We start from the raw sequence: 57671 nt of genomic DNA, 5'->3' as shown, positions 1-57671 counted from the left end.
ACATCCACCAGGAAGTGCAATACGAGCACGACCATTACGTGCTAATAATGGTCCCATTACTTGCACAGATGCACGCATTTTACGTACATATTCAAATGGTGCTTCGATGTTTAGTTCTTTAGAAGCATCGATTGTTACTTGGTTATTTTCAAATACGACTTCAGCATTTAAATGACGTAATACCTCATTAATTGTGTATACATCAGACAAAACTGGTACTTCAGATAGTACATTCTTTCCATCACTCGCTAATAGGGCTGCAGCGATTATAGGTAATACAGCATTTTTTGCGCCCTCAACACGCACTGTGCCGTTTAACCGCTTTCCGCCACGGACGATGATCTTTTCCAAATTATTCCCCTCCGTGTCCTTTTTTCAGTATCTATTCACTCAATACTCAGAAGTTATGATCGGTGTGCCAACCACAATTGTATCTTTGTTGTCTGTAGAACGTATTGCTATTTGCACATTTATTTTCTCTCTATTTGTTGAAAGAGCGTCATCCCACTTTTTATTGTATGCGGAGACTGACACAAATGCTCTTTCTTCTATCTGTTCGATCGCTCTTGCTGAAAGATCTTTCAAAACCTGATTGGTTTTATTTTGCAAAACACCTTCAATCTTATCATTCAGTACACCTTGAACACAAGTGTAAATTATAGGTTTTTCACTAAAAATTTTATTTGTTTTCCGAATGTACTTCGGGTCCCATTTCGCCCCGCTCACTTCAAAAATAATGAAAGTGTTTTCTTTAGTATTTTCCTTACTCCAAGTTACTACTACTCGTTCTTCATAAGAAGAAAACTTTTTATAGGATGTAGCTTTATATCCATCTGGAGATTGCTCTAATTCCCATTTTTGAATATTCGCCTTGTCCTTCACATCGTTTAACAATTTTTGAAACGTATGTATATTAGAAATTGTTTTTGTTTCTCTAGCTAACCATGACCACTTCTCTACTTTAGCATCATTTTTCTCTAAGGATGCGATCATGCTCTCCATTTTCTGTTCATCACTTGTCGGTTTCATCTCTCTATATCCAACCAAAAATAAAACAACACTCAAGGCAACAATAAGAATGGCTTTAAGCTTCAATTTCATCCCCTCCTATCCCCATTGTTAACGGAGATATGAGGTTCTATACACTTACTTTACTAAATACGTTAAACTCTTTGAATAGCCTAAATAATCAAGGAAAAAGTTACTTACAGATGTCCCAAGTGCAATTGTAATTAGGACGAGTAATACTCGCGTCTGCATTACCTTTCCAGGCTTCATTAAACGCTCAATATGAATGCCTTGTAAGGCCCACCATGTAATGGTAATAAACAATAAATGCGAAACAATGGCAATCAGTGCTTGTTGCCCTAAAAGATGTGCCAAAAAATCGACCCCTTTTTTACCTAGCTACTACTTATGAAATACTATAAAAACGATACCATAATAAGTAGGAGCCACACTTTTTCAAATACAAATAAGCATCTTACATTTCACATCGTAATTTTCTCTTAAAAAACGTATACTTATATGCATTTTCAATTGTAATTCACACAAAATAAAAAGCGCAGAGTAACGACTCCACACCTTTTATTTTCACTATTGTACCACGTTCCCTAGGAAGAAGAAATCTTTCATTAATGGAAAATATTCATAAAAGAAATTGTATCCAATCATCGGTATAATCCCTAGTATTACAATCGAAATTGCGCAAAGGCTCATCACAACCTTTATATTGAGTGGCAAATGAACTTTCTCTTCTGCTTCTCCCGTTCGGAAAAACATTTGCTGTAAAATACGGAAATAATATACGAATGAAATGACTGTCGTCCCCATCATAATCGAGGCTAGTACGTAATGAGCTGGCTCTACATGAAGGGCACCTAAGAAGATGTTAATTTTCCCGATGAAACCAGCCGTTCCTGGTATCCCGGCCAGCGATAAAATAAAAATGGTCATCACGATGGCTGTAAATGGCGACCTTTTATATAATCCGGTGAAAATGGTAATGTTTTCTTTGTCGCTTTGTAAGATTAAGCCGTGGATAATTGCAAATGCTCCTATATTCATCAGCATATACGCAAGCATGTAAAACCACATGCTATCCATCGTAAATGGTGATAATGCTACAAGCGGAACGAGTAAATACCCCGCATGCGCAATTCCCGAATAGGCAAATAGGCGTTTTACGTTATATTGCTTTAATGCGACTACGTTTCCGATAATCATCGTAATACTCGCTAGCACGGCAATGTATACGCTCATACGTCCGTATAAAGATTGCATGTCTCCTTGCACCGATACAGTTGCAAAAACCATGAGGAACAGGCGAGTAATGAGTAGGAACCCTGCAATTTTAGAAATCGTTCCAAGAAAAGCAGTTACAGGTGTAGCCGCCCCTTCATACACATCTGGTGCCCACATATGAAACGGCACTGTCGCAATTTTAAACGAAAGCCCAACAAGCAGTAGTAGAAATGCGAGAGCTAGCAATAACTGAATACCACCAGCAAGTTCCCCTGCGAATACTTTTTGCATATCCACGATATTAGTTGATCCTGTAATACCGTACAAATAACTCATTCCAAAGAGGGTAATTGCCGTTCCAATTCCTCCATTAATGACATATTTCATTGCCGCCTCATTTGATGCACGGTTCTTTTTTCGTATTCCTACTAAAATGTAGGAAGAAAGTGAAAGCAATTCTAAGCCGATGAAAAGTGTAATGAACTCAACGCTAGAAGCCATAAACATAGCCCCAAGAAGTGCCATTAAAAATAAGTAATAATATTCTCCCTTATCTTCAATTGGATTCTTCTTATCATCACTCATTGCGGTGCATAAGATGAGAGCAGCTCCGCCTAATAACAACGTTTTAAACCCTTTTGAAAACCCATCTAACACAAACGATCCGTTTAAAATATCTCCCGCTGGTTCACCGTATAGCGTAATTAATGAGACGATTGCTAATACGATGGCTGCGATTGCGCTAAGCGCTACGTATCTATGGTTCAGCTTAAAAAACAAATCACATATGGAAAGAAGGATGGCAACCCCGAGAATAATGAATTCTGGCACCATGAGATGCCATGATAGGCTAAGTAACGTATTCATATCCATCCTACTTCACCCCCAATGTTTTCAATGTATTTTGAAGCGGATCCCCTAGTATTTCTGGCATGACTCCAATTGCAATAATGCAGAAGATAAGCAGCAATATAGGGACATACTCCCATCCGTGTATATCAGCTTTCGCTTCCCACTCTTTCTTACCAAATGTTACTTGCAGTGTTGCTCTTAATACGTATACAGCGGTTAAAATGATGCCAAGTGCTCCGGCCGCAGCAATGACTGGCTCTCTTTGGAATAAACCGAGAAAGGCAAGAAACTCGCTAACAAATCCAGACATGCCCGGCAATCCAAGCGATGCCATTCCTCCCGCTAAGAAAAATCCGCTAAGTACTGGTACACTTTTTGCGAGTCCGCCAAGCGCTGTAATATCCGACGTTCCAAATCGCTGTTCTATAACCCCAAGTAAGAAGAAAAGTAAGGCTGCAATTAAGCCGTGCGACACAACTTGGAATAGTGCCCCCTGTATACCTGGTGCATTTAACGCCGCAAGGCCCATTAATACAATGCCCATATGCGAAATACTAGAGTAAGCGAGCACCTTCCGAAAGTCCGTTTGGATGAGTGCTAAAAAGGCTCCGTACAATAAATTAATAACTCCTAAAATCGCAATTAGCGTTGCAAAATCCTGAAAGTATTCTGGGAATAAACCTTTTCCGAAGCGAATCATACCGTATGCCCCAATCTTCAGTAAAACGCCCGCATGAAGCATAACTACAGCAGGATGTGCTTCAATATGCACATTCACCATCCAGCGATGCAGCGGGAAGACGGGTAGTTTAATCGCAAAAGCAATCATTATGGCAAGAAACAAACCGAACTGTAAGCTACTTGAGACAGCCATTCCTCCCTCAGCACCTACACTCGTTAATATTTCTTTAAGCTCTGTAATATTTGTCGTGCCTGTTTTTGCGAATAAAACCGAGAAAGCGATGAGCAAAATAGCGGAGCCAATACCGTTATATATTAAATAACTATAAGCAGCCTTTTCACTCGACAATTTCCCCCACTTTCCAATTAATAAAAACATTGGCGGCAACGTAATTTCAAAGAAGATAAAGAACAACATTAAATTTTGAGCAGCAAAGACGCCGAGCATCCCTATTTCTAACATGAGTAACAGCATATACAATGCTTTCAAATTTCTTTTAATAGTAAATGCTGCAATTGCTGCAAGCATCGCTAGAAGGGCCGTCAACACCATCATAACGAGCGATAAACCATCAATACCAAGCTCATAATAAATTGAGAACCATCTTTTATCCACCGCTGCAAAATCCCCAAATTTAATCCATTTCACTTTTTCATCAAATAGCGACAAACTCTTTCCAGAAGCATATGTACATGCGAGGACGATAGCGATTCCAAATGGAAGCGCCGTTCCAAATAAACCGAGCGCTCGCACTGTACGCGATTCTTTTTTCGGTGTTAATGCAAGTAAGAGAATTCCTAAAAGCGGGGAAAAAATGAAGAACGTTAATAACAAATCATTCATCGTAAATCCCCTCCCGTATAGAGCAAAATAATGACAAGTATCGCAAGTGAAACAGCTGTTACAGTCCCGTACACTTGTACATTTCCGTTTTGAAGTCTAGACCCAAGTACGCTTATCCCTTTAACTAGACTCCCTATTAAAACGGCAATTCCTTCAACTACATACACCTCAAACAAGCGAAGCACATGAGCGATTCCTTTCGTAATAGGAAGCACCGTCATATTGTATAGTTCATCCACATAATATTTTTCTTTCAAAAGGTTATAGTGAGGTGCTTCCTCACCCCCAGCCCAATCTCTAGAAATAGATTTCTTGCCATATATGAAGTATGCGAGAGCAATCCCTGCAAATGAAACGAGCGTCGCAACAATCATAATCCAAACCGGTCCATGTACCTCTCTCGCTTTAAATGCCACATCTTTCGTAAGCCAATCCCCGAGAAATGTCCCAAACCATGGTGTATTTATATAACCAGCCACTACTGCAAGAACGCCAAGGACAATCATCGGATACGTCATAATGCGGGGCGATTCATGCACACCTTCCTTCGTCTTCGCTTCCCCAGTGAAGACAAGGAAGTATAACCGGAACATGTAGAATGCTGTTAGGAATGCTGCAGTTACTGCTAATATGAATAAAACGTAATTGCCGTTCATCCAAGTCGCCGCTAGAATTTCATCTTTACTAAAGAAACCCGAAAGGAGTGGCACACCACTAATTGCAAGCGTACCGATTAAAAATAGTGCACCCGTTACTTTCATCTTCTTCTGTAAGCCGCCCATTTTATTAATGTTTTGCGTATGCACTGCATGAATGACACTTCCTGCCGCCAAAAATAGTAGCGCTTTAAAAAAGGCATGTGTCGTTAAATGGAAAACACCAGCTACATAACCAGCAGATCCTAGCGCGAGCATCATATACCCGAGCTGGCTAACTGTAGAATAAGCGAGCACTCTCTTTATATCCGTTTGTACAAGACCGATGGAAGCCGCAAATATTGCAGTGAAGGCTCCAACGATTGCCACCGTCTGCATCGCCACCGCACTTGCTGAAAATAGAGGAAACATCGTCGCCACTAAATATACGCCAGCTGCGACCATTGTCGCTGCATGAATAAGTGCCGAAACAGGCGTCGGCCCTTCCATTGCATCTGGTAACCACGTATGAAGCGGGAACTGACCTGATTTCCCCATTGCACCGATAAAAATTAATATCGCTGTTACTGTAATCATCGTAGGCGTCAGATCCCCAGTATGAATCGCTCTAAAAATTGCATCATATTCAAAACTACCTGCATGCCAGAAAATTAAGATCATCCCAATAAATAAACCGACATCTCCAATACGAGTCATAATAAAAGCCTTCTTCGCAGCAGCTTTCGCTTCTTCTTTAAAGAAATAAAAACCGATGAGTAAAAATGAACCAAGGCCTACTAACTCCCAAAATATATAAAGCTGTAATAAATTCGGTGATATAACGAGCCCGAGCATCGCAAATGTAAAGAACCCTAAATAAGCATAAAAGGTTGGTAATCTTTCCTCACCTTTCATATAACCTTTCGAATACACATGTACAAGTAAACTCACAAGTGTAACGATAAACAACATTAAAGCCCCTAATGCTGTCACTTCAAAGCCAAACGATATATCAATATCTCCAATTCTAAGCCATACCCACCTATGCTTCACTGGTACTGTCGAAAATCTTTCTATTAATACAAGTACCGCACATATAAAGGAGAGAAAGATGAAGAAAATACTAAGTACACTGCTTCCTTCTCTAATTTTCTTCCCGAATATAAGTAATAACAAAAACGAAACAAGCGGGAAAAGCGGTATGAGCCATACATAATCGATCATTGTTTCCTTCCCCCTTTTCGGTCACAATGCTATCCTTTGAGCGTATCCATTTCATCTACATGAACTGTCGTACGATTACGATACAAAGCAATTAAAATAGCGAGTCCTACCGCCGCCTCCGCTGCCGCTACAGCCATCGTAAACAGAGAGAAAATTTGCCCTGTTAAATTTGGAAACAAACCTAATTTACTAAACGCTACTAAATTTAAATTAGCTGCGTTCAGCATTAATTCAATACAAACTAATACAATCACTGTATTTCGCTTCGTTAAAGCTCCAAACAAACCGATGCAAAACAAAATAATCGCAAGTGTTAAATATGCAGAAGCAGGAACGCTACTCATTGGAATCCTCCTCTTTCTCATCCTTCTTCGCAAGAATAATCGCGCCAACAAGTGCTACAAGTAAAATAACTGATGTTAACTCAAACGGAATAATATATTCTGAATAGAGAAGTGTACCGATTTGAAGTGTGTTTTTTTCATGGAGAGGTAAACTTCCTTGTGTGCTTTCATTTGCAAAATCAATATTGTTAACAGCGAAATACATAACTGCCCCAAATGCTACAACCGCAAAGAAGATAATCCATTTTCGAAGAGTAAGACGCGATTCATTTTCTGCGTTATGTTGCGTTAACATAATGCCAAAAATCATAATAATTGTGATCGCACCAGAGTAAAGTAAAATTTGTGCAACTCCGATAAATTCGGCCGATAAAAGAAAGTACAAACCTGCAATGCTGAGGAATGTCAGAACGAGAGCTAGCATCATATGCATGACTTTCGTTAAGTTCAACATAAGAATACCGCCGATAATTGCAGACAAGGATAGGATAAAGAATGCTACAAACTCGCCATTCATGCTTTATTCTCCTTCCTGACGTTTTCGTCGTTTTCGTCAAGCCACTGCAAATTTTTAAATAAATCATCACGTGAATATTCCGCGAGCTCAAAGTTATTTGTCATAACAATCGCCTCTGTCGGACAAACTTCTGTACATAAATCACAAAGAATACAAATTTCAAAATTAATATCATACGTGTCGATAATTTTCCCTTTTTTCGTAGGATCCGGATGTTTTTTCCCCGTTAACTGAATACAGTCTGTCGGACAAATGTTGGAGCACTGGTTACAAACAATACACTTTTCCGGATAAAATTTTTGAATACCTCGAAAGCGGTCTGGCAACGGCAACGGTTGATTCGGATAATCATAAGTCACCTTCTTCTTACTCAAATTGCTTAATGTATATTTTAATCCTTTAAATAGTCCTTTCATCTCTTACTGGCACCCCCCTCATAGATTAGAAGAATAACTCCTTAATCAATGCCGTTAAGAAAATATTTGCAAGTGCAATTGGCAATAATACTTTCCAGCCAAACTCCATTAACTGGTCCCCTCTTATACGCGGAAACGTAACGCGGAACCAGATTAATAGAAAGACTACACTGCTAAATTTCAAAGCAAACCATACAGCTCCTGGAATAAATCCAAGGAACATAACTGGATTCCATCCACCTAAAAAGAGCACTGTAATTAAAGATGCCATTCCGAAGAAATATACGTACTCTGAAAGCATGAAAAACGCCCAGCGAAATCCTGAGTATTCCGTATGATATCCAGAAACAAGTTCCGACTCTGCTTCTGGTAAATCGAACGGTGTCCTATTTAACTCCGCTACCGCTGCGATTAAGAAAACGACAAAACCGATTGGCTGCACGAAAATGTACCAAACATTCTCCTGCCCCGCTACAATTTCATTTAAATTCAGGCTACCAGCTAACAAAACGACGCCAATTACACTCATTACGAGCGGAATTTCATAAGAAATCATTTGCGCCGCCGCACGCATCCCTCCTAAAAGGGAATATTTATTATTTGATGCCCATCCTCCGGTTACGACACCAATCGTCGTAATACCAGAAACAGCAATGTAATACAGTAAGCCTACGCCAATATCCGCGAACTGAAATTTATCAGTAAACGGGATAACTGCAAGCACCATAAATGCCGGTGCGAATGCAATGACAGGCGCTAATATAAACAACGGTTTATCTGCCGCTTTCGGAATACTATCTTCTTTCAGCAATAGTTTTAAAACATCAGCTACCGTTTGCAGTAAACCGAACCGGCCCCCAACTTGGTTTGGGCCAATCCGCCCTTGCATAAAACCCATCACTTTCCGTTCTGCCAAAATACCATATGTAACGAAGCCTAGGACTGCAAATAATAGAAGCACCGCTAACCCGAAAAAAATGAAGAAATTCGTCCAGCTTGAAGGTGATTGTAAGAGCGTTTCAATCATTAGCCATCAACCTCCCCAAGTACAATATCAACTCCACCTAAAATCGTAATTAAATTGGCGATGTTTTCACCTTTCAATAACTTCGGTAAAATTTGCAAATTGTAAAAAGACGGCCTGCGAAACTTCAAGCGGTACGGCTCTTTCTTTCCATCACTAGCAATATAGCAACCAATCTCTCCTCGCGGCGATTCTATACGGACGAACGCTTCCCCTTTAGGCGCCTTAATGATTTTCGGCACTTTCGCTAGCACAGCTCCGTCTTTCGGGAACTGCTGGACAGCTTGCTCAACAATTTTTAATGACTCCTCAATCTCTTGCATGCGGCAAACATAACGATCCCAAGCATCTCCCACACCCCCAACAGGAATATCGAAATCAAAACGATCATAAATGGAGTACGGTTCATCCTTGCGAAGATCCCAGTTTACGCCGGTACACCGCAAATTCGCTCCGCTTAAAGAATACGAAATCGCTTCTTCCGCGCTATATATACCAACGCCTTTTACACGATTTAAGAAAATCTCATTGCCACTAACGAGATCATGATAACCTGCCAATTGTTCTCTCATATACGGAACAAATTCTTCCACTTTTTCAATCCAACCATCCGGTGCATCCCATTTCACACCGCCGACTCTCATATAGTTAAAAGTAAGCCGCGCACCGCATAATTCGTTTAATAAATTTATAATCATCTCGCGCTCACGAAACGCGTACAAAAACGGGCTAACTGCTCCTATATCAAGAAGATTCGTCCCCCACCAAACGAGGTGGCTCGCAATCCTTCCAAGCTCCATTGCAAGAACTCGCAAGTATTCGGCCCGCTCCGGGATTTCAAGCCCCATCATCGTCTCTACAGCATGGCAAATGACGTAATTATTCGTCATGGCCGATAAATAGTCCATCCGATCTGTATAAGGAATAATTTGCGTATACTGTAAGCTCTCTGCAATCTTTTCGGTTCCGCGATGCAAATATCCAATAACCGGTGTAGCTTCTTTAATAATTTCCCCGTCAATTTTAATAACAAGCCTGAACACACCATGCGTACTCGGATGCTGAGGCCCTACATTCAAAAGCATTTCTTCCGTACGTATCATTAGCTACACCTCCACATCATACGGTTCATAATCTTTTCTAAGCGGGTGACCTATCCAATCATCTGGCATTAAAATGCGTGATAAATTCGGATGCCCCTTAAATACAATGCCGAGCAAATCATATGCTTCCCGCTCTGGCCAGTCCGCTCCTTTCCAAAGCGCTGTCACCGATTCTACTTGAGGCGCTTCCCTATCCAGCTTCACCTTTACCGCTACTGACTGTTTCTTTCCATATGAAAATAAATGAACATACACTTCCATATGTGTCACAAAATCCGTCGCATGTAGCTCTGACATATAATCAAATGCAAGTCCCTCATGGAATCTCAGTAACTCCATTACTTCATAATATTTGGAAGTCTCTACCACAAGAGTTGGCACATCTTTTGAAAGTTTATTAATGTAGGAATCTACTAATGTATCCTCTCCTACTTTTCCCTTAATAACTTCAACATACTGATTTAAATAAGATTGATTCACAGATGGCTCTTCCGGCTTCGGCTCCTCTTCCTTCTTACCTTCAACGTCCTTTTTCTTCGCTCTTGCAGCTGCAGCCGCTTTTGCCTTCGCCGCTGCAATTGCCTTCACCTTTTCATCGCCTAAATCCCCATCACCTTGCGAGACCTTCTGCTTCGCTAACGCCGCTGCCTTTGCTGCCGCCACGGCCTTCGCCTTCGCTTTGGCCTTTTCTTCTTCCGTTATCTTCTCTGTTCCTTCTCTTTTTTGCCTCGCTAATGCCGCTGCTTTTGCTTTCGCCGCTGCGGCTGCCTTCGCTTTCGCTTTGGCCTTTTCTTCTTCCGTTATCTCTTCTGTTCCTTCTCTTTTTTGCTTCGCTAACGCTGCCGCTTTTGCTTTCGCCGCTGCGGCTGCCTTCGCCTTCGCTTTCGCCTTTTCTTCTTCCGTTACCCCTTCTGCTCCCTCTCTTTTTTGCTTCGCTAACGCTGCCGCTTTTGCTTTCGCCGCTGCGGCTGCCTTCGCTTTCGCTTTGGCCTTTCCTTCTTCCGTTATCTCTTCTGTTCCTTCTCTTTTTTGCCTCGCTAATGCCGCTGCTTTCTCTTTTGCGGCCGCAGCTGCGCGTCGTTTTGCTTCTTCCACAGTCATTTCATTATTTTTTGGTAGCGCTTTCTCTTTTTCCTGATCTTCTTCCTCAAGTTCACTTATTTCTGCATCATGTTTCGCAACGAGACGCTTTCTCGCCTCTTCTTTCGCACGCTTAGCTGCTTCTCTTTTCAAATCCTCTAATTCTTTGCTTGGATCACTCATTTATTCGTCACCTGCTTTCCTGTCTTTGCCTCGTAACGAATTTTTTCTTTCAATTTATTAATTCCATAAATTAAAGCGGCAGGATTTGGTGGGCAGCCAGGAATATACACATCAACTGGCACAATTTGATCTACACCTTTCACAACAGCGTATGAATTTACATATGGACCACCTGCTGTCGCACAAGATCCCATTGCAATAACCCATTTTGGCTCAGGCATTTGATCGTATAAACGCCGAACAATAGGAGCCATCTTCTTCGTTACCGTTCCCGACACAATCATAACGTCCGATTGCCTTGGTGAAGTCCGAAAAAATGACCCAAATCGATCTAAATCGTAATGTGATGAACCTACTCCCATCATTTCAATTGCACAGCATGCCAGTCCGAATGTCATCGGCCATAAAGAATTGCTCCGTGCCCATCCTTTCAATTGCTCCAATGTAGAAAAAAAGATATTTCGTTCTAATTCCGCTCGTTCATTTGGATGTAATTCCTCAAAATTTATAACCATTGTAACACCTTCTTTTTCCAAGCATACGCTAATCCAACTAGCAACATTACAACAAAGATGAGCATTTCAATCAGTGCAAATAAACCGAGCTTGTCATATGCAACAGCCCATGGATATAAAAATAAAGTTTCTACATCAAAGATGACAAACAATAAAGCAAAAATATAATAACGAGCATGAAACCGAATATTTGCATCATGAAAAGGCTCAATCCCACTCTCATACGTCGTCGCTTTCGCTGCACTTGGTTTGTTTGGACGCAGCATCCTTCCTAATGTAAGAGCCACTACCGGCAGCAATATGCCTAATAGCAAGAAAATCAAAACGATCATATAACTATTTTCATATACACTTGCCATTGTGAAACCCTCCCCCCTGAATTAAGAACAAGTTCACTTAGTAAACAATATGTCCTAGTTGCAGTAATTATTATTTTTAAATTTTTCTAAATAATGCAACTATTTTAATCATTATAGCAAACTTCAAATTCCTATGTCGATATGTTGGAGGAAGAAACGAGAATTATTAAAATCTATTTTTATAACTCGCTATACCTGTGCAAAATAAGTATAGAAATTATATATATTTTTTAAGAAGCAATAAAAAAATAAAAAGAGGACGAGGAATTCATATGTATATATCGTGGGTGAGATAAATGAAAAAACAAACACATGTAAGTATTCTTATAAGCATTATATTGTTGTCTGTAGCAATTCATTACGTGGCAATGCCTTTTCTATATGAATACTCATTTCCTTTTCAAATTTTAATTGGAATGAGTACCTTATTCATTGATATTATCGCTTGTAGTTATATACTTTATTTTTCAAATAGGAAGGAAGGGTTACCTCGTTTATTTTGGACCATTTTATCTTTTGGAACCCTCTCTTATTTCATTGGTGATATTGTCGTTGCCTATCAACGTTTAATTTTAAAGGACTACTATACGTTCGTTGATCCGTCCGATTTTTTTTACCTACTTTTTTTAATTAACTTTGCAGTCGCCTTTCTATATGAAATCATTTATAACCGTGATTTATTAGAAAAGCTCTTTATGATATGTGATATTTGTATCATCGTTACAGCCCAATTTACTTTAAGTTACTACTTACTTATTGAACGAACCATTTACGTTTCTTCAACATCCTATGTCGACATATTTGTTCAACTTGCCTATCCAATGGCTGATTTACTTTTTCTTTTAATAGGAATCAATTTGTTATTCAAGCCATTATCGTTATTATCAAAAAAAGTCGGCGCAATTCTTGGCGGTGCCTTACTTTTATATGCTACTACAGATGCAATTTATGCTTATATCAAATACTTCACACCCGAGTATTCTATGTTTACAATTACTCCTCTCTATCAAGCAACTTTAGTACTAGTAGCAATCGCCTGTATTCTGCATACAAAAGAACCTGAAAGACAAGAGCAAGTACTATTAACACCTAAACTTGGGGAATCGATCAGATTGTCATTACCTTATATTTCTGTAGTCATGCTTATTGTTTTTATATTAGTTGAATACGTTTTTGCACCTATTGTAGTAATAGGGCTTATGATAACTTTCTCCTTCGTTCTCATACGCCATAGTTTAGTTCGAAAACAAAATAAAATATTATTACTAGCTCAAATGCAATTCAACTTAGAACTCGAAAAACAAATTGAACTACGTACAGAAGATTTAGTAGAACAAAAAAATGAACTTTACCATAACCAACAAATGTTTAAATCTTTATACGAGCACCATCCAGATCCAATCTTCACTTTAGATTTGTACGGTAATTTCCTCAATGTGAACAACGCCGGTACTACCTTACTCGGTTATCAAACGAATGAATTGTTAAAACAACCATACTATTCACTTACGTATGAAGAAGATTTGGAAGAAATCATTAATGCCTTTCATCGGGTAAAAAAGGGGAAATCTATTTCTTTAGAAATACGGGCATATCATAAAAATAGAGATATTTACTACTTGCATGTTACAGCTGTTCCTATCTTTTTAAAGGATCATATTTCTGGGGTTTATTTAATGATTAAAGATATTACAGAAAGCAAACAACAACAAGAACAAATTAATTTTCTAGCCTATCATGATACGTTAACAGAGCTTGCAAATCGCCGTGCATTTCATCAATATGTAGAACAAGCGATTGCTCGATCCGAAATATCAAAAAAGCCTTTCGCTGTTATGTTTCTCGATTTAGACCGCTTTAAAGTTATTAATGATACCCTCGGTCATAGGGTAGGAGACCTTCTATTAATTGCAGTAGCAAAAAGACTCGAAAGACTATCGACACCAAATATGAAGCTGGCCCGGCTAGCCGGTGATGAGTTCACAATCCTTATCGAAAATTATAAAAAGAGGCCAGATGTAAAAAAAATAGCTGATACAATTGTAGCAGCTATGAACGAACCATTCGAAATCGAAAATCAACATTTACAAATCTCACCGAGCATCGGGATTGCGATATATCCTGAAGCAGGTGCAGATCCATTGTCCATTTTACAGCATGCTGATATGGCTATGTACGAAGCAAAAAATCAAGGGAAAAACGGTAGCTCTCTGTACACGAAAGAATTGTATAAAAAAATGGAACGAAAAGCTCGAATTGAAAAAGATTTACCACTCGCTTTAGTAAACGAAGAGTTTTATCTCGTCTATCAACCACAAATTGATATTACGACGAAAAAGATTATTGGGGCTGAAGCATTAATACGCTGGAAACACCCCCTCCTTGGTGACATTCCGCCATGTGAATTCATTCCAATTGTAGAAGAGACACCACAAGTCGTTCCACTCGGTCATTGGGTATTAAAAGAATCTTGTCGCCAGTTAACAATATGGCATACTTTCGGCTACACAGATTTAAAAATAAGTGTGAACTTATCCGCAAAAGAGTTCCAGCAAGAAAATTTAATCAAGAACATTTCACAAATAATAACAGACATTAAAGTCAATCCAAAGCATGTAATACTTGAGTTAACAGAACGAATTGCAATGATTGATGAAAAAGAAACATTATCAAGACTAAAACAATTAAAGGAATATGGTATTCAAACGTCCATTGATGACTTCGGTACCGGCTATTCTTCTCTCGCTTATTTATCCATTTTCCCTATCGATACATTAAAAGTACCGAGGGAATTTACACAACTAGCCGATCATCGACCTGAGGAAAGAGCCATCGTTTCCACTATCCTTTCCCTTGCAAATACGTTAAATCTCTCTGTCATTGCTGAAGGAATTGAAACAGAAAAACAACTTAAATTTCTTCAAAAAAACAACTGCAAATATATGCAAGGCTACTATTTCAGTAAACCACTTACGAGTCATCAATTTATAAAATTTCTACAAAAAACACCCAGTATGAACCAATAGCTCATACTGGGTGTTTTTATCATGCTATTTGCGAATAGTAAAACTAGTCATCAACGTGAGATGCCCCACTTTATAGTGTCGGAATTGTTTTCTCATAATATTCCTCTGCAATTTCTTCATAAAAAGCTGCTGACGTCGTATAAAAATATGGAATTAACCATAGGAATCCAATCCCGAGTGTAATACAACTTAATATAAACCAACCAATAAAGCTTAAACATAAAATGAAATACTCCATCTTATGTCCATCCATCATACGACGGCTTTCTGTAATAGCTTGATTTATGGAATACTCAGGATGATCATTTATTATAAAGTACGTCATCGCATAAGAAAATGATTTAATAATGCCTGGAATAATAAATAGTAAAAACCATAAGAAAATATAAATATTCACTACGATATATAATAAAAATGACTTTATAAACTTACTTCCTTCTGTAAACCATCTGAATATATGCCCGATACTTGCTTCTTTTTCACGGATGAAATGCAGTGCTAAATAATAGCCACCTAACGTCAATGGACCTACCATCAATATTGAAATAACATCTACTGACAGTGAGCTATTTACTTCTTTCCAATCCCAAACCTGAGAGAAAATGAAATCAATACTAAAACTAAAAGCTGAAATAAGAATCGAAATCAGTAATGTTGTCCCGACAGCTAATCCCCATTTCCCTTCTAATGAATCTAGCGCTTCTCCTTTTAAATCACTAATCATATTTTTCCTCCTATACATAATAACTCTATTAGTATAGCATGTTCCTACTACAATTCATCTTTTGAAAGATAGCGATAAAAATGCGCTGTCGTTGTACTCATATACGGACTAAGCCAAAGAAAACCTATTCCGAGTGTAAGAATCGCTAAAATTGCCCAACCTATAAAACTCAGCCACAACAGAAATAAATCTAATTTGTGCCCCTTCATAAGACGCTTACTTTCTTTCATTGCCTTTGACACACTATATTCTGGATTTTCAATCATAACGTAGTACGTCATCGCATAAGAAAAGTACATCACAATCATACCAACAATTGAAATAGCTAATAGTACAAAGAAAGCGATAGCAAACGACGTATTTCCTTCTTCACCAAAAAATGCAAACAAGGCTACTAGCAGCATTGGAATCCATGTACCTGTATATAACAAAATCGCAAGCATTGCCCACATCGTTTTCATCATTCTTTTAAAGCCACGAAATCCTTCGAATAAGTGATCTACTTTGGCACCTTCTCGTTTACTAATCTGTAAAAATACATTTGTATAACCGTATGATGTAATTCCATACGATGCATTACTCAAAATTATTATGATACAATAAAAAATACCAAATGTAATACCTGCTCCGATTGACATTGTTTCCTCTTCAATTGACCCAGTTAAGCTAACAACTAAGAAAAATATAATAATTCCTGGAATTAACATTATAAGCATTGCAGCCATTGAAACAACATAACTTAAAATAAAATATAAAATCGTTGATCCAACACCTAGTCCCCAATTTCCTTTTAAAGAGTGCAGCGCTTCTCGTTTCATTTCACCGATCATTTATTCATCCCCTTTATAAATTGTTGTACATTCTCTACTTATACAAGCATCAATATAATTATACCATTTTTGTAAAATTATCCATGAACTACACAAAAAAATCCGTAAAGGCAAAGCCTTTACGGATTTTTTATTTCATATCGGAAACGTTTAAACGGTTCACAGCACGTTGTAATGCCATTTCTGCACGTTTAAAGTCAACATGTGCTTGTTTATCTTGCATACGTTGCTCAGCGCGACGCTTCGATTCATTTGCACGATGGATATCGATATGGTTTGCTTCTTCAGCAGATGATGATAATACAGTTACTTTATCTGGACGAACTTCGATAAAGCCACCGCTTACTGCTACATAATCAGTGTGTCCACCATGTTTCAGACGAACTGCACTAATTTTTAATGGTGCAACAGTTGGAATGTGACCTGGTAAGATCCCCATTTCTCCACTCTCTGCTTTTACGCTTACCATTTCTACTTCTTTTTCGTAAACCGGTCCATCAGGAGTTACAATACTGACTGGAAATGTCTTCATAATTCGTCCCTCCTAAGGCCTTACGCCATCATTTTCTTCGCGTTTTCAATAACTTCTTCAATGCCACCTACAAGACGGAATGCATCTTCTGGAAGGTCATCATATTTTCCTTCTAGAATTTCTTTAAATCCGCTAACTGTATTTTTTACAGGTACGTAAGAACCTTTTTGACCTGTAAACTGCTCAGCTACGTGGAAGTTTTGAGATAAGAAGAATTGAATACGACGAGCACGATGTACAACTAACTTATCTTCTTCAGATAACTCATCCATACCTAAGATAGCGATGATATCTTGAAGCTCTTTATAACGCTGTAAAGTTTGCTGTACTTGACGAGCTACTTCATAATGCTCTTCTCCTACGATTTCTGGAGAAAGTGCACGAGATGTAGATGCTAATGGATCTACGGCTGGGTAAATACCCATTTGTGTTAAACGACGCTCTAAGTTTGTTGTTGCATCTAAGTGAGCGAACGTTGTAGCTGGTGCTGGATCCGTATAGTCATCGGCTGGTACATATACCGCTTGGATAGACGTGATAGATCCTTTATTTGTAGATGTAATACGCTCTTGTAATTGACCCATTTCTGTTGCAAGTGTTGGTTGGTAACCTACCGCAGATGGCATACGACCAAGAAGGGCAGATACTTCAGAACCTGCTTGCGTGAAACGGAAGATATTATCGATGAACAGAAGTACGTCTTGTCCTTGCTCATCACGGAAATGTTCAGCCATTGTTAAACCTGTTAATGCAACACGTTGACGTGCTCCAGGTGGCTCGTTCATTTGTCCGAATACCATCGCAGTTTTCTTAATTACGCCAGAATCGCTCATTTCGTGGTATAAATCGTTACCCTCACGAGTACGCTCACCTACACCAGCGAATACAGAGATACCACCGTGTTCTTGTGCGATGTTATTAATTAATTCCTGAATTAATACAGTTTTACCTACACCGGCACCACCGAATAGACCGATCTTACCACCCTTAATGTAAGGAGCAAGTAAGTCTACTACTTTAATACCAGTTTCAAGAATTTCTACTTTAGTAGATAATTCTTCGAATGCAGGTGCTTGACGGTGAATTGGATCACGACGTACGTCGGCAGGAACCTCACCATCTAAGTCAATTGCATCACCTAATACGTTAAATACGCGACCAAGTGTTGCATCACCAACTGGTACAGAGATTGCTTTACCAGTATCTTCTACTTCTGTACCACGAACAAGTCCGTCTGTGGAAGACATTGCAACTGTACGAACTGTATCATCACCTAAATGAAGTGCAACTTCAAATGTTAAGTTAATGCTTGTTCCGTTTTCGTTGCTTTGTTTTACCGTAAGGGCGTTGTAGATTTCTGGTAGCTTTCCGCCATCAAACTTAACGTCTACAACCGGACCCATGATTTGCGTAACGCGCCCTTTATTCATCGGGTTCCCTCCTAGCTTTCTTTTAATTAGCTAACTTGCTACGAGCAGTTAGCTTTTAATTTTTTATTGGTTGATAGCTTACGCGACTCTTTTGAAAGAGTCGCGTAAGCTTTTTATTACTACTCTAACGCTGCTGCTCCACCAACGATTTCCGTAATTTCTTGCGTAATCGCTGCCTGACGCGCACGGTTGAATGAAAGTGTAAGTGAATCGATAACTTCCATTGCGTTGTCTGTAGCACTCTTCATTGCTGTCATACGCGCTGCGTGTTCACTTGCTTTACCGTCTAGTAATGCACCGTACACTAAGCTTTCTGCGTATTGTGGCAATAGTACTTTTAAAATTTCTTCTTCAGAAGGTTCGAATTCATAAGCTGTCGTCGGTTTATTAGACGCCACATCAGTAAGCGGTAAAATTTTATTTTCCGTTACTTCTTGTGAAATTTTACTTACGTAATGGTTGTAGTAAATATACAGCTCATCATAAGCACCATCTGCGAACATCGCAATTGCTCGAGAAGCAAGGTCTTTAATATCAGTAAATGATGGGTGGTCAGATAATCCAACTACTTCATCAATGATGTTAAAGCCGCGACGTTTTAAATAATCACGTCCTAGTCGGCCAAGCACAATAATTGAATATTGGTTTGAGTCCATATTATGACGTTCACGAATTACGTTACTCACTGTACGTAATACGTTACTGTTATAACCACCTGCTAGTCCGCGATCAGATGTAATAACGATGTATCCTGTACGCTTTACAGGACGCGCATTTAGCATCGGATGATTAATTCCTTTACTTCCTTGCGCAATGCTCGCTACTACTTCTTGAATCTTTTCCATATACGGAACGAAAGATTTAGCATTTTGCTCTGCACGGTTTAACTTAGATGCAGATACCATCTCCATCGCTTTCGTAATTTGACTCGTTTTCTTTGTCGAGTTAATCTTCGCTTTTATATCGCGTAAAGATGCCACAGGTTTTCACCACCTTTTTTCCGGAAGTTGGCACGATTAGTAAGAATTCTCTTCCTAATCTACGTTGCAAGATATTCTTGCTCATGATTGAAGGAAAAGAATAGGTGCACCTACTCTTTTCCTTTACATAACCGTCAGCAATCTCAAAGCCTGAGATGCCTTATATATTATCTAGCTCCGGCGGCTTGTACGAGCCGCTGGAGCTTTTATTTATTACTCAGAAGCTACGAATACTTTTTTAAATCCATTAATAGCTGCTGCAAATTTGTCGTCATCCGCAAGTTTCTTAGTTGTGCGGATTTCTTCTAATAAGTCAGTCGCATTAGAATCTAACCAAGCATGTAATTCTTCTTCGAAACGAGTGATATCTACTACTGGGATATCATCTAGGAATCCACGTGTTAAAGCATAAAGAATGATAACTTGTTTCTCTACACGTAACGGTTTGTGTAATCCTTGTTTTAATACCTCAACAGTACGAGCACCACGGTTTAGTTTCGCTTGAGTTGCTTTATCAAGGTCAGAACCGAACTGAGCGAACGCTTCTAACTCACGGTAAGATGCAAGGTCAAGACGAAGTGTACCTGATACTTTACTCATTGCTTTAATCTGAGCAGATCCACCTACACGAGATACAGAAGTACCCGCATCGATTGCTGGACGTACGCCAGAGAAGAATAGGTCAGATTGTAAGAAGATTTGTCCATCCGTAATAGAAATTACGTTTGTTGGGATGTAAGCTGATACGTCCCCTGCTTGTGTTTCGATGAAAGGTAGTGCAGTTAAAGAACCGCCGCCTCTTGCATCACTTAATTTTGCTGCACGCTCTAATAGGCGAGAATGTAAGTAGAATACATCCCCTGGATATGCTTCACGACCTGGAGGACGACGTAATAGTAATGACAGCTCACGGTAAGCCGCTGCTTGTTTTGATAAGTCATCATATACTACTAATACGTGTTTACCATTGTACATGAACTCTTCACCCATTGTTACACCAGCGTAAGGAGCTAAGTATAATAATGGAGCTGGTTGAGAAGCTGATGCAGTTACAACGATTGTGTACTCTAATGCACCGTGCTTACGTAGTGTTTCTACTACGTTACGTACAGTTGATTCTTTTTGTCCGATCGCTACGTAGATACAAATCATATCTTCATCTTTTTGGTTAATGATTGTATCAAGTGCAACTGCTGTTTTACCTGTTTGACGGTCACCGATGATTAACTCACGTTGACCACGGCCAATTGGTACAAGAGCATCGATCGCTTTAATACCTGTTTGAAGTGGCTCATGAACAGATTTACGATCCATTACACCTGGTGCTGGACTTTCGATTGGACGAGTGTTTGTTGTATTGATTGGGCCTAAACCATCAACTGGTTGACCTAATGGGTTTACAACACGACCGATTAGTTCTTTTCCTACTGGTACTTGCATGATGCGACCAGTACGACGAACTTCGTCACCTTCACGGATTTCTGTGTAAGGTCCTAAAATAATGATACCTACGTTGTTTTCCTCTAAGTTTTGTGCTAGTCCCATAACGCCGTTAGAGAACTCTACAAGTTCACCAGCCATAACGTTATCAAGACCATGAGCACGCGCAATACCGTCACCAACTTGGATAACTGTACCAACATCACTAACTTCGATTTCAGACTGATAGTTCTCGATTTGTTGCTTTATCAGTGCGCTAATTTCTTCAGCTCTGATGCTCATGTGCTTCACCCCTATCTATTCTTCATTAATTCACGCTGAATACGTGCTAATTTTCCTTGTAAACTTCCATCATAAATGCGATTTCCAATACGTACTTTAATGCCGCCTAGTAAATCTTCATCTACAACATTTTTTACGCGAATTGCATCTTTTCCTGTTCTCTTTGCAAATGCTTCTGCAATGTTAAGCTTCTCTTCTTCTGATAGAAGACGAGTAGAATATACAGTTGCATCCGCTACGTTACGTTCTTCATTAGCAAGAACAACGTATTCATCTGCAATTTCAGGTAAGATATCAATGCGTTTGTTATCAATTAAAATATATAACGTATTTAAAATAGATTCAGAAACAGACCCGAATACGTTTGCAAGAAACGTTTTCTTTTGTTCCTTTGAAATGTTCGGTTGCGTTAAAAAGCTATGTAGTTCTCCGTTCTTTACATAAACGTTTTGTACAAGGCGTAATTCCTCTTCAAACATTTCTAATACGTGTTTTTCTTTAGCAATTTTAAAAAGAGCGACAGCATAACGTTTTGCTACAATCCCATTGCTCATCGCGCTTCTCCTACTTCTTTAATATAATCGCGAATTAACTTAACTTGATCTTCTTCTTTTAACTCTTTTTCAATTACTTTAGAAGCAATTTGAACAGATAAAGAAGCGACTTGTTCTTGTAAAGCAGCAATCGCTTGCTCTTTTTCGCGTTGAATTTCTTGTACAGCAGATGCTTTAATTGATTCTGCTTCTTCTTTCGCAGCAGCAACAATAACATCTTTTTGATCTACAGCTTGTTTTTTCGCTCTTTCGATTAACTCTTGTGCTTCAACACGCGATTGTTTTAACATTTCACGTTGTTCTTCTACTAATTTCTTCGCTTCAGCGTTACTTCTTTCTGCAGCGTCGATTTCATTAGTAACATGCTCTTCACGTTCTTTCATAATTCCCATTAAAGGACCCCACGCAAATTTGCGTAGCATTACTAATAGAAGTAAGAAAATGAACAATGTATAAGCAATCGTTCCAAATGGAATGGCAGCCCCTAATAATAAAGTTGGCACAAGGATTCACTCCCTTCAAAATATCTAAATTGATCATATGAAAAAAAAAGACATACGTTTCATCCATAAAGCAATGGCGAAGAAAGTTCGGAAAAACACTCTTCGCCATCTATGTAAGGGGAGTCTCCCTTATTTGTTCATTACGATGAATGCAATAACTACACCGATGATTGGAAGTGCCTCAACTAAAGCAACCCCGATGAACATAATTGTTTGAAGTGCGCCTTTTAATTCTGGTTGACGAGCAACACCTTCGATTGTACGTGATACGATAAGACCGTTACCAATACCTGCACCTAATGCTGATAAACCAATTGCAATTGCAGCTGCGATTACACCTAAACTCATTTAATTTGTCCTCCTTTGTATTATAAAAAAATAAATTTTTTCTTACTTAAATTATATTAATGGTCATGGCTTACTTTATGAGCCATATAAACCATCGTTAACATAACGAAAATAAATGACTGGATTGATCCAACAAATACGCTGAATCCCATCCATGCTAACATTGGTACAAGCGCACCTAATGCTCCAAGGAATGATGCCCCGCCTAACTTAGCAAGTAATCCTAATAAGATCTCACCTGCATAAATGTTACCGAATAAACGAAGACCTAACGTTAATGTGTTAGCAAACTCCTCAATAACCTTTAATGGGAATAAGAATTTCATCGGTTGGAAATAACCTTTAACGTATTCTTTCGTACCCTTCATCTTAATTCCATAATAATGGGTGAGGGTAACTACCATCACGGCTAATGTTAATGTAACTGCTGGATCAGACGTTGGTGATCTCCACCATGCAATATGTTCGCCAGCCTCAACTGTTGAATACATGAATGGTAAACCAAGGAAGTTCGATACGATGATAAACATGATAAGCGTAACGCCAAGCGTTAAGAAACGTCCACCTGTTTTCCAGTCCATCGTACTATTGATAATCCCTTTCACGAAGTCAAACACCCATTCCATGAAATTTTGCATTCCTGTTGGGCGAAGAGCTAAGCTGCGAGTTCCGATAACAGCGATTAAGAAAACAATAACTGCTGCTACAGTAACCATCATAACTGATGACAAATCGAACGTTAAACCTAGAAATTCAACTAATCTACCGTGTTCCACTAGTAATTCACCTCTCTTCCCTGCTCTTATACTCTAAATAAAGAAAATCTATGATCATGACAAGGTATCCTGTCAGCAATCCTACACCTAGGCCCCACATCGCAATTAACTCTTGATATTTGGCTGCAAATAAAATTAATAACCCAATCGTGGCGAATCTTGAATATGTACTTACCGCCGTCGCCTTAAACTTTACGTTTTCTCCATTTGTTACGCGATCCAACAGCTTGTCTGTTCTACGTGCAATGATGCGCAAACTAAGAAAACTGAAAATCGTTCCGATAATCAGTCCAAGAAATACATCCTTGTAAGAGGTGAATCCCCATCCTAGCACTAGAAGCGCAAGCAAGTAGTACATATATTTCTTTTGTCTTTGGACAAGTCCATGTACGTCTATCATCATTGCTCTCCCGAATAGTAATGTCGAATGAGTCGAATCATTGCGTATATCCCAGTTCCTAATCCGAGTAATAACCCTATAATAAGAAACAACGGAAACGTTCCAACCTTATTATCAATCCACTGCCCACCAAAGATTCCAATAAGAATAGAACCGACTAACTGAGCAAGAATACCTGACATTAAAGCATAAGCTTTTATATGGCTGCGATCGTTTTTTTGCAAGGATTCATCCCTCCAATATGTAGCCCTCATTCACGATGTGTTAATAATAACTCATTTTTTTGCATAAATCCTATACAAAATAAAAAGTTTACATTTTCGTCACTGAATAGATGTATTTTTGTCACTGAAAGCCCTACCATCTATCCCCGTTGTTAGCATACAATAGGGTATTAACAGTGTCAACGAGAAATCGTAAAAAATCAAAAAATTTGAGTATTAGTCATTTCCTCCCAAAAATGAAAACGTTCCCCTTCTAAATACTGGTTAGAGATATGCAATTTCTAACAGTTTTCTCTTTATAATAGAAGGAAATGTTCACAAGTTTGTCACTATTATATTTTTAAGATATAACGCTTTCCTTCCATAATATAGTGCTCTTTAGACGTAAGACTTCTATATTATATGTGATGTGTATGCAACTTATGTTGTATATACTATGTATATTTATCCCCCCTCCCCTACCTCATCAAGGTACAAAAAAAACGAGAGGGGAACCCCCTCTCGTCAGTTGTCTTACTTCGTTCCGAATAAACGGTCACCAGCGTCACCAAGACCTGGTACTACATATCCGTGGTCATTTAATTTCTCATCTAATGCTGCTACATAAATATCAACATCAGGATGTTCTTCTTGTACTACTTTTACTCCTTCTGGAGCTGCAACGATACACATTAATTTAATTTGTTTTGCACCGCGCTTTTTCAGAGAGTTAATTGCTTCAGCTGCAGAACCACCTGTTGCTAGCATCGGATCTAGCACGATAAAGTCACGCTCTTCTACATCCGTTGGAAGTTTCACATAGTATTCTACCGGTTGCAATGTTTTAGGATCGCGGTATAAACCAACGTGTCCTACTTTTGCTGCTGGAATTAATTTCAGAATTCCATCAACCATTCCTAAACCTGCACGTAAAATCGGAATTAAACCAAGTTTTTTACCAGCGATCACTTTTGTTGTCGCTTTGCTTACAGGCGTTTCAATTTCAATATCTTTAAGTGGAAGATCGCGAGTAATTTCAAAAGCCATTAAGCTTGCTACTTCGTCCACTAATTCACGAAAATCTTTCGTACCTGTATTCTTATCGCGAATATATGTAATCTTATGTTGAATTAACGGGTGATCAAATACATACAGTTTTCCCATGTGAATCTCTCCTTTAGATGATATTCATGCGTTTGCACGCTTTTTTACACTATTTACGATTGTAAAGAAAACGCTACTAATATTCAAGGGCAAATTTGGCAAAATCATGATTTTACGATGAATCTATCTAGTATCTTTACCAATTATGGGAGCTGTATCCTTCATTATATCGCCAAAATTTATTCATCATTTGTATACATACTTAAAGAACAATTTATGTCCAAAAAAAAACTGCCAAAACAATTACGTCTCAGCAGTCTTCTTTCATCTATTATAGATCTGTGTACATTGGGAATTTGCTCGTTAACGCTTCTACACGCTTACGTGCTTCTTCTAATGCAGCTTCATTTTCATGATTTTTTAATGTGTAAGCAATAAGTGACGCAATTTCATCCATTTCTTCTAAACCGAAACCACGAGATGTTACAGCTGCCGTACCGATACGTACACCGCTTGTTACAAATGGGCTTGCCGTTTCAAATGGAATTGTATTTTTGTTCACTGTAATACCAACTTCATCTAATACGTGCTCCGCTACTTTACCTGTGATTTCTAAGTTACGAACATCAATCAGGATTAAGTGATTGTCTGTTCCGCCAGAAACAAGTGTAAGTCCTTCTTTTTGAAGACCTTCAGCTAGGCGGCTCGCATTATTAATGATATTTTGTGCATATGTTTTAAACTCATCTTGTAGTGTCTCTCCAAATGCAACAGCTTTTGCAGCGATTACGTGCATAAGTGGGCCACCTTGAATACCAGGGAAGATTGATTTATCAATTTGTTTTGCAAATTGCTCTTCACATAAAATCATACCACCACGTGGACCACGTAATGTTTTATGTGTTGTCGTTGTAACGAAATGTGCATGTGGTACTGGGTTTGGATGTAAACCAGCAGCTACTAAACCAGCGATATGTGCCATATCAACCATAAAGTATGCACCCACTTCATCTGCAATCTCACGGAATCGTTTGAAATCGATAACACGAGGGTATGCACTTGCACCTGCAACGATTAATTTTGGTTTATGTTCTTTCGCTTTTGCTAATACATCATCGTAATTAATACGGTGAGATTCAGCATCCACGCCATATTCTACGAAATTATATTGTACTCCACTGAAGTTAACAGGGCTTCCGTGTGTTAAGTGACCACCATGAGATAAATTCATACCAAGTACTGTATCGCCTTGCTCTAAAATCGTGAAGTATACTGCCATGTTCGCTTGTGCACCAGAATGCGGTTGAACATTTACATGCTCTGCACCAAAAATTTCTTTCGCGCGATCACGTGCGATATCTTCTACTACGTCTACGTGCTCACAGCCACCATAGTAACGTTTTCCAGGATATCCTTCAGCATACTTATTCGTTAAAACAGAACCTTGTGCCTCCATTACTGCTTCACTTACGAAGTTTTCCGAAGCAATTAACTCAATCTTTGAACGCTGTCTTCCTAGTTCTGCCTCAATCGCAGCAAATACCTTTTCATCTTGACGTTTTAAATGATCCACCAAAATCCCCCTTTTCTGAACGAATTACATCGATTCCCAATAGTTTTTTCTCATTTATTCAGAAAAAACGAAAATTCAGGTTGTAATTCTTTCGAACCTTCATGTTTTCAACTACATTCTAACATGACTTTCTATATCATAAAAGAAAAAAAAGACCGAAAATCGGTCTTTTCTTTCTTTTATGATAAAGTCAGACAACATACCTTATTCGTTGGATACAATGAAACTTTAACGACAAGAGATAGTCTCTTCCTTCGCCGCATAAACAGCACGTGCTCCACCAATTAGTTTTCCACGTGTTGTTGCCATCGTTACATGCGCACTTCCAATTTCCTTCACACCTGTACGAACCGGAACAGCTACATGTTTTAAATGCATACCGATAAATGTATCACCAATATCCATTCCTGCATCTGCTTTAATAAACTCAATTACTACCGGATCTTTCAAATTGTGATAAGCATATGTTGCTAATGCACCACCTGCTGATCTAACAGGCGTAACTGTTACAATTTCAAATTGATATTTCATCGCCAACTCTCTCTCAACTACTAAAGCACGGTTTAAATGCTCACAACATTGAAACGCCAACTCAATACCTGTTTGCTCTTGAAATTGTTTTAACTCAGAAAAAATCGCCTCTGCTACTTCCATCGTTCCTGATGTTCCAATTCTTTCTCCTAGCACTTCGCTCGTGCTACACCCCACTACAAAAATTTGACCATTTTGTAATAAAGCTTGTTCTTGGAAATCCGAAAGCGACATTTGTAACTGCTCTCTTACCTTTACGATTTCTGTCATTACGCCTCTTCCTTTCACAGGTTGGTTCACCAAATTATATTTCATACTACTTCTAGTTAGAATCTATTACTTTGTTTCGTATGTTTTAATTTTTCCTACGCGGTTTTCGTGACGACCACCTTCATAGTCGGTTGTTAACCAAATTTTTGCGATGTCACGTGCTAGACCCGCACCAATTACACGCTCGCCCATTGCTAACATATTCGTATCATTATGCTCTCTCGTTGCTTTCGCACTGAAAGTATCATGAACTAAAGCACAACGAATACCATTTACTTTGTTTGCAGCAATTGACATACCGATACCTGTCCCACAAACTAAAATACCACGATCTACTTCGCCATTCGCTACCATTTCCGCTGCTGGAAACGCAAAATCAGGGTAATCAACAGAACCAGCTTCACATTCACAACCTAAATCAATATATTCAATATTTAACTCTTCTAATAAACTTACAAGTTCTTTACGGATATTCATACCGCCGTGATCAGATGCTACTACTACTTTCATTTTTACCCCTCCAAAATTTCAATCAATTATCTTCATTTCTCACTCGCCACCACAATGGAACGAAGTGATCTCCAATATCGTATTATACACGAAACATCAACCTTCTGAATGTTTTTTCAGTAAAGTTTGTACAAGTTTTTCCATCTCTTCTAACGTTTCTTTATAAATAGAAAGTGATCCGCCAAATGGATCTGAAATATCCTTACTTCTCCCCTCGGTTACTCCATATAATGTATCTACTTTCTCTTCAACACTCGGATAATGCCCAAGGACAATTTGTTTATGATTTTCCGTCATCGTTACTACAATATCTGCCCAATCAATCAAGGTTTCGTTTACCTGCTGCGAAGCATGATCGATTGCAATTCCCTTTTCAGCTAAAGCTTCCTTTGCATAAATCGACGCATCACTTCCAGGATAGGCGAAAACACCAGCAGATTGCACTTCAAACTTTCCTTCCCCATGATGACGAAGTAACGCCTCAGCCATCGGGCTACGGCATGTATTTCCAGTGCAAACAAATAATACTCGTTTCATCCAAACCCACCCCTTTTCTCTGCTTCCTTTCCTTTATCATAACGTACATAAGAATAGAACAAAAGAAATGTGGATATACGAAAGACGCATTTCTCTTATATTTTTTCTAAGAAAAATGCGCCTTATCCACATATATGTGAAACCCTATTTCCAAGTGCCCAAAGTATTTTAACATACATAAGGAACAGACTACAAAACAAAATAAGGAATCCATTTCATACGAAACGGATTCCTTTCATGCAATAATTATTTCATTGTAACTTTCATTACTTCTGTTGAACCTTTTGTAGCAGTTACACCTACAGTTGTCTTAATAGACTCAGCTGCATCTGTATTTGTGATAACGATTGGAGTAATTGTGCTTTTCGCTTTTTCACGGATTAATTCTAAGTCGAATGAGATTAATTTATCTCCAGCTTTTACAGCTTGTCCTTCAGAAACGTGAGCTTCGAAACCTTCGCCTTCCATTTTTACAGTTTCTAATCCAACGTGGATTAAAATTTCTGTACCGTTTTTCGCTTTAATTCCAATCGCATGTTTCGTGTGGAATAATTGTACGATTTCACCATCAACTGGAGATACAACTACACCTTCAGTAGGATCGATTGCAACACCGTCGCCCATCATACGACCAGCGAATACCGGATCTGGTACTTCTTCAATATTTTTCACTGCTCCAGTTAATGGAGCTACGATTGTTTCTTCATTTGTTTTCGAACCAAGACCGAATAATTTTTTAAACATAGGATAGTCCTCCTTATAATTTACCTAAAAGTTTATAGGGCAATCTCTATTAAAGATCTGAATAAACGTAAGACCTCATACTTCGAATATTATACTGTAAAAACGCTTTCGAAATAAATTACGTTATTACTACTAGACTCTTATTGTAGCGTCTCACAAAATTCCAGTCAATTCTGATTGTCTGAATAACAATAAGAAGTTAACTTCTACTTATATTTTCTCTTTTTTTATCCAACTTGTCTAGAGGTCTTTACTACATTTTATTTTTTGTTGTTAATTTGTAAAATTTTATTCAAACTTTTTTCGAAATCCACTTGACTAAAGTAAGTAACTATTTTATTATTACTTACATAAGGTAAGTTAATAACTTTTTGGAGGTTTTTAAAATGATGGATTTCGGTCTTCTTATTATTCGTCTTATTATAGGTATTACATTCATGGGTCATGGTGCTCAAAAATTATTTGGTTGGTTCGGCGGTTACGGTTTAAAAGGAACAGGCGGCTGGATGGAATCAATCGGTTTACGCCCTGGTGTATTCATGGCATTTATGGCTGGCGCAACTGAATTATTAGGTGGTTTCTTATTCGCATCAGGTATTTTCACTGCAGTTGGTTCATTATTTATTGTTGGAACAATGTTAATGGCAATCTTCACTGTTCACGGAAAAAATGGTTACTGGGTGACACAAAACGGATATGAATACAATTTAATGTTAATCGCTGTTGCGATTGGTGTAGCTTTAATCGGACCTGGCGCATACGTTTTACTGTAATATTCATCTCAGTTTCGAGATTATTCGAACGGAACTTACTTCATTACAATTGAAGTAAGTTCTTTTTATTACATAAAAATATTATTTTCAGCAGGAGTTTTCCACTAACATCTTGTAAACAAACAATAAGTCGTCATATTTAGAAAGGGGATTTTAAGCATGTTATCCATTAATCCAAATGAACAAACAGAAAAAGAGAATTACAAATTATTAACGGGAAGTATCATTCCACGCCCTGTCGCATTCGTTACTTCTGTAACAAAAGACGGCGTATTAAACGGAGCACCATATAGTTATTTCAATATTGTTGCTGCTAATCCACCACTTATCTCAGTTTCTGTGCAACGGAAAGCAGGAGAAAGAAAGGACACTTCTCGAAATGCAATTGAAAAAGGTGAGTTTGTCGTACATATTTCTGATGAATCTTACGTAGAAGCAATTAACGAAACAGCAGCTAACCTCCCGCCAAATGAAAGTGAAATTGAATTGGCGAAACTAACACCAATTGAAAGTGATGTCATCTCCGTTCCAGGTGTAAAAGAAGCAAACATTCGAATGGAGTGCGTACTAGAACGTGCAATCCCTCTTGGCGGAACAGAAGACTCACCAGCTTGCGATTTACTAATCGGACGCGTCGTTCGTTTCCACGTCGCAGAACACCTATACGAAAAAGGTCGCATTCACGCAGAAGGACTAAAACCAGTAAGCCGCCTAGCAGGACACAACTACGCAAAACTAGGAGAACAATTTGAATTGGTGAGGCCTGTTTAAAAGTGGAGGCGACTCGTTCAGCTCTGACCAGCTAAGGTTCTCTCGCACAAAAGGTGCTTTTTACCTTTCGTGCGGGAGGTTCTTAGATGCGAAGAGCTAGTCGCTGGAACTGGATATATCTAAAAGTGGAAGCGGCTCTTTCAGAATCGCAGGGCATTGGAGCTCTCGACCTTGAAGCGCTTTTTGCTTCATGCGAGAGAGCGAAATGACCGGAGATTCTAGCCGCTGGAGCTGGATAACACCTAAAAGCGGAAGCGGCTCGTTCAGAATCGCAGGGCATTGGAGCTCTCGACCTTGAAGCGCTTTTTGCTTCGAGCGAGAGAGCGAAATGACCGGAGATTCTAGCCGCTGGAGCTGGATAACACCTAAAAGTGGAGGCGACTCGTTCAGCTCTGACCAGCTAAGGTTCTCTCGCACAAAAGGTGCTTTTTACCTTTCGTGCGGGAGGTTCTTAGATGCGAAGAGCTAGTCGCTGGAACTGGATATATCTAAAAGTGGAAGCAACTCAATTACTTCCATCACTTAAACATAAAATCCCCTGCTTTTTAGCAGGGGATTTTATCATTGTAATTCTTCCTTCTTCTCTTCTAAAGTAGGTACTTTCTCTTTTTTCGGTTTCCCAAGCTTAATGACTAAGAAATATAGGGAAAGCAATGTAATTAGAAAAACAATTAAAAACGGGTATGGAGAATAAAAGGCACGCGCTGCCTCCGTTTTTCCCGCAACAAACTTCAATGACTCAATATCTAAAAACTCAGCAAACATTTGTACACCGAGCATACTAAACCAAAATACAAAAAAACTAATAATAATACCAAAAACTTGCTTCAATCTCGTCATTCATCTCATCCTTTCTATATGTGTAATTTTTTAGCGCAATTAGTATAGTATAAATAAAACTATGCACAGAAAGGAGCTATCTTACCATTCGCGAATTAACTTCATCCAACCTAAAATTGAATTTTGCAAAATAATACCCCAAATAATAAGCAGTCGCAACCATCTAGGAAAGAAAGTTACAAATCGAATATACCATTCTAATAGCTTGTTCATAACGCCCTCCTCCTTAAAATTATATAGGAAAAAGGAGATATAATCCAAATCCAACGAGAATGATACCACCTACTATCTCGCCATATGTGCCGAGCATATCTTTCGCATGTCTACCAATTAATAAACCAATCCAAGCTAATAACATGCTAACAAACCCAAAAAGTAATATCGTAATAATTGTCTGTGCCCCGTAAATACCAAGACTAAGACCTACTGAAAAACTATCTATACTAACGCCAAATGCAAATACGAATAAGCTAATTCCAATAGGGGCCGTTCTAGTCCCTTCATTCTCTAAAATAGAGGAATATACAATATAGAACCCTAGTCCAATTAATAAAATAGCACCTGCAAAATGTGCAATATCTCCATACTGCTCTGATAAAAAACGACCTAATACCATCCCTATAAATGGCATGATAATATGAAATATCCCTATCGTCATACCGATATACAGGATTTGTCTTCCCTTTAAGGTCATCATTCCCATACCAAGACTCACCGAGAACGCATCCATCCCTAAGGCGAATGCCATAATTGTTAAAGGTATTAGCTGTTCAAACGTCATTCATGTCCCTCCTCGGACGTGCTACTTCAAAATATGCTTATCCAAGGAGAAATATTCTGTTTGCTAATCGTACCTTATCATTCAGTAATAATTTGATGCCCTGCCGCTTTTGTTAAGCGATTCATAATGGCATTCCCTATTCCTTCATTCGGGAATGATTCACTAAAAATAACATCTACTTCACTTGCATCAAACGTTCTAAGTACATCATATAATTTAGTTGCAACGCTAGCTAAATCGCTTCTTATACCACAAGACAATACAACATCCGCGCTATATACGTGCTGATACTCTTCTGTCGTTAATACACCTACTTTGAATCCTTCTTCCTTCTTCTCATCCACAAGGCTTTGAATAAATTCACGTGAACCTTCAACAATACTCAGTGGCGCTTTCGGTGCATAATGTGTATATTTCATTCCAGGTGATTTCGGTTTTTCCTTCTCATCCTTTAAAGCCGGATCTAGAGAAACAGTACCAATCACCGCTTCCAATTGTTCTTTCGTAATCCCACCTGGACGTAATATCGTTGGAACAGCGCTCGTACAATCAATTACAGTCGATTCAACACCTACCCCTGTTGCACCACCATCTACAATACCTGCGATTTTCTCATTTAAATCTTCATATACGTGAGACGCTAACGTCGGACTTGGACGACCAGAACGATTCGCACTCGGTGCTGCAACAGGTACATTTGCCTCTTCAATAAGAGCAAGCGCTACTGGATGATCAGGCATTCTTACTCCAACCGTATTAAGTCCTGCCGTCACCTTCTCTGAAATCCCTTCTTTTCTAGGTAAAATAATTGTTAACGGTCCTGGCCAAAAGTGCTCCATTAATTTCTCTGCAACGGGCGGGATTTCTTTCACAATCCCATCTAACTGCGATTTTGTACCGATGTGGACAATAAGTGGATTATCACTTGGTCTTCCTTTCGCTTCAAAAATTTTCGCGATTGCTTCATCATTCATCGCGTTTGCGCCTAGTCCATATACTGTTTCGGTAGGGAAGGCAATCGCCTCGTTTTCCCTTAATAATTTTGCTGCTTCTTGTAACTGTGGATAATATTTTTTTCTTTCCACAACATTATCCACAACCCACATATTTGTATGCATTTTTTCCCACGTCCTTTTCTACCCTGAAATACTTGTCTATTTTTAGTTTACTATGAGATTTATCCAAAAGACAAACAAGGTTTATCCACAAAATGTGGATAAACCTAATTAATCCGTGGATAACTTTGTGAATAGCTGACAATTTAGTATTATTGCATTTGGCTCTTTTATATTTTTACAAAAGTGTTCTAACTGTCGAATTCCCTTTGGTACGTTTTCTTTCTCTATAGTAACAAAGTCAAAAAACTGAAAGATTGTTATAGATTGTGGATGATTTGTTAATAAGTACAATTGTCGAATATTTTTTTCTTTCATATACCGCAAAAACATTTCAAAAAAATATAAGAAAGTCTGCTTATCCACATTAGGTGTGAATAAACAAGAACGAATCAGTGCGTTTTCTTTACTTTGTTCATATCCAATGACAGCCCGTATTTCTTCCGCCTCTTCCAAAATCATAAATTGCGCGTACAACTCATTTATTTTATCATCTTTTTTATTAGCTTGTCCGAAAAAAGAATGCAATCTTTCCACATCTGCCTTCGTCGCAAAATACACTTTCTTCATAGTAAATCCCTCCTCTTTTTTATATATGAGAAGGGACTTGTTAATAGTACTATTTAGAGAATAAAGATGCAAAAGCCTCTACAATAAATAACTTCACTTCTGGTTTTTCTTCTTCCTCCTCTACTTTTACATAATCATTTTGTTTTTCTTGCTTTTGTTCCACAGGCTTCTCCACTTTTTCCACAGTTTTTGTTTCTTCTTTACTTACAGGTTGTTCTTCTACTTTTGTTTCATTTTTTACTACTTTCTTTTCAGAAGCTGTTACTTTTTTTGCTACTTCCTGCTTTACAACTTTCGTTTCTTTCACTTTATCCTCTTTCTTCTCTGGTACATCTACTACTTCCTCATCTTGCTCCTTAACTTCCCCCTCTCCAGGAGATTCAGCCTTCACAACATGTTCTTCTTTCCTTACAGCTGTACCACTTGAAAAATCTAAGAAACACATCGGTGGAAATAATACACACCACCAGTTTGCCCCTTCACCTTCCCCAATTGTAATTAAGACCGCTTCATATTCCCCTGCTGGGTAAATAAAATTCCCATATACCTTTGTAGGAAACTTTACATTCTTACTGAATTTCACTTGAAATGCATCTTTACTTCCTTCTTTTTTCAACGTATTTGCCACTGTTTTTTCGATTTCTGGAATATGGCTTTGAATGACTTTACGCGCCTCTTCAAATGAAGTCAAATCCGCTACCCATCCGTCAATTTGTGCTTTTACTTCATCACGCACTTTGCGCTTTAAGGCCTGATCTTTATCTGAATCACTATTTGCTAAAATTCGTAATCGAACGGCCTCTTTCGGAATAACTGAAGGCCCTTTCGCATCAGCTTTCATATATCCAAACTGCACAAGTAACTGTGCACCAATTAGTAATAGAAGAAGATAAGCAATAACTTGTTTTTTCATTTCCTCCACCGTCCCTTCTACAAACAGTGTGGACAGACTTTCATCTTTCTAAACTATTAAATTCAAAATCTATATAAATTTTTCCAAAAAAAATAGAGTAAGGTGTGAACCTTACTCCATCTCTGCAAATACCATACGGTCTTTTCCATTAATATCAAAAACAACCTCAACATGAGCGTGAGGAAAAGTTTGTTGTAACAACTCTTTTACGTCCTCACCCTGCCCGACTCCAATTTCAAATGCCACAATTGCTTTCTTCTGCAGCACATTCGGCAACTCTTCCATAAAACGACGATAGAAATCTAATCCGTCTTCACCGCCAACAAGTGCTCTCTTTGGCTCATGCTCTTTCACCACAGGAGAAAGGCCACGCCAATCCTCTTCCGGTATATATGGAGGATTTGAAACAACAACATCTAACTTTTGACCTGTTTCATAAAATGGCGATAATAAATCACCGTGATAGAACGTTACTTCTGCGCCCAAGGTTTTTGCATTTTCCTTTGCAACTTCAATCGACTCTTGTGCGATATCTACCGTATACACATGAAGATTTTTATTTTCTAAAGCAAGCGTAATCGAAATCGCTCCGCTACCTGTACCGATATCTGCTACATGTAGTTTCTCATTACCAAAATGGCGCTCGACTCTTTCTAACACTCCTACTATGAGCTCTTCTGTTTCTGGTCTTGGTATTAATACTTCTTCATTCACAAAGAACGATCTTCCATAAAACATTTCATAACCAATCATATATTGAATAGGAATACCTTCTACATGCTTGTGGATAAACTCTGCAAAACTTTTTTCTTGTTCCGCAGTTATTTCCTCTCGCATATTCATCAATAATCCTGTTCTATTCGTCTTTAATACATGACAAAGGACAATTTCTCCCGCATTTTCATCTCGTCCATTCTCCTGTAAAAAAGAAGAAGCCCATTTCAGGGCTTCATAGACACGCATTACTCAGCTGCCTCCATCCTTTGAGCCTGATCTTCCATCACTAAGGCATTGATGAAATCATCTAACTTACCTTGTAAGATTTGATCTAGCTTTTGAATCGTTAAGCCGATTCGATGGTCTGTAACACGGTTTTGCGGGAAGTTATACGTACGAATACGCTCTGAACGATCGCCCGTACCAACAGCTTGTTTACGGTTTTGATCATACTCAGCTTGTGCTTCTTGTCTAAACTTATCATAAACACGTGCGCGTAATACTTTCATCGCTTTTTCTTTATTCTTAATCTGTGATTTCTCATCCTGACAAGATACAACTACACCAGTCGGTAAATGCGTTAAACGTACCGCTGACATCGTTGTATTAACGCTCTGTCCACCAGGTCCACTAGAAGCGAATGTATCAACACGAACGTCTTTTTCATGAATGTCAATTTCTACTTCTTCCGCCTCTGGTAATACAGCTACAGTTGCTGTAGATGTATGAATACGTCCACCAGATTCCGTTTCAGGAACACGTTGTACACGGTGAGCACCATTCTCGAATTTCAGCTTCGCGAACGCACCTTTACCGTTAATCATAAAGATAATCTCTTTATATCCACCTAACTCTGTATAGCTAGCCTCAATAATCTCAGTTTTCCAACCTTGCACCTCAGCGTAACGGCTATACATACGGTATAAGTCACCAGCAAATAAAGCAGCCTCGTCGCCACCAGCAGCTCCACGAACCTCAACGATAACGTTCTTATCATCATTAGGGTCTTTTGGAACAAGTAAAATTTTCAGACGCTCTGATAATGTTTTATCTTGTGACTCTAACTCAGAAACCTCTTCTTTTACCATTTCACGCATTTCTGCGTCTAACTTATCTTCTAACATTGCTTTCGCATCTTTTAGTTGCTCACGAACATCTTTATACTCACGATACACTTCTACCGTTTCCTGTATATCAGACTGTTCCTTTGAATACTCACGAAGCTTATTTGTATCGCTAATAACCTCTGGGTCGCTTAACAATTCATTTAACTTCTCATAACGATTTTCTACAGCTTGCAAACGATCTAACACATCATTCACCTCTACATCCTAGTATCTAATACAAATAGTATATGGTACTTACTCAAAAAAACGCAAATTATATTTAAAAGCGCAAGCGGCTCGCACCGCTCCTTCTCTCTATTCTGAAAAAAACCCGCCTTGCGCAGCGAGTTTTACTTATCTTTGTTTGTAGGAACTGCATGACAATGACGACAGCGTGGTTCATACGATTCTGAAGCCCCAACTAAGATAATCGGATCATCAAATGCCGCTGGTTCTCCATCAATTAATCGTTGTGTACGACTAGCCGGAGATCCACATGCAGAACATACTGCTTGTAGTTTTGTTACATGTTCAGCAATCGCCATCAGCTGAGGAACTTGTCCAAATGGTAGACCACGGAAATCTTGGTCTAAACCAGCTACAATGACACGATAGCCACGATTTGCCAATACTTGCACCACTTCCACAATGTCCCCATCAAAGAATTGCACTTCATCAATTGCAATTACATCCATCTCTTCAGTGATATGCTCAAATATATCTTTTGAAGCTGAAACAGGAACTGCTCTTACCTTTAATCCGTTATGTGATACAACGTCTTCTTCACTATAGCGATTATCAATACATGGTTTAAATACAATTGCATGTTGTTTCGCAAATTGTGTACGGCGCACACGGCGGATAAGCTCTTCTGATTTGCCAGAAAACATACTACCGCAAATCACTTCAATCCAACCGTTCTGATTTATTAAGTACATGAAGCTCTCCTTTCATCTACTTTTACTTAAAAGTAGGGTAAAGGTATAATATTTTCGCAAAAAAAACAGACAAGCGAATACATACACTTGCCTGTTTTATGTTTTTATTACTTAAGACCGTATTTCTTATTGAAGCGGTCAACGCGTCCGTCTGCAGTAGCAAACTTCTGACGTCCAGTGTAGAATGGGTGAGAATCAGAACTGATCTCAACTTTTAGTAATGGATAAGTGTTACCATCTTCCCACTCAACAGTTTCGTTAGATCCTTTAGTAGATCCGCTTAAGAATTTGAAGCCTGTGTTTGTGTCCATGAATACAACTTTCTTGTAATCTGGGTGAATTCCTGCTTTCATTCTTTTCATCTCCTTCCGCCCTGAATCATTTTCGAAACAGAGTTTTTCATCTTCAGCTGCATACACAACTATATTGATGAAACACATATGATGAAATTATAACAAGGCTAACTTCATTTTGCAACTACCTGTTTTTGTCTTTTTAAATTAAAAGTGGTGACGGCTCGTTCAGCTCTGACTGGCTAAGGTTCTCTCGCACAAAAGGTGCTCTTTACCTTTAGTGCGGGAGGTTCTTAGACACGAAGAGCTAGCCGTCGGAACTAGATACAATTTAAAAGCAGAAGCGGCTCGTTCAGAATCGCAGGCTATTTGGAACTCTCAACCTTGAAGCGCTTTTTGCTTCGAGCGAGAGAGTGAAATGACCGGAGATCCTAGCCGCTATCAACTTAAATCAGAGCCAATTCATCCGACTAGAATCAACTAATATTCTTCCACTTATCTCTCTTTAACATCACCTAAAAACTATAAAAAACTCGCTTACCACAAAATAAGCGAGTCCCAATCTTTTCCCTTTACTTCGTTGTTACATATCTTTTCGAATCTGCAACAATGTTTTGTAAAAATTCTTCATTTGTCTTTGTTTGACGAAGTTTACGTAAGAAACCTTCGACAAAGTCTGGTGTATCGCGCATTGTTTTACGAATACCCCATAGCTTGTCTAAATGTTCTTTCGGAATTAATAGATCTTCCTTACGTGTACCAGAACGGCGAATATCAATGGCCGGGAAGATACGACGCTCAGCTAATGAACGATCTAAGTGAAGTTCCATATTTCCAGTTCCTTTAAATTCTTCGTAAATTACATCGTCCATACGAGATCCTGTATCAACAAGCGCTGTTGCTAAAATCGTTAAGCTACCGCCTTCTTCAATATTACGTGCTGCTCCAAAGAAACGCTTCGGTCTATGGAAGGCAGCTGGGTCGATACCACCCGATAATGTCCTACCACTTGGCGGAATAACAAGGTTGTAAGCTCGCGCTAAACGGGTAATACTATCCATTAAAATGATAACATCTTTCTTGTGCTCTACAAGACGCATTGCACGTTCTAACACAAGTTCCGCTACTTTAATATGATTTTCTGGCACTTCATCAAAAGTAGAGCTTACAACATCACCTTTAACAGAACGTTCAATGTCTGTTACTTCCTCTGGACGCTCATCAATTAATAGTACAATTAATTCAGCTTCCGGGTGATTTGTTGTAACACTGTGTGCGATTTCTTTTAATAGACTAGTTTTACCAGCCTTTGGAGGCGCGACAATTAAACCACGTTGTCCAAATCCAACTGGTGCGATTAAATCCATGATGCGTGTCGGTAACTTTTTCGGTTCCGTTTCCAATTTCATTTGGCGATCTGGGTATAATGGTGTTAATGCAGGGAAATGCACACGCTCTTTTGCTGACTCTGGATCATCACCGTTTACAGCTTCAACTTGTAATAATCCAAAATAACGTTCATTTTCTTTCGGAGGTCGTACTTTACCAGAAACCTTATCTCCATTACGTAAATCGAAACGACGAATTTGCGAAGCTGAGATATAAATATCTTCTGAGCTTGGAGAATAGTTGATAGGACGTAGGAATCCAAATCCTTCTGATTGAATAATTTCTAATACGCCTTCCATGAAGAAGAAACCTTCTTTTTCTGCTCGAGCTTTTAAGATAGCGAAGATTAACTCTTTTTTCGTTAATTTGCTATAATACGAAATCTTAAATTCTTTCGCAAGCTCGTATAACTCTTTTAATTTCATGTTTTCTAATGCTGCAATTGACAAATTCATTCAGACACCACACTTTAACGTTATTCTCTTTTCACATGGGTAAAGGGAAAAAATACGGAAGGCAAATAATTAATAATGAAAGGCAATAAGTTCAAGTAGGGTAATATTCACTATTGTAACCCTTTTATCTAGTTTTAATCAATACGTTGGAACACAAATACAAGAAGCGAAGACAAGAAAATTTGTCTTCGCTTTTATTTGACCTAGTTCCAATAGCTAGAATGGTCGAGGGCTCCAATGCCCATCCCATTTTGAACGAGCTGCTTGCACTTTTTATTTAATCCAGCTTCAGCAGCTAGAATGGTCGGTGGCTTCACTCCTTCCTACGAGGCAAAAAGCGCCTCTACGTCAGAAGCTCCATCCCCCTCCCATTCTGAACGAGCTGCTTGCACTTTTTATTTAATAACCAAGTTCGGTTTTTTATTCAAGCTATGACGTCCGTCTACGAAGCGGACTGTGCCTGATTTTGCACGCATAACAAGGGATTGTGTTGTTCCTACGCTACCTTTAAATTGAACGCCGCGTAATAGTTCACCATCTGTTACGCCTGTTGCTGCAAAGATTGCATCGTCACCTTTTACTAAGTCTTCCATGCGCAGGATACGATTTATATCTTCAATACCCATTTTTTTACAACGTGCTAATTCAGCTTCGTTTTGTGGTAATAATTTCCCGTGAATCTCTCCACCTAAACATTTTAGTGCAACTGCTGCTAATACACCCTCAGGTGCTCCACCAGAGCCGAATAAAATATCTACACCTGTACGATCAAATGCAGTGTTAATTGCTCCAGCCACATCCCCATCGTTAATCAATTTAATACGAGCACCAGCTTTACGAATTTCTTCGATAATCGCTTGATGACGTGGACGGTTTAAAACGGTCGCTACAACATCTTCAATATCTTTATTTTTCGCTTTCGCAACTGCACGTAAGTTATCGATAATAGGCGCATCAATATCGACCGCCCCAACTGCTTCTGGGCCAACCGCGATTTTATCCATGTACATGTCAGGAGCATGTAACAAATTACCGTGATCTGCAATTGCAATAACAGCAAGAGCATTCCACCCACCAGCTGCCACGATGTTTGTCCCTTCTAAAGGATCAACTGCAACGTCTACACGTGGACCATATCCTGTACCTAATTTTTCTCCGATATACAGCATTGGTGCTTCATCCATCTCACCTTCACCAATAACAACTGTACCTTTCATCGGAATCGTATCAAATACGTCACGCATAGCTGATGTTGCTGCACCGTCTGCTTCATCCTTTTTCCCGCGTCCCATCCAACGCGCTGATGATAAAGCTGCAGCCTCTGTTACACGTACTAACTCCATAGATAAACTTCTTTCCACAATAATCCCTCTCCTTTAAGTCTTTATATTTCTGCCGTATTTTGTGAACCGTGTTTTTCTATAAAAGTGTACTTCCGCAAGTAGTGATGCTTCGCTTCCCCCCTTGCGGAAGTATCACTTATGCGTTCTTCATCTCTTCAATTTCTTGCTTTGTCATTTGTTCTCGCCAAATGTTTGCGCCAAGGCCCTTAAGCTTGTCTACTATATTTTCATAGCCTCGATCAATATGCTCAAGTCCGGTTACTTCTGTAATTCCATCCGCCATTAACCCTGCAATAACAAGGGCCGCTCCAGCTCGTAAATCACTCGCTTTCACTTTTGCACCTTGCAATAAAACTGGACCAGTTACAATTGCCGAACGACCTTCTACTTTAATTTGTGCATTCATACGACGTAATTCATCAATGTGTTTAAAGCGTGCACCGTAAATCGTATCCGTTACAACACCCGTTCCGTGTGCCTTTGTTAAAAGCGTCGTAAATGGTTGTTGTAAATCTGTTGGAAATCCTGGATATACAAGTGTTTTTATATCAACTACTTTTAACTTTCTATTACCGTTCACTGTAATTTGGTCATCGTTCGTTTCAACTTGGACACCAGCTTCTCTTAACTTCGCCGTAACTGACTCTAAATGCTGAGGAATAACATTATCAACCGTTACTTCTCCTCCTGATGCAGCTCCTAAAATCATATACGTGCCCGCTTCAATACGATCCGGAATGATTGTATGGTGACAACCGTGCAATGAATCCACACCATCAATTCGGATTACATCTGTACCAGCACCTTTAATGCGTGCACCCATACTTGTTAACAATGTAGCTACATCAATAATCTCTGGTTCTTTCGCTGCGTTTTCAATAACAGTTCTACCTTTCGCTCGCACAGCTGCTAGCATAATATTAATTGTAGCTCCTACACTAACAACATCTAAATAAATACGTGCCCCACGTAGTTCATCTGCTCTTAAATAAATCGCACCCTGTTCGTTCGTAACATGTGCACCTAACGCTTCGAACCCTTTAATATGCTGATCAATTGGCCTCGGTCCTAAATGACATCCACCTGGAAGCCCAATAACAGCTTTTTTAAAACGGCCAAGCATCGCGCCCATTAAATAATAAGAAGCACGCAATTTTTTCACTTTTCCATTTGGTAAAGGCATTGCAACCATGTTAGAAGGATCGACTACCATCTCTTCCTCCTGTCCATAAGTTACTCTTCCTCCAATTTCCTCTAGCAAGTCTCCTAACATTTTCACGTCCGAAATATTAGGGACACCACCAATAGTTACTGGAGTATCTGCTAAAATTGTCGCTGGAATTAGTGCAACGGCGCTATTCTTTGCACCACTCACTCGAATTGTTCCATTTAAAGCTCTTCCGCCTTCAATTAGCAATTTTTCCATATTGAGCTCCCTTCTTGTGAATGTATTTACTTTCTATATCTTTATAGAAAGCTCCCCTTAAGAATCTCAATCACTCTTTCCACCCTAACACTCAATAAATAGGAAACCATTATCTTCATTTCTCCTGTATTACGACTAGATAAAGATTAACTATTCATCGGATTTTCTTTATCAATTTAGATACGTTATCACATTTATTTAATAGGATTCTGCACATTATTTTCTATTCCAAAAGCAAAATGATAAAAATCTTTAGACTTGTTCACGCTTTCATTATACAACGAAAGGAAACCGTCTAAAAGACTAGACGGTTTCCAAAACGGAATTTTATTCTTACGCTTTACCGTTAGAACCGAATTCACGCATTTTACCAGCAACAGTTGCTTTAATAGCGTCGCGGCCAGGTCCAATAAATTTACGAGGATCGTAAACTTCTTGGTCTTTGCTTAATACTTCACGAACAGCTTTTGTAAACTCGATTTGGTTCTCAGTGTTTACGTTAATTTTTGAAGTACCTAAAGAGATAGCTTTTACGATATCAGCAGTTGGGATACCAGTACCACCATGTAATACTAAAGGTACGCCAGTGAAGTCACGAACTTGTTCCATTTCAGCGAATCCTAAGTTAGGCTCACCTTTGTAAGGACCGTGTACAGAACCTAAAGCTGGAGCTAGGCAATCGATACCTGTTGCTTCAACAAGGTGCTTACACTCTGCTGGGTCAGCGTAAATTACGCCTTCAGCGATTACGTCGTCTTCTTGTCCGCCAACTGTTCCAAGCTCAGCTTCAACAGATACGTTACGAGCGTGTGCGTATTCTACTACTTTTTTAGTAGTTTCAACGTTTTCTTCGAATGGGTGGTGAGAAGCGTCGATCATTACAGATGTGAAACCTGCATCGATTGCTTCTTTACATTTTTCGAAGCTTGAACCATGGTCAAGGTGAATCGCTACAGGAACAGTGATGTTCATTTCTTCGATTAAAGCTTTAACCATAGCTACAACTGTTTTGAAACCAGTCATATGACGAGCTGCACCCTCAGATACACCTAGGATTACAGGAGATTTTTCTTCTTCCGCAGCAGCTAAGATAGCTTGAGTCCACTCTAAGTTGTTCATGTTGAATTGACCAACTGCGTATTTTCCTTCTAGTGCTTTGTTTAGCATTTCTTTCATAGAAACTAAAGGCATGGTGAATCCTCCTAAAAAACGTTTTTTGTATCCGATAAGTTCTTATCGCTGGTAGTATGACCAGAATAAGGTAAAATATGTATATTTACATACCGGACTTTTTTCTACACTCAATAGGATAACAACTTGTACTCAAAAACTCAACCGTATTCACCTGCTCAATAGTCCATGTAAACGCTTTTTTCCATATTTTTTATAAAAAATTCATTTTTTACGCCTCTACAGCAAGCTGATTTCTCACTGCTTGACGAATCTCATCAATATCAAACGGTTTAGCAAAGTGCATTAAAGCTCCTAAATCTTTTGCTTCTTGGATCATATCAAGCTCCCCATAAGCAGTCATTAAAATTACTTTAATACTCTCATCAATTTCCTTTACATGCTTTAAAATCTCTATACCATCCATACCTGGAATTTTCATATCTAACACTACTAAATCTGGATTATCCTTTTTCACGATATCTAAAGCTTGAAATCCATTTGCTGCTTGGAATGTCTGATAACCTTCTTTTTGGAACACTTCATGTAATAACACACGAATGCCATATTGATCATCAACGATTAAAATTTTCCCTTCCATAACTCCCAACCTTTCTGTGTAAGTACAAGATTTAAAGCTTCTTATATCTTAACGATTAATTTTCGCTATTCTTTGGCAAATTCCTTCCTATTCTTTCTTATTTTACCGTTTCCTATTTTGTTATGCTACCCTTCGATTTCACCTTTCTAAAAAAATAAACTATAATGAAAGCCGGTAATCATGTACGAAGGGAGTAATATTATGTTAAAAATTTTTTCAACTCAATTAAGTGGTTATTTCTCCAGAGTTTCTCAGAAAGAGGAAATGAATATAGAAGATAGCGCCCGTCTACTTGCTCAAGCATTAATTGGCGAAGGTTTCATTTATTTACATGGTACAAATGAAATGGAGGGCGTTGTTGCTGAAGCACTATTTGGCGCTGAACCAATGAAGCAAGCAAAACGATTATTTGAAAATGGTAAAGAAGTAGAAGTAACTTCTGCAGATCGTGTACTTCTTATTAGCCGTTTTTCAACAGATGAAAAAGTTGTAGCAATAGCAAAAAAACTTCAAACAGATGGCCACTCTATCGTCGGGATCTCTGCTATTCAAGAAGGTACTGAATCACTAGAACAATATACAGATGTACATATTGATACAAAGCTGTTAAAAGGTCTTATTCCAGACGATGAAGGCAATCGTTACGGATTCCCAAGTTTAATGATAGCTTTATTTGCATATCACGGGATCAAATTTACAATCGATGAAATGTTAAATGAATATTAAAAAAAAGCGCCCTATTTCAGGCGCTTTTTTTATTACTTGCTCTCTTTATTCGTAATAGAAGCTCTTACGAAGTCATGGAACAATGGTTGTGGACGGTTTGGACGAGAAACTAGTTCTGGGTGGAACTGTGCTGCCACGAACCAAGGGTGATCTTTTAATTCAATGATTTCAACTAGACGACCGTCTGGGCTTGTACCAGAGAATACAAATCCTTCTTTTTCCATATCTGGACGGAATTGATTGTTGAACTCATAACGATGACGATGACGCTCATATACAACCGGCTCATTGTAAGCACTGTAAGCATTTGTTTCTTCAGCAAGCTTACATGGGTATAGGCCAAGACGAAGTGTACCACCTAAGTCTTCTACATCTTTTTGTTCTGGTAATAAGTCAATGATTGCATAAGGTGTGTCAGGATTAATTTCAGAAGAGTTAGCTCCTTCTAATCCTAATACGTTACGTGCAAATTCGATTGATGCAAGTTGCATACCTAAGCAAATTCCTAAGAATGGTACTTTGTTTTCACGAGCATATTGAATTGCAACGATTTTACCTTCTACACCACGATCGCCGAAGCCACCTGGTACAAGGATACCATCTGTGTCTCCTACTAATTCTTGTACGTTCTCTGCTGTTACGTGCTCAGCATTTACCCATTTCACTTCTACATCTGTGTCGAAAGAGTAACCTGCATGACGAAGTGCTTCTACAACAGAAATGTATGCATCTTGAAGCTCTACGTATTTACCAACAAGAGCGATTTTTGTTTTCTTAGAAAGGTTACGTACTTTATCAACTAGCGCAGTCCACTCTGTCATATCTGCAGCTGGATTGTCTAATTTTAAATGATCGCAAACGATTTGGTCCATATTTTGCTCTTGAAGAGATAATGGAACCGCATATAAAGTATCTGCATCGCGTGCTTCGATAACTGCTTTTGTATCGATGTCACAGAATAATGCAAGCTTGTCTTTCATATCTTGAGAAACAGGCAATTCTGTACGAACAACGATAATATTTGGTTGAATACCTAAGCTACGAAGCTCTTTAACGCTATGTTGTGTTGGTTTTGTTTTCATTTCACCCGCTGCTTTTAAGTACGGGATTAACGTACAGTGAATGTACATTACATTGTCACGACCGATGTCGCTCTTAATTTGACGGATTGCTTCTAAAAATGGTAGAGACTCGATGTCACCAACAGTTCCACCAATTTCTGTAATAACAACGTCCGCGTTTGTTTCGCGACCAGAACGGTATACACGCTCTTTAATTTCGTTAGTAATGTGAGGAATAACTTGAACTGTTCCTCCTAGGTATTCACCACGACGCTCTTTTTGAAGAACTGAAGAGTAAATTTTACCTGTTGTTACGTTGCTGTACTTGTTTAAGTTGATGTCGATGAAACGCTCATAGTGACCAAGGTCTAAATCAGTTTCTGCACCATCATCTGTTACGAATACCTCACCGTGTTGGTATGGACTCATAGTCCCTGGGTCTACGTTAATGTATGGATCAAACTTTTGAATCGTTACGTTTAAACCACGATTTTTTAAAAGTCTTCCAAGAGATGCTGCTGTAATACCTTTTCCTAAAGACGATACTACACCGCCTGTTACAAAAATATACTTAGTCATGAAAAAGCTCCCTCCTATTTTGCTGTTATATAATCACCGTTGCAAAGCGCAACGTATGTAGATAACACTGTATCCATCTTATTGTTAGACTCTTTTTATTTTCTAAACAAAAAACAAAAAAGAAAATTGCTCCCCTCATCACATAAAGTAATAAGTAGGGAGCAATTTTCTTTTATATTTACACTTTAAAAGTATTATCGTCCTTTTTTAAAGAGCCCAAAAATGATTCTACATGGACGATAATGAAAAGTCAAGAACTACAGTTCTTCCTCTTCTTCTTCTTCAGTTTCATCATACTCAAGTTCTTCTTCGGCGAAGTCATCTTCTTCATCTTCATCTAAATCATCAAGATCATCGTCATCTCCGTCTTCGTCTTCAAGAACCTTGTCCAGATCTTCTACATCTTCTTCTTCATTTCCGTCTGCATCGTCGAAGTCTTCATCTTCTTCAATGTAGTCGTCAAAACCGTCTTCTTCAACTTTACGTTTCTTCTTCGGTTTTGGTTGAGGCAAGATTTCTTCATCAATTTGCTCATATGGGTACCAGCTTCGTAGCCCCCAACGATTTTCTCCTAAATTAATGAAACGTCCATCGATGTTTAAGTCTGTATAAAATTGTGCGAGTTTCGCATTAACTTGCTCTTGAGATAGTCCCAGCACTTGAGCGATTTCTTGAACCAACTCGTTGAATGTCGTTGCTTGTTTTTTATCCCCTAAAACGCTATGTACAACTTCAATCATTGAACATTCTTTTAGCTCTTCTGGTGAATATTGCTTAAAATTCACTTATGCGGCACTTCCTTTCATCAAATATAACCTTATATATAACGGTCTGCTTAAAAAAATCCATACTATTCATTATAAACAAAAGTCGCACAAATATGCTACAAAAAAAACGTGAAACTTTATATAGCAATAAAATTATCATTTGCCCACTCTTTATTTCGGAAGCATATGGGCCCCTTGTAACACATACCTAATTTGCATTTCTGTATATTCTTCGAGCGTATATAGTTTTTGCAGCGCCCACCGTCTAAATCCCCACATCTGTCCTTGTATAAAAATATTATGTGCTAGAAGCTGTATTTCTTTTTTATTTAATGTAAATGTCCCATTTTCCGTACACTGTTCTAAAATATTCTCGAACATTCCTACCATTTGAAACTCCTTTTCTAATACGTACGGGAGTGATTCTTTCGGTAAAAAACGTACTTCTTGATACATTATCAATACTTCTTCCTGCAATTCATCCATTACTTTAAAATAATTCGTTATTGCTATCTTTAAACTTTCTACACTTCCTATTTCTGTACAAACTACTTCCTCTAGTCTTTCTTTTACGTGTTCATAAATACTATCACATACTAAATACAAAACATCATCTTTTGTACGAATGTACTCATAAAGCGTCCCTATACTAAATCCCGCCGCCTTTGCAATCTCTCTCGTTGTTGTACGCGGAAATCCTTTTTGCTTAAACAATTGCACTGCACCTTTAATCATTTGTTCACGCCTTAACGCGACTAATTTTTCATCTTTCACGGACGCATGTACATTATGTTTAACCATCCCCTTCACCTCTCTCTATTATTTTTTGGAAGGAAAAAGCGTAGGAAGATCCCTACGCCTTTGCTCCTACTTCGTTAACATACGAGAAATTACGAGCCTTTGAATCTCTTGTGTTCCTTCATAGATTTGTGTAATCTTTGCATCTCGCATATAACGCTCTACTGGATAATCTTTCGTATAACCGTAACCACCAAATACTTGTACCGCTTCAGTCGTCACCTTCATCGCTGTATCGCCTGCAAATACCTTTGACATCGCTGACTCTTTCCCATACGGAAGCCCTTCCGATTCAAGCCAAGCCGCTTGGTATGTTAGAAGACGCGCCGCCTCCACATCCGTTGCCATATCTGCAAGTTTAAAACCAATTCCTTGCTGCGCCGCAATCGGCTTCCCAAACTGATGACGCTCTCTTGCATATTCTACGGAAGCATCTAAAGCACCTTGTGCAATACCAACCGCTTGCGCCGCAATACCATTACGGCCACCATCTAATGTTTGCATCGCAACTTTAAATCCTTGGCCCTCTTCCCCAAGTAGGTTCTCTACAGGAATACGGCAATCTTCAAACATAATTTCAGTTGTTGGTGAAGAGCGAATCCCTAACTTACTCTCCTTCTTCCCAACTGAAAATCCTGGTGTATCACTTTCTACAATAAACGCGCTCGTGCCACGCTGCTTCGATTCAGGATCAGTTAACGCAAAAACAACATAAATATCTGCAATGCCACCATTTGTAATAAATATTTTCGATCCATTTAAAATGTAATGGTCTCCATCTCTTTTCGCAGTTGTCCTCATTCCGCCAGCATCTGAACCAGAATTTGGCTCCGTTAAACCGTATGCGCCAATTTTCGTTCCTTCTGCCATCGGTCGTAAAAACTTTTGTTTTTGTTCTTCCGTTCCAAATTTAAAAATTGGCCAACCAGCAAGTGAAGTATGTGCAGACAATGTTACACCTGTAGAAGCACAGACGCGGGATAATTCTTCAATAGCAATTACATACGCTAAGTAATCGCTTCCAATTCCGCCGTATTCTTCAGGCCACGGAATGCCAGTTAAACCAAGCTCGGCCATTTGATCAAATAGTGCACGATCGAATCTCTCTTCTTCATCACGCTCAGCTGCCGTCGGTGCTACTTCGTTCTTAGCAAAATCCCGAACCATTTTTCTTATCATTTCATGTTCTTCTGATAGTTTAAAATGCATACCCGTCTCCCCCTAGTTCTTTTATAAAGCTCGGCTAATAACGAGTTTTTGTATTTCACTCGTTCCCTCATATATTTGCGTGATTTTCGCATCACGGAAAAATCGTTCTACTGGATAGTCTTTCGTATAACCGTAACCACCAAATACTTGCACCGCTTCAATCGCAACTTCAACAGCTGTTTTAGAAGCGAACAATTTCGCAATAGATGCTTCTTTACCGCACGGTAATCCTTGCGCTCTTAGCGATGCTGCTCTATATACGAGTAATCGCGCTGCTTCTACACTAGTTGCCATATCTGCAAGTTTGAAGCCAATCCCTTGCTGCGCCGCAATTGGCTTTCCAAATTGCTCACGTTCTTTCGCATAATCAATTGCACATGCAAGTGCTGCTTCAGCGATTCCTAAAGCCTGTGCACCAATTCCAATTCGTCCAACATCTAAATTTGCCATCGCTACCTTAAATCCTTGCCCTTCTTCACCAAGTAAATTCTCAGCTGGCACCTTCATATCTTCGAACGTAAGTTGTACAGTACGAGAACCGAGAAGTCCCATTTTATGCTCATCTTTGCCAATAATTAAGCCCGGTGTATCTTTCTCTACTATAAATGCAGAAATCCCACTTTTTCCTGCCTCTGGATTTATAGAAGCGAATACAATGTACGTACTTGCTTCGCCACCATTTGTAATAAATACTTTCGATCCATTAATAATGTAGTGATCGCCTTTCTTTACAGCTCTTGATTTCAAACTCCCTGCATCTGATCCTGCATTTGGTTCTGTTAATGCAAATGCACCTAAGTATTCACCAGTCGCAAGTTTAGAAACATATTTCTGCTTCTGTTCTTCTGTTCCGAAATATAAAATCGGGTTCATTCCAACTGACGTATGTACAGCTAAAATTACACCAACTGTCGCACTCACCTTTGAGATTTCTTCAATCGCTAAAATGTAAGAAATAAAATCCATTTCTGCACCGCCGTATTTTGCAGGCGCTGGAATTCCCATTAGTCCAAGCTCACCCATCTTCTGCAAAATCTCTTTTGGGAACACCCCTTGTTCCATACTCGGAACAAAGGGAGCTATTTCCTTCTGTGCAAAATCTCGAACCATTTTCCTCATCATTTGCTGCTCTTCATTAAAACGAAAGTTCATATACTCCGCCTCCATTTGCTATATATCCTTTTAATAATTTGGTAAGACCACTATTTTGTAACAAAGGGGAATTTATTCGTAAACGTAGAAACCACGACCTGTTTTACGTCCTAACCATCCTGCATTTACGTACTTACGTAGTAATGGACATGGGCGATACTTACTATCACCTAATCCTTCATGCAACACTTCCATAATGTATAAACATGTATCTAAACCGATAAAATCAGCGAGCGTTAAAGGTCCCATTGGATGATTCATACCGAGTTTCATTACTTCATCAATCGCTTCTTTCGTCGCTACACCTTCATATAATGTATAAATCGCCTCGTTAATCATTGGTAATAAAATACGGTTCGATACAAACCCAGGGAAATCATTTACTTCAACTGGTACTTTCCCAATTTTCTTCGTAATATCCTCAATCGTTTCATATACCACATCATCTGTAGCCAAACCACGAATAATTTCAACAAGCTTCATAACCGGAACCGGATTCATAAAGTGCATACCGATTACTTTCTCTGGACGTTTCGTTACCGCTGCAATTTCTGTAATTGGCAGAGATGACGTATTCGTCGCTAAAATCGCGTGATCTGGAGCAATTTCATCTAGATTCGCAAAGATTTTCTTTTTAATATCCATTTTCTCAACAGCTGCTTCAATAATAAGATCCGCTTCCTTTACACAATCTAAATCAAGCGTTACTGTAAGGCGATTTAACGTTGCTTCCTTCTCTTCTTCCTTCATGCGTCCTTTTTCTACTTGGCGCGCTAAATTTTTCGTAATAATAGCCAATCCTCTATCTAATTGCTCTTGTTTTAAATCTTGTACCTTCACATCATATCCTGCCATTGCACATACTTGCGCAATTCCCGATCCCATTTGTCCTGCACCAATTACAACTATTTTTTGTACACCCATTCCTTCTTCCCCCTTAATATAAGTCTGTAATAAATGAATCGTTTTCTCGCCGTAAATTAATTAACTTCAATCATCACTGCATCACCTTGACCGCCACCGCTACAAATAGAAGCAATTCCAATTCCGCCGCCGCGCTGCTTAAGTGCATGGATTAGTGTTACGATAATGCGCGCTCCGCTTGCTCCAATCGGATGTCCCATCGCCACTGCGCCGCCATTTACATTCAATTTTTCTGGGTCAATTCCTGCGATTTCTGTACTTGCAATTGCTACTGCTGCAAATGCTTCATTAATCTCGAATAAATCGATGTCTTCAATTGTCTTGCCTGTTTTTTCAAGCAATGCGTTAATTGCATAACCTGGCGTTCTTGGGAAATCTTTAGATTCCACTGCAATTGCTGTATGTGCCAAAATTGTCGCTAATGGCTTTCTTCCTTCTTGCTTCGCTCTATCTTCGCTCATTAGTACAAGCGCGGCACCACCATCGTTTAGTCCTGGTGCATTTCCTGCTGTCACTGCTGACGTCTTATCAAATACAGGTTTTAATTTCGCTAATTTTTCAATCGTTGTATCTTCACGTGGCGCCTCATCTTTTGCAACGACAATCGGATCGCCTTTTCTTTGCGGAATCGTTACTGGCACAATTTCCTCTTCAAAACGTCCTTCTTTATGCGCTGACACCGCACGTTGATGGCTACGATATGCCCATTCATCTTGCGCTTCGCGAGAGATTCCATCTTCCTTCGCAACTTCTCCGCCATAGACACCCATGTGTATACCTGAAAATGCGCATGTTAAACCGTCAGCAACGTTTAAATCAACTACTTCGTTGTTCCCCATTCTGTATCCCCATCTTGCTCCACGTAAAATGTAAGGACTGTTACTCATCGACTCCATACCACCAGCTACAATCAATGATTGATCGCCAGTACGGATAATTTGATCCGCTAACGTAACCGCACGAAGCCCTGATGCACAAACTTTATTCACTGTTTCCGTCTGCACTTCCCAAGGGATTCCAGCAGCTCTCGCAGCTTGGCGCGACGGAATTTGTCCCTGTCCACCTTGAATAACCGTTCCAAATATAACTTCCTCAACATCACTAGCAGAAACATTTGCTCTTTCAAGCGCTGCTTTAATTGCAATTCCTCCAAGTTCTGTTGCTTTCACGTCTTTTAAAGATCCGCCAAATTTCCCAACCGGTGTTCTTGCAGCACTTAAAATAACTGTTTTACTCATATCTATTTCCCCCATCTCTTTTTTTAGAACCGAGCGCTCGCTCGGTATTCTTACGCTGAGAAGAGGTGCAATGATTGCACCTCTCTCTAAAGTTGTATTCATGCTTGCAAATTACATCGCTTCTTTCTTCTGTCCGATAACAGAGCGTTCTAAAATCTCTGTTACATCAAGAGTTTGAACCTTCTCTTCTACTTCTTTCGCTTTCGTCCCATCACTAATCATCGTTAAGCAATATGGACAACCTGTACCGATAATAGATGGTTGCACAGCTAGCGCTTGTTCTGTACGAGCAACGTTAATACGTGAACCTGCTGTCTCTTCCATCCACATTAAGCCACCACCTGCGCCACAACACATTCCTGTTTCACGGTTACGTGCCATTTCTACAAGATTCACACCTGGAATTGCTTTCAAAATGTCACGCGGGGCTTCGTATACTTCGTTGTATCTTCCTAAATAACAGGAATCATGGTACGTAACTGTTTCTTCAATAGCGTGAACAGGCTTTAAGCGTCCTTCTTTCACCCACTGAGCTAACAATTCTGTATGATGATAGACTTCTGCTTGCAAGCCAAAGTCTGGATACTCATTTTTAAATGTGTTATAAGCGTGAGGGTCAATCGTAACGATTTTCTTCACTCCTGCTTTTTCAAATTCCTCGATATTCTTTGTCGCCATCTCTTGGAAGACAAATTCATTTCCAAGTCGGCGTGGTGTATCCCCAGAGTTCTTTTCTTTATTACCAAGTATCGCGAATGAAATGCCTGCTTCGTTCATTAACTTCGCAAATGATATTGCAATCTTCTGACTACGATTATCATATGATCCCATTGAGCCAACCCAGAATAAATATTCGAACTCCTCGCCAGCTTTCGATTTTTCTTTTACAGTTGGAACCGTTACTTCATCATCACCTTGGCGCCAAGTTTCACGCTCTTTACGGTTCAGTCCCCACGGATTCCCTTGACGCTCGATGTTTGTCATCGCACGCTGCGCTTCCGCGTCCATCTTTCCTTCTGTTAAAACGAGGTAGCGGCGTAAATCGATAATTTTGTCAACATGCTCATTCATAACCGGACACTGATCTTCACAGTTACGGCACGTTGTACAAGCCCAAATCTCTTCTTCTGTAATAACATCTCCAATTAAACTCGGATCGTAAGTGATTGCTGTGGCTGCTGATTCCTGTTGCCCTTTCCCAGATGCCATCATCGCTAACTGATTTCCTTGCGTATTATTAAAAGCAACTACCGGAACCCACGGTGCTTTTGATGTCACTGCTGCTCCTTTATCAGTTAAATGATCGCGAAGTTTTAAAATTAAATCCATCGGCGATAACATTTTCCCTGTTCCTGTTGCCGGGCACATATTTGTACAGCGACCGCACTCTACGCAAGCATATAAGTCAATCAGCTGATTTTGTCTAAAATCTTCAATTTTACCAACACCAAATGTTTCTTGCGTTTCATCTTCAAAGTCAATCTTTTCAAGTTTCCCTGGATTTGAAAGACGACCGAAGAAAACGTTAGCTGGCCCCGCAATTAAATGCGCGTGTTTTGATTGTGGAACATACACTAAAAACGTTAACAAAATTAGTAGATGCACCCACCAAGAGAAGTAGAACACAGAAATGGCTACGGTTTCATTTATTCCCGAGAAAACGTAAGCGATTGCAGAAGCGATTGGTTCACTCCATGAAAGCTCCTCGCCGTGCCATATAATCCCCATCCCATTACCTAGTAGCACAGAAATCATTAAGCCACCAATAAAGATAAGAACAAGACCTGATTTGAAATTACGTTTTAAACGAACTAGCTTCTCGACATAACGTCTATGAAAAGCCCAAAAGACTGCAATTAAAATAACAAGTGTGACAATTTCCTGGAAGAATGTAAATGCAGGGTATAGTGGTCCAAGTGGAAGATGTGATCCTGGTGCGAGTCCTTTCCAAACGAAGTCAATTGCTCCAAATTGGACAAGAATAAATCCATAAAAGAACATAACGTGAATAATGCCGCTCTTTTTATCTTTCAGCAGCTTTTTCTGACCGAAAACATTGACCTTAAGAAGATCCCAACGCTCTTTAAAACGACGGTCAAATTCAATCTTTTTTCCTAACTGTATGTAGGCCATTCTCGTTCGTATAAGATACACAAACAAATATCCCGCATAAGCAATAACAGCAATGGCAGCCAGCCAATTCATGATCAGTAAGCTATTCATTTTTATGCTACCCCTCTCTTTGTAAGCCCTCTTTCTTTTTTAGAATCTTCAAAAACATATAATTTTCTGAATTTTTTCCCCTATCTTCATTATATAATGAGTGAGCATTCAGTCAACAGTTTTTTGTTATACAACAACATATTTTTTCATAAAGCTGTTTATTTCGGTGAAACTATAAAGTGAAACTTTAATCCGTAGAGAGCTGTTTATTCCCTACTGATTATTAGCCCTCACCAATCGTGCTTTTACGAACATTCAACAAAATCAAGGTGAAAAGAATGCAAAGGAGGGAATTCACTTATGTTCTTCTTATCTCTCTTGTTAATATGCGTTATTCTTTGGATCACAATTGACCTTTTATATGGGAGAATTCTTCATTTAAAGCGTGTGCGCTCTCGTATTTTCCCTTTACGTCAAAGTAATTTTCACCTTTATACATACGGGCAGGATTTATATGATGCTTTATTTACTGATATACAACAAGCAAGGCACCATGTACACGTTTTGTTCTTCATTGTAAAAAACGATAAAATCAGTCGTGAATTTTTAAAATTACTTATCGATAAGGCAAAGGAAGGAATTGAAGTAAGACTTCTACTCGATCGATTGGGAAGTCATTATTTATCAAATGAAGCAATTCGTTCCCTACAAAAACACGGCGTCTCTTTTTCATTTTGTCATAAAGTGAAGTTTCCGTTCCTTTTCTTTTCTGCCAATCAGCGCAACCATAGGAAAATCACAGTGGTTGACGGAAAAATCGGTTATATCGGGGGATTTAATATCGGTGAAGAGTATTTGGGACATAATGAACGTTTAGGATTATGGCGAGACTATCATTTACGCCTTACAGGCGAAGGAGTACAAGATTTACAAAAACAATTTTTACATGACTGGTTTGATGATACAAACCAAAATCTATTGGATGCTTCTCTTTATTTTCCGAAACTGCAACCTGGTACCATCCAACATCAATTTATTCCGACCGATGGGGCCTATTTACAACATACTTTTTTACACTTAATTGAAAATACGAAAGAAGAACTCTTTATCGGTACACCATATTTCATTCCTGGAAAAAAAATAATGAACGCATTATTAAAAGCACGAAAACGTGGGGTTCAAATCACGATTCTCGTTCCAGAGAAAGCCGATCACGCCCTTGTTCGAGAAGCAAAATTTCCATATTGCCGAAAGTTAATACAAGCCGGATGTAATATTTACGCATTTCAACAAGGTTTCTTTCACGCCAAAGTTATTATAGCGGACGATTATATTTGTGATATCGGAACTGCAAACTTTGATATGAGAAGTTTATATATTAATCATGAAATCAACTGCCTTTTATATGATAAACATTTTATACAAATAGTAAAAAACAAATTCCATAAGGATTTAGAAAGCGCGTCCTTACTTTCCTTTGAAGATGTTAGCCCGCATTCCATTATTGATAGAGGGAAAGAATGGATAGGAACGATACTTTCTTTCTTCTTATAGGAAAGATAATGAGTAAAAAGAGGTGTATCACATATGATTATGCGGTTTGGATATGTCTCACATGCAATGGCACTGTGGGACTGTTCTCCTGCCAAAACGATGACATTTACAAGCTTTCAAAAACTCAGTAAACAAGAACGAGAAGATAAATTGTACGATGTTACAAGACAGAATCTTGAGCATACAATACGTATTCTTCATTACAATATAGCGCATGAAATTCCTTTATATCGCTTATCCTCTTCCATCGTCCCACTTGCAACACATCCCGAAGTAGAGTTTGATTATATCGGGGCATTTACACCACTTTGGCGTAAAATTGGGACATTAATTAAAGAACATAATTTACGAGTAAGTTTTCATCCAAATCAATTTACGCTATTTACAAGCGACAAGCCGCATATTACAACTAACGCTATTACAGATATGACCTATCATTATAAAGTATTGGATGCAATAGGAGTTGCAGATTCTTCCTATATTAACATCCATGTAGGTGGTGCCTATGGAAATAAAGAAAAAGCAGTTGGGCGTTTCCATGAAAATATACAAAAACTTCCTACACATATAAAAAAGCAAATGACGCTTGAAAACGATGATAAAACATATACAACTACTGAAACTTTATCTATTTGCCAAAAAGAAAAGATCCCATTCGTATTCGATTACCATCATCACATAGCAAACCTTTGCGAGGAACCGCTAGAAGTGTTACTTCCTGCAATTTTTGAAACTTGGTCACATACAAATATCCCTCCTAAAGTTCACATTTCCTCCCCTAAATCAAAAAAAGAATTTAGGGCCCATGCTGAATATATTGATTTAGAGTTTATTAAGCCTTTCTTACACATTGCAAAAAAAATCAATCATAATTTCGATATTATGATTGAAAGTAAACAGAAAGATTTAGCAATGCTGCAACTCATACATGAATTATCCTCTATAAGAGGGATAAAAAGAATAAATAGCTCAACATTACAA

At 38.8% G+C, this 57671-nt stretch carries 62 protein-coding genes (1 of these 62 running past the window's edge); 6 read left to right on the top strand and 56 right to left on the bottom strand.

Annotation, left to right across the window (positions count from 1 at the left end):
- The 14 genes from murA (KI369_RS11320) to nuoA all read right to left on the bottom strand — a co-directional run.
- Nucleotides 1–351, bottom strand: the beginning of a protein-coding gene (gene murA, locus KI369_RS11320) for a UDP-N-acetylglucosamine 1-carboxyvinyltransferase (RefSeq protein ID WP_000411264.1). 954 nt of this gene lie to the left of the window's left edge; 351 of the gene's 1305 nt are visible here — the first part of the coding sequence; its start codon is at nucleotides 349–351; its stop codon lies off the left edge, out of view.
- Nucleotides 352–390: 39 nt separating this feature from the next.
- Nucleotides 391–1095, bottom strand: coding sequence for a YwmB family TATA-box binding protein (locus KI369_RS11315; RefSeq protein WP_438800500.1), 705 nt, complete (start codon nucleotides 1093–1095; stop codon nucleotides 391–393).
- 51 nt (nucleotides 1096–1146) lie between these two features.
- Nucleotides 1147–1383, bottom strand: coding sequence for a DUF1146 family protein (locus KI369_RS11310; protein WP_212956006.1), 237 nt, complete (start codon nucleotides 1381–1383; stop codon nucleotides 1147–1149).
- Nucleotides 1384–1596: 213 nt separating this feature from the next.
- Entirely contained in the window at nucleotides 1597–3111 is a 1515-nt protein-coding gene (gene nuoN / locus KI369_RS11305; protein WP_368858619.1) for an NADH-quinone oxidoreductase subunit NuoN, read from the bottom strand.
- A gap of 7 nt (nucleotides 3112–3118) precedes the next feature.
- Nucleotides 3119–4621, bottom strand: a complete 1503-nt coding sequence (locus KI369_RS11300) for an NADH-quinone oxidoreductase subunit M (RefSeq protein ID WP_212956004.1) — start codon at nucleotides 4619–4621, stop codon at nucleotides 3119–3121.
- Entirely contained in the window at nucleotides 4618–6480 is a 1863-nt protein-coding gene (gene nuoL, locus KI369_RS11295; protein WP_212956003.1) for an NADH-quinone oxidoreductase subunit L, read from the bottom strand. Before nuoL ends, KI369_RS11300 begins: the two co-directional genes overlap by 4 nt.
- 29 nt (nucleotides 6481–6509) lie before the next feature.
- Nucleotides 6510–6824: an NADH-quinone oxidoreductase subunit NuoK gene (gene nuoK / locus KI369_RS11290; protein ID WP_000100078.1), complete on the bottom strand. Its 315-nt coding sequence runs from the start codon at nucleotides 6822–6824 to the stop codon at nucleotides 6510–6512.
- A complete protein-coding gene (locus tag KI369_RS11285; protein ID WP_001012808.1) occupies nucleotides 6817–7341 on the bottom strand; it encodes an NADH-quinone oxidoreductase subunit J in 525 nt (174 codons plus the stop codon). The genes nuoK and KI369_RS11285 overlap by 8 nt, the downstream gene beginning before the upstream one ends.
- Nucleotides 7338–7757 (bottom strand): NADH-quinone oxidoreductase subunit NuoI, encoded by a 420-nt coding sequence (gene nuoI, locus KI369_RS11280; RefSeq protein WP_000677191.1) that lies wholly within the window; start codon nucleotides 7755–7757, stop codon nucleotides 7338–7340. Before nuoI ends, KI369_RS11285 begins: the two co-directional genes overlap by 4 nt.
- A 25-nt stretch (nucleotides 7758–7782) precedes the next feature.
- Nucleotides 7783–8784, bottom strand: coding sequence for an NADH-quinone oxidoreductase subunit NuoH (nuoH, locus tag KI369_RS11275; protein ID WP_212956002.1), 1002 nt, complete (start codon nucleotides 8782–8784; stop codon nucleotides 7783–7785).
- Nucleotides 8784–9884, bottom strand: a complete 1101-nt coding sequence (gene nuoD / locus KI369_RS11270) for an NADH-quinone oxidoreductase subunit D (RefSeq protein ID WP_212956001.1) — start codon at nucleotides 9882–9884, stop codon at nucleotides 8784–8786. Before nuoD ends, nuoH begins: the two co-directional genes overlap by 1 nt.
- Nucleotides 9885–9887: 3 nt before the next feature.
- A complete protein-coding gene (locus tag KI369_RS11265) occupies nucleotides 9888–11147 on the bottom strand; it encodes an NADH-quinone oxidoreductase subunit C (RefSeq protein WP_212956000.1) in 1260 nt (419 codons plus the stop codon).
- Nucleotides 11144–11662: an NADH-quinone oxidoreductase subunit NuoB gene (gene nuoB / locus KI369_RS11260; protein ID WP_000236331.1), complete on the bottom strand. Its 519-nt coding sequence runs from the start codon at nucleotides 11660–11662 to the stop codon at nucleotides 11144–11146. The genes KI369_RS11265 and nuoB overlap by 4 nt, the downstream gene beginning before the upstream one ends.
- Nucleotides 11653–12021, bottom strand: a complete 369-nt coding sequence (gene nuoA, locus KI369_RS11255; protein WP_000179273.1) for an NADH-quinone oxidoreductase subunit NuoA — start codon at nucleotides 12019–12021, stop codon at nucleotides 11653–11655. Before nuoA ends, nuoB begins: the two co-directional genes overlap by 10 nt.
- A 296-nt stretch (nucleotides 12022–12317) precedes the next feature.
- On the opposite strand from nuoA, the gene KI369_RS11250 reads away from it, so the two are divergent.
- Nucleotides 12318–15047, top strand: coding sequence for a putative bifunctional diguanylate cyclase/phosphodiesterase (locus KI369_RS11250; protein WP_212955999.1), 2730 nt, complete (start codon nucleotides 12318–12320; stop codon nucleotides 15045–15047).
- Nucleotides 15048–15117: 70 nt separating this feature from the next.
- Here the strand turns inward: KI369_RS11250 and KI369_RS11245 are convergent, their stop codons facing one another.
- The 19 genes from KI369_RS11245 to KI369_RS11155 form a co-directional block, all read right to left on the bottom strand.
- A complete protein-coding gene (locus KI369_RS11245; protein ID WP_212955998.1) occupies nucleotides 15118–15771 on the bottom strand; it encodes a DUF975 family protein in 654 nt (217 codons plus the stop codon).
- Between the two features lie 47 nt (nucleotides 15772–15818).
- Nucleotides 15819–16601: a DUF975 family protein gene (locus KI369_RS11240; RefSeq protein ID WP_212955997.1), complete on the bottom strand. Its 783-nt coding sequence runs from the start codon at nucleotides 16599–16601 to the stop codon at nucleotides 15819–15821.
- 130 nt (nucleotides 16602–16731) lie between these two features.
- Entirely contained in the window at nucleotides 16732–17133 is a 402-nt protein-coding gene (gene atpC, locus KI369_RS11235; RefSeq protein WP_212955996.1) for a F0F1 ATP synthase subunit epsilon, read from the bottom strand.
- Nucleotides 17134–17153: 20 nt separating this feature from the next.
- Nucleotides 17154–18563 (bottom strand): F0F1 ATP synthase subunit beta, encoded by a 1410-nt coding sequence (atpD, locus tag KI369_RS11230; RefSeq protein ID WP_001032603.1) that lies wholly within the window; start codon nucleotides 18561–18563, stop codon nucleotides 17154–17156.
- A gap of 119 nt (nucleotides 18564–18682) precedes the next feature.
- Entirely contained in the window at nucleotides 18683–19543 is an 861-nt protein-coding gene (gene atpG, locus KI369_RS11225; RefSeq protein ID WP_000157697.1) for a F0F1 ATP synthase subunit gamma, read from the bottom strand.
- A gap of 213 nt (nucleotides 19544–19756) precedes the next feature.
- Nucleotides 19757–21265, bottom strand: a complete 1509-nt coding sequence (gene atpA, locus KI369_RS11220; RefSeq protein WP_212955995.1) for a F0F1 ATP synthase subunit alpha — start codon at nucleotides 21263–21265, stop codon at nucleotides 19757–19759.
- Nucleotides 21266–21276: 11 nt separating this feature from the next.
- Nucleotides 21277–21819, bottom strand: coding sequence for a F0F1 ATP synthase subunit delta (gene atpH, locus KI369_RS11215; protein WP_000064683.1), 543 nt, complete (start codon nucleotides 21817–21819; stop codon nucleotides 21277–21279).
- A complete protein-coding gene (atpF, locus tag KI369_RS11210) occupies nucleotides 21816–22322 on the bottom strand; it encodes a F0F1 ATP synthase subunit B (protein ID WP_001142618.1) in 507 nt (168 codons plus the stop codon). The genes atpH and atpF overlap by 4 nt, the downstream gene beginning before the upstream one ends.
- Before the next feature lie 129 nt (nucleotides 22323–22451).
- Nucleotides 22452–22670: a F0F1 ATP synthase subunit C gene (atpE, locus tag KI369_RS11205; protein ID WP_000052064.1), complete on the bottom strand. Its 219-nt coding sequence runs from the start codon at nucleotides 22668–22670 to the stop codon at nucleotides 22452–22454.
- Nucleotides 22671–22726: 56 nt separating this feature from the next.
- Complete coding sequence (gene atpB / locus KI369_RS11200) at nucleotides 22727–23446, bottom strand: F0F1 ATP synthase subunit A (RefSeq protein WP_016085476.1); 720 nt, start codon at nucleotides 23444–23446, stop codon at nucleotides 22727–22729.
- Nucleotides 23447–23453: 7 nt separating this feature from the next.
- Nucleotides 23454–23846, bottom strand: a complete 393-nt coding sequence (locus tag KI369_RS11195; protein WP_000567600.1) for an ATP synthase subunit I — start codon at nucleotides 23844–23846, stop codon at nucleotides 23454–23456.
- Entirely contained in the window at nucleotides 23846–24070 is a 225-nt protein-coding gene (locus KI369_RS11190) for an AtpZ/AtpI family protein (RefSeq protein ID WP_001171218.1), read from the bottom strand. The genes KI369_RS11195 and KI369_RS11190 overlap by 1 nt, the downstream gene beginning before the upstream one ends.
- A 26-nt stretch (nucleotides 24071–24096) precedes the next feature.
- Entirely contained in the window at nucleotides 24097–24210 is a 114-nt protein-coding gene (locus KI369_RS11185; protein ID WP_071724806.1) for a DUF4024 domain-containing protein, read from the bottom strand.
- 373 nt (nucleotides 24211–24583) lie between these two features.
- The gene (upp, locus tag KI369_RS11180) at nucleotides 24584–25213 is read right to left on the bottom strand and encodes a uracil phosphoribosyltransferase (protein ID WP_000517539.1); all 630 of its coding nucleotides are present in this window, start codon (nucleotides 25211–25213) and stop codon (nucleotides 24584–24586) included.
- A 271-nt stretch (nucleotides 25214–25484) separates the two neighbouring features.
- The gene (gene glyA / locus KI369_RS11175; RefSeq protein WP_212955994.1) at nucleotides 25485–26726 is read right to left on the bottom strand and encodes a serine hydroxymethyltransferase; all 1242 of its coding nucleotides are present in this window, start codon (nucleotides 26724–26726) and stop codon (nucleotides 25485–25487) included.
- 228 nt (nucleotides 26727–26954) lie between these two features.
- On the bottom strand, nucleotides 26955–27572 hold the full coding sequence (locus tag KI369_RS11170) for a TIGR01440 family protein (protein WP_212955993.1): 618 nt from the start codon (nucleotides 27570–27572) through the stop codon (nucleotides 26955–26957).
- Nucleotides 27573–27593: 21 nt separating this feature from the next.
- Nucleotides 27594–28037, bottom strand: a complete 444-nt coding sequence (gene rpiB / locus KI369_RS11165; protein ID WP_000869917.1) for a ribose 5-phosphate isomerase B — start codon at nucleotides 28035–28037, stop codon at nucleotides 27594–27596.
- Nucleotides 28038–28133: 96 nt separating this feature from the next.
- Nucleotides 28134–28574, bottom strand: coding sequence for a low molecular weight protein arginine phosphatase (locus tag KI369_RS11160; RefSeq protein WP_212955992.1), 441 nt, complete (start codon nucleotides 28572–28574; stop codon nucleotides 28134–28136).
- A gap of 246 nt (nucleotides 28575–28820) precedes the next feature.
- Entirely contained in the window at nucleotides 28821–29318 is a 498-nt protein-coding gene (locus KI369_RS11155) for a PTS sugar transporter subunit IIA (RefSeq protein WP_000473666.1), read from the bottom strand.
- 386 nt (nucleotides 29319–29704) lie between these two features.
- Here KI369_RS11155 and KI369_RS11150 point away from each other — a divergent pair, with 386 nt between their 5' ends.
- Entirely contained in the window at nucleotides 29705–30091 is a 387-nt protein-coding gene (locus tag KI369_RS11150) for a DoxX family protein (protein ID WP_061680023.1), read from the top strand.
- A gap of 159 nt (nucleotides 30092–30250) precedes the next feature.
- A complete protein-coding gene (locus tag KI369_RS11145) occupies nucleotides 30251–30862 on the top strand; it encodes a flavin reductase family protein (RefSeq protein WP_048528044.1) in 612 nt (203 codons plus the stop codon).
- 561 nt (nucleotides 30863–31423) lie between these two features.
- Here the strand turns inward: KI369_RS11145 and KI369_RS11140 are convergent.
- The 15 genes from KI369_RS11140 to spo0F all read right to left on the bottom strand — a co-directional run bounded on the left by KI369_RS11140 (nucleotide 31424) and on the right by spo0F (nucleotide 44519).
- Entirely contained in the window at nucleotides 31424–31702 is a 279-nt protein-coding gene (locus KI369_RS11140) for a DUF3935 domain-containing protein (RefSeq protein ID WP_016085469.1), read from the bottom strand.
- A gap of 81 nt (nucleotides 31703–31783) precedes the next feature.
- Entirely contained in the window at nucleotides 31784–31915 is a 132-nt protein-coding gene (locus KI369_RS29645) for a hypothetical protein (protein WP_259652760.1), read from the bottom strand.
- Between the two features lie 19 nt (nucleotides 31916–31934).
- Nucleotides 31935–32483, bottom strand: coding sequence for a manganese efflux pump MntP (locus KI369_RS11135; protein ID WP_212955991.1), 549 nt, complete (start codon nucleotides 32481–32483; stop codon nucleotides 31935–31937).
- A gap of 77 nt (nucleotides 32484–32560) precedes the next feature.
- On the bottom strand, nucleotides 32561–33601 hold the full coding sequence (locus tag KI369_RS11130; RefSeq protein ID WP_212955990.1) for an L-threonylcarbamoyladenylate synthase: 1041 nt from the start codon (nucleotides 33599–33601) through the stop codon (nucleotides 32561–32563).
- Between the two features lie 108 nt (nucleotides 33602–33709).
- Nucleotides 33710–34168: a GNAT family N-acetyltransferase gene (locus KI369_RS11125; protein ID WP_212955989.1), complete on the bottom strand. Its 459-nt coding sequence runs from the start codon at nucleotides 34166–34168 to the stop codon at nucleotides 33710–33712.
- 49 nt (nucleotides 34169–34217) lie between these two features.
- Nucleotides 34218–35081, bottom strand: coding sequence for a stage II sporulation protein R (spoIIR, locus tag KI369_RS11120; RefSeq protein WP_212955988.1), 864 nt, complete (start codon nucleotides 35079–35081; stop codon nucleotides 34218–34220).
- A 111-nt stretch (nucleotides 35082–35192) separates the two neighbouring features.
- Nucleotides 35193–36044 (bottom strand): peptide chain release factor N(5)-glutamine methyltransferase, encoded by an 852-nt coding sequence (prmC, locus tag KI369_RS11115; protein WP_212955987.1) that lies wholly within the window; start codon nucleotides 36042–36044, stop codon nucleotides 35193–35195.
- Nucleotides 36044–37111, bottom strand: a complete 1068-nt coding sequence (prfA, locus tag KI369_RS11110) for a peptide chain release factor 1 (RefSeq protein ID WP_212956014.1) — start codon at nucleotides 37109–37111, stop codon at nucleotides 36044–36046. Before prfA ends, prmC begins: the two co-directional genes overlap by 1 nt.
- A 143-nt stretch (nucleotides 37112–37254) precedes the next feature.
- Entirely contained in the window at nucleotides 37255–37842 is a 588-nt protein-coding gene (locus KI369_RS11105; RefSeq protein ID WP_098670892.1) for a thymidine kinase, read from the bottom strand.
- Nucleotides 37843–37949: 107 nt separating this feature from the next.
- Nucleotides 37950–38195, bottom strand: a complete 246-nt coding sequence (locus KI369_RS11100; RefSeq protein ID WP_000643433.1) for a type B 50S ribosomal protein L31 — start codon at nucleotides 38193–38195, stop codon at nucleotides 37950–37952.
- A 512-nt stretch (nucleotides 38196–38707) separates the two neighbouring features.
- Complete coding sequence (gene rho, locus KI369_RS11095) at nucleotides 38708–39979, bottom strand: transcription termination factor Rho (protein ID WP_001053898.1); 1272 nt, start codon at nucleotides 39977–39979, stop codon at nucleotides 38708–38710.
- 395 nt (nucleotides 39980–40374) lie between these two features.
- Nucleotides 40375–41340: a class II fructose-bisphosphatase gene (gene glpX, locus KI369_RS11090; protein ID WP_000442336.1), complete on the bottom strand. Its 966-nt coding sequence runs from the start codon at nucleotides 41338–41340 to the stop codon at nucleotides 40375–40377.
- 118 nt (nucleotides 41341–41458) lie between these two features.
- Nucleotides 41459–42748: a UDP-N-acetylglucosamine 1-carboxyvinyltransferase gene (murA, locus tag KI369_RS11085; protein WP_144614918.1), complete on the bottom strand. Its 1290-nt coding sequence runs from the start codon at nucleotides 42746–42748 to the stop codon at nucleotides 41459–41461.
- Between the two features lie 333 nt (nucleotides 42749–43081).
- Nucleotides 43082–43939, bottom strand: a complete 858-nt coding sequence (locus KI369_RS11080) for a class II fructose-bisphosphate aldolase (RefSeq protein ID WP_144614916.1) — start codon at nucleotides 43937–43939, stop codon at nucleotides 43082–43084.
- Between the two features lie 211 nt (nucleotides 43940–44150).
- Nucleotides 44151–44519 carry a sporulation initiation phosphotransferase Spo0F gene (gene spo0F, locus KI369_RS11075; protein ID WP_000398595.1) on the bottom strand — a complete coding sequence of 123 codons (369 nt, stop codon included), beginning with the start codon at nucleotides 44517–44519 and terminating at the stop codon, nucleotides 44151–44153.
- A gap of 201 nt (nucleotides 44520–44720) precedes the next feature.
- On the opposite strand from spo0F, the gene KI369_RS11070 reads away from it, so the two are divergent.
- Nucleotides 44721–45245: a DUF2529 domain-containing protein gene (locus tag KI369_RS11070; RefSeq protein WP_212955986.1), complete on the top strand. Its 525-nt coding sequence runs from the start codon at nucleotides 44721–44723 to the stop codon at nucleotides 45243–45245.
- A 32-nt stretch (nucleotides 45246–45277) separates the two neighbouring features.
- On the opposite strand, the gene pyrG is transcribed toward KI369_RS11070, so the two are convergent.
- From pyrG to KI369_RS11030, 8 genes are all read right to left on the bottom strand, one after another.
- Nucleotides 45278–46885: a CTP synthase gene (pyrG, locus tag KI369_RS11065; RefSeq protein WP_144614912.1), complete on the bottom strand. Its 1608-nt coding sequence runs from the start codon at nucleotides 46883–46885 to the stop codon at nucleotides 45278–45280.
- A gap of 257 nt (nucleotides 46886–47142) precedes the next feature.
- Nucleotides 47143–47670 (bottom strand): DNA-directed RNA polymerase subunit delta, encoded by a 528-nt coding sequence (rpoE, locus tag KI369_RS11060; RefSeq protein WP_212955985.1) that lies wholly within the window; start codon nucleotides 47668–47670, stop codon nucleotides 47143–47145.
- Nucleotides 47671–47823: 153 nt separating this feature from the next.
- On the bottom strand, nucleotides 47824–48453 hold the full coding sequence (locus KI369_RS11055; RefSeq protein ID WP_212955984.1) for a TetR/AcrR family transcriptional regulator: 630 nt from the start codon (nucleotides 48451–48453) through the stop codon (nucleotides 47824–47826).
- Nucleotides 48454–48519: 66 nt separating this feature from the next.
- A complete protein-coding gene (gene acdA, locus KI369_RS11050; protein WP_212955983.1) occupies nucleotides 48520–49659 on the bottom strand; it encodes an acyl-CoA dehydrogenase in 1140 nt (379 codons plus the stop codon).
- A gap of 21 nt (nucleotides 49660–49680) precedes the next feature.
- Nucleotides 49681–50811, bottom strand: coding sequence for an acyl-CoA dehydrogenase (locus KI369_RS11045; RefSeq protein WP_212955982.1), 1131 nt, complete (start codon nucleotides 50809–50811; stop codon nucleotides 49681–49683).
- Nucleotides 50812–50883: 72 nt separating this feature from the next.
- Nucleotides 50884–51735, bottom strand: coding sequence for a 3-hydroxybutyryl-CoA dehydrogenase (locus tag KI369_RS11040; RefSeq protein ID WP_212955981.1), 852 nt, complete (start codon nucleotides 51733–51735; stop codon nucleotides 50884–50886).
- Nucleotides 51736–51791: 56 nt separating this feature from the next.
- Nucleotides 51792–53075: an acetyl-CoA C-acetyltransferase gene (locus KI369_RS11035; RefSeq protein WP_212955980.1), complete on the bottom strand. Its 1284-nt coding sequence runs from the start codon at nucleotides 53073–53075 to the stop codon at nucleotides 51792–51794.
- 9 nt (nucleotides 53076–53084) lie between these two features.
- The gene (locus tag KI369_RS11030; RefSeq protein ID WP_212955979.1) at nucleotides 53085–55196 is read right to left on the bottom strand and encodes a (Fe-S)-binding protein; all 2112 of its coding nucleotides are present in this window, start codon (nucleotides 55194–55196) and stop codon (nucleotides 53085–53087) included.
- Nucleotides 55197–55496: 300 nt separating this feature from the next.
- Between KI369_RS11030 and cls the strand changes: the two genes are divergently transcribed.
- Nucleotides 55497–56690, top strand: coding sequence for a cardiolipin synthase (gene cls, locus KI369_RS11025; protein ID WP_212955978.1), 1194 nt, complete (start codon nucleotides 55497–55499; stop codon nucleotides 56688–56690).
- A gap of 33 nt (nucleotides 56691–56723) precedes the next feature.
- A partial coding sequence (uvsE, locus tag KI369_RS11020; protein WP_212955977.1) for a UV DNA damage repair endonuclease UvsE occupies nucleotides 56724–57671 on the top strand: 948 nt, incomplete at its 3' end.

Origin of the sequence: Bacillus sanguinis, assembly GCF_018332475.1 — a bacterium.
GTDB classification, from domain to species: domain Bacteria; phylum Bacillota; class Bacilli; order Bacillales; family Bacillaceae_G; genus Bacillus_A; species Bacillus_A sanguinis.
The sequence above is the reverse complement of the archived record's forward strand: the minus strand, read 5'-3'. Positions and strand labels throughout refer to the sequence as shown.

What these genes read in the sequence shown, in the direction of transcription:
- nuoN (WP_368858619.1), bottom strand. Translation starts at nt 3,111, where the DNA reads ATGAATACGTTACTTAGCCTATCATGGCATCTCATGGTGCCAGAATTC.
- KI369_RS11300 (WP_212956004.1), bottom strand. Translation starts at nt 4,621, where the DNA reads ATGAATGATTTGTTATTAACGTTCTTCATTTTTTCCCCGCTTTTAGGA.
- nuoL (WP_212956003.1), bottom strand. Translation starts at nt 6,480, where the DNA reads ATGATCGATTATGTATGGCTCATACCGCTTTTCCCGCTTGTTTCGTTT.
- nuoK (WP_000100078.1), bottom strand. Translation starts at nt 6,824, where the DNA reads ATGAGTAGCGTTCCTGCTTCTGCATATTTAACACTTGCGATTATTTTG.
- KI369_RS11285 (WP_001012808.1), bottom strand. Translation starts at nt 7,341, where the DNA reads ATGAATGGCGAGTTTGTAGCATTCTTTATCCTATCCTTGTCTGCAATT.
- nuoI (WP_000677191.1), bottom strand. Translation starts at nt 7,757, where the DNA reads ATGAAAGGACTATTTAAAGGATTAAAATATACATTAAGCAATTTGAGT.
- nuoH (WP_212956002.1), bottom strand. Translation starts at nt 8,784, where the DNA reads ATGATTGAAACGCTCTTACAATCACCTTCAAGCTGGACGAATTTCTTC.
- nuoD (WP_212956001.1), bottom strand. Translation starts at nt 9,884, where the DNA reads ATGATACGTACGGAAGAAATGCTTTTGAATGTAGGGCCTCAGCATCCG.
- KI369_RS11265 (WP_212956000.1), bottom strand. Translation starts at nt 11,147, where the DNA reads ATGAGTGATCCAAGCAAAGAATTAGAGGATTTGAAAAGAGAAGCAGCT.
- nuoB (WP_000236331.1), bottom strand. Translation starts at nt 11,662, where the DNA reads ATGGTTATAAATTTTGAGGAATTACATCCAAATGAACGAGCGGAATTA.
- nuoA (WP_000179273.1), bottom strand. Translation starts at nt 12,021, where the DNA reads ATGGCAAGTGTATATGAAAATAGTTATATGATCGTTTTGATTTTCTTG.
- KI369_RS11250 (WP_212955999.1), top strand. Translation starts at nt 12,318, where the DNA reads ATGAAAAAACAAACACATGTAAGTATTCTTATAAGCATTATATTGTTG.
- KI369_RS11245 (WP_212955998.1), bottom strand. Translation starts at nt 15,771, where the DNA reads ATGATTAGTGATTTAAAAGGAGAAGCGCTAGATTCATTAGAAGGGAAA.
- KI369_RS11240 (WP_212955997.1), bottom strand. Translation starts at nt 16,601, where the DNA reads ATGATCGGTGAAATGAAACGAGAAGCGCTGCACTCTTTAAAAGGAAAT.
- atpC (WP_212955996.1), bottom strand. Translation starts at nt 17,133, where the DNA reads ATGAAGACATTTCCAGTCAGTATTGTAACTCCTGATGGACCGGTTTAC.
- atpD (WP_001032603.1), bottom strand. Translation starts at nt 18,563, where the DNA reads ATGAATAAAGGGCGCGTTACGCAAATCATGGGTCCGGTTGTAGACGTT.
- atpA (WP_212955995.1), bottom strand. Translation starts at nt 21,265, where the DNA reads ATGAGCATCAGAGCTGAAGAAATTAGCGCACTGATAAAGCAACAAATC.
- atpH (WP_000064683.1), bottom strand. Translation starts at nt 21,819, where the DNA reads ATGAGCAATGGGATTGTAGCAAAACGTTATGCTGTCGCTCTTTTTAAA.
- atpE (WP_000052064.1), bottom strand. Translation starts at nt 22,670, where the DNA reads ATGAGTTTAGGTGTAATCGCAGCTGCAATTGCAATTGGTTTATCAGCA.
- KI369_RS11195 (WP_000567600.1), bottom strand. Translation starts at nt 23,846, where the DNA reads ATGATAGACGTACATGGACTTGTCCAAAGACAAAAGAAATATATGTAC.
- KI369_RS11185 (WP_071724806.1), bottom strand. Translation starts at nt 24,210, where the DNA reads ATGGTAGGGCTTTCAGTGACAAAAATACATCTATTCAGTGACGAAAAT.
- upp (WP_000517539.1), bottom strand. Translation starts at nt 25,213, where the DNA reads ATGGGAAAACTGTATGTATTTGATCACCCGTTAATTCAACATAAGATT.
- KI369_RS11170 (WP_212955993.1), bottom strand. Translation starts at nt 27,572, where the DNA reads ATGAAATATAATTTGGTGAACCAACCTGTGAAAGGAAGAGGCGTAATG.
- rpiB (WP_000869917.1), bottom strand. Translation starts at nt 28,037, where the DNA reads ATGAAAGTAGTAGTAGCATCTGATCACGGCGGTATGAATATCCGTAAA.
- KI369_RS11160 (WP_212955992.1), bottom strand. Translation starts at nt 28,574, where the DNA reads ATGAAACGAGTATTATTTGTTTGCACTGGAAATACATGCCGTAGCCCG.
- KI369_RS11155 (WP_000473666.1), bottom strand. Translation starts at nt 29,318, where the DNA reads ATGTTTAAAAAATTATTCGGTCTTGGTTCGAAAACAAATGAAGAAACA.
- KI369_RS11150 (WP_061680023.1), top strand. Translation starts at nt 29,705, where the DNA reads ATGATGGATTTCGGTCTTCTTATTATTCGTCTTATTATAGGTATTACA.
- KI369_RS11145 (WP_048528044.1), top strand. Translation starts at nt 30,251, where the DNA reads ATGTTATCCATTAATCCAAATGAACAAACAGAAAAAGAGAATTACAAA.
- KI369_RS11140 (WP_016085469.1), bottom strand. Translation starts at nt 31,702, where the DNA reads ATGACGAGATTGAAGCAAGTTTTTGGTATTATTATTAGTTTTTTTGTA.
- KI369_RS29645 (WP_259652760.1), bottom strand. Translation starts at nt 31,915, where the DNA reads ATGAACAAGCTATTAGAATGGTATATTCGATTTGTAACTTTCTTTCCT.
- KI369_RS11135 (WP_212955991.1), bottom strand. Translation starts at nt 32,483, where the DNA reads ATGACGTTTGAACAGCTAATACCTTTAACAATTATGGCATTCGCCTTA.
- KI369_RS11130 (WP_212955990.1), bottom strand. Translation starts at nt 33,601, where the DNA reads ATGCATACAAATATGTGGGTTGTGGATAATGTTGTGGAAAGAAAAAAA.
- KI369_RS11125 (WP_212955989.1), bottom strand. Translation starts at nt 34,168, where the DNA reads ATGAAGAAAGTGTATTTTGCGACGAAGGCAGATGTGGAAAGATTGCAT.
- spoIIR (WP_212955988.1), bottom strand. Translation starts at nt 35,081, where the DNA reads ATGAAAAAACAAGTTATTGCTTATCTTCTTCTATTACTAATTGGTGCA.
- prmC (WP_212955987.1), bottom strand. Translation starts at nt 36,044, where the DNA reads ATGCGTGTCTATGAAGCCCTGAAATGGGCTTCTTCTTTTTTACAGGAG.
- KI369_RS11105 (WP_098670892.1), bottom strand. Translation starts at nt 37,842, where the DNA reads ATGTACTTAATAAATCAGAACGGTTGGATTGAAGTGATTTGCGGTAGT.
- KI369_RS11100 (WP_000643433.1), bottom strand. Translation starts at nt 38,195, where the DNA reads ATGAAAGCAGGAATTCACCCAGATTACAAGAAAGTTGTATTCATGGAC.
- rho (WP_001053898.1), bottom strand. Translation starts at nt 39,979, where the DNA reads ATGAATTTGTCAATTGCAGCATTAGAAAACATGAAATTAAAAGAGTTA.
- murA (WP_144614918.1), bottom strand. Translation starts at nt 42,748, where the DNA reads ATGGAAAAATTGCTAATTGAAGGCGGAAGAGCTTTAAATGGAACAATT.
- KI369_RS11080 (WP_144614916.1), bottom strand. Translation starts at nt 43,939, where the DNA reads ATGCCTTTAGTTTCTATGAAAGAAATGCTAAACAAAGCACTAGAAGGA.
- spo0F (WP_000398595.1), bottom strand. Translation starts at nt 44,519, where the DNA reads ATGGAAGGGAAAATTTTAATCGTTGATGATCAATATGGCATTCGTGTG.
- KI369_RS11070 (WP_212955986.1), top strand. Translation starts at nt 44,721, where the DNA reads ATGTTAAAAATTTTTTCAACTCAATTAAGTGGTTATTTCTCCAGAGTT.
- pyrG (WP_144614912.1), bottom strand. Translation starts at nt 46,885, where the DNA reads ATGACTAAGTATATTTTTGTAACAGGCGGTGTAGTATCGTCTTTAGGA.
- KI369_RS11055 (WP_212955984.1), bottom strand. Translation starts at nt 48,453, where the DNA reads ATGGTTAAACATAATGTACATGCGTCCGTGAAAGATGAAAAATTAGTC.
- acdA (WP_212955983.1), bottom strand. Translation starts at nt 49,659, where the DNA reads ATGCATTTTAAACTATCAGAAGAACATGAAATGATAAGAAAAATGGTT.
- KI369_RS11045 (WP_212955982.1), bottom strand. Translation starts at nt 50,811, where the DNA reads ATGAACTTTCGTTTTAATGAAGAGCAGCAAATGATGAGGAAAATGGTT.
- KI369_RS11040 (WP_212955981.1), bottom strand. Translation starts at nt 51,735, where the DNA reads ATGGGTGTACAAAAAATAGTTGTAATTGGTGCAGGACAAATGGGATCG.
- KI369_RS11035 (WP_212955980.1), bottom strand. Translation starts at nt 53,075, where the DNA reads ATGAATACAACTTTAGAGAGAGGTGCAATCATTGCACCTCTTCTCAGC.
- KI369_RS11030 (WP_212955979.1), bottom strand. Translation starts at nt 55,196, where the DNA reads ATGAATAGCTTACTGATCATGAATTGGCTGGCTGCCATTGCTGTTATT.
- cls (WP_212955978.1), top strand. Translation starts at nt 55,497, where the DNA reads ATGTTCTTCTTATCTCTCTTGTTAATATGCGTTATTCTTTGGATCACA.